The sequence below is a fragment of the Collinsella sp. LCP19S3_D5 genome, from assembly GCF_052121415.1.
Taxonomy (GTDB): Bacteria; Actinomycetota; Coriobacteriia; order Coriobacteriales; family Coriobacteriaceae; genus Collinsella.
The window spans coordinates 1-40,883 of record NZ_JBQKEH010000018.1 but is presented as its reverse complement, the minus strand read 5'-3'; the positions used below and the strand labels follow the sequence as shown (position 1 = coordinate 40,883).

Below are 40,883 nucleotides of genomic sequence, written 5' to 3'. Positions count from 1 at the left end.
GCGCGGCTGCGCCTATGGCACTTCAACATCATTGTCGCAGCCCCGACCCGCGGTCACGAGCGGGGGCTCCTATCTTTTTAGTGCCCTCGGATTGGGTCATAGTGTCTGTCGAGCCCCGCCGCGCGCAGGGCCTCCTTCGCAATCTGCCGTATGCTGCGCGTGGACAGCGGCTTCCCATATGTTTTGTTGGAGAGGCTGGCGAACAGCGGCGAGTCCTCCCCGACGACCTCGCGCCCCTCGCACCTGCGCGCTGCCAGGTAGTCGTAAATGGGTCCTAGAGTCGCATCGGTCAGCACCACGAGCGCGTCCTTCTCGACCCTGCCCTTGCCCTGCACGAGCAGAATCGTCTGATCGCCCCTGTTGCGCAAATCACCCAGACGGCCTCGCGTGACCTCCACCGAGCGTAAGCCGACTCTGATGAGCAGGTTCACCAGCGCGAAGTCGCGCTTGGCCTGCAGCGTGTCGCCCTTCAGCACCTGGAGCACACGCTTGGCCTGCGCCGGCGTCAGCGCGTCCTTGCGGTGGATGTTGCCCACTAGCTTGACCGTCTTTATGTCCGCGGCCACGTTCGGGTAGGCTCTCACGGACTCGAGCCATTTGAACAGGCTCTTGACCGCGGTGAGGTAGGTGCTCGCCGTCGAGGGCCGCACCCTCGCCAGCATGTCCTGCTTGTAGGCGAGGATGTCTCCCCTGGCGAGGTCTGTGATCCCTCGCTCCTCCTTCCACGCGAAGAAGCCCCTCAGGGTCCTGCGGTAGGTCTCCTTCGTGGTCTCGGCCAGCTCGGCCTCGACTAAAAAGCGCTCGAGCAGCATCTCGACGTCTGCGCTCAGGGCCACGGGACTCGAGGGCTGCTGCGTCGCTGTTATGAGTTGGTTCTGTGTTTCGTTTCCGTTCCCGGGTATGTTCTGCACATCGTGCACCACCTTCTTAATTATCTTCAATAAAGATAACACGGGAGGGGGCTGCAGTGCCAACCGCCGCCTTCGGCCATGCTCTGGCGGGTTGCGGGAAGGGCAGGCGTTTCTGTGTGATGCTTTCCAGCATCAGGCGCCAGCTAGAGGGAGCAGTGCCACGCAGTCTCTCCGCTCTCAGCACCAATCAGCACTTGGGTGAAGCGATGAGCCAAGGGCGCGCCGGCGAGTTGCCACCTGATTACCATGCTATAATCCTAGATATCAATCATCCAGCGGGGCCTTTGGCAAGCGCCGCTTCGAGTTAGGTCAGGTTAGATGAAGAACTAGCGATGCCCGTTTCGGGTACCCCATACGACCATTCTGTACATCCGGTCGCGCTTCAGGGTGCCGCATCGCTTCAGTGCCTTCTCGTTCCAAATCCATACATCGCGTGCCTGACCCCTGCGCGACCTCCTCTCAAAGGAGCTCGCCATGCAACTGAATCTCACTCACATCAGCTATACCTACCCCGGTACGGCATCGCCAGCCATCGAAGACGTCAGCGCCACGTTCCCATCGGGATGGACGGGCATCATCGGCGACAACGGATGCGGGAAGAGCACGCTCGCCCGTATCGCCGCCCGCGTTATTACACCCGATTCCGGGACGGTGAGCCCGAATCTGTTCGCGTCGTATTGCGAGCAAGACTCGACCCAAGAGCCAGACAAGCTCTTTGATCTCGCATCGGATTGGGGCAAGGAGGCGCAACGGGCAAGGGCGCTGCTCCGCATCGAAGACGACTGGTTCTGGCGCTACGACACGCTCTCGGGCGGTCAGCAGAAGCGGTTCCAGATCGCGTGCGCCCTCTATGCACAGCCAGATGTCCTCATCATGGATGAGCCGACCAACGACCTCGATGCCGCCACGCGCGACATCGTGAAGGAGGCGCTGGCCTCCTTCAGCGGCATCGGCATCCTCATCTCGCACGATAGGGATCTGCTCGATGGCCTTGTGGGCCAGAGCCTCATGTGCGAGGGCGCGCGTTGGACCATGCGCCCCGGCGGGTACTCGAAGGCAAGCGACCAGGCGGCGAGCGAACGCGCCTCTGCGATGAGGGATCGCGAGCAAGCCTCTCGTGAAGCTAAGCGCCTGAAGGCAGAAGCCCAGCGCAGGAGCGAAGAGGCGGCACGTCAGAAGGGCAAGCGAAGCAAGCGCGGCTTGAGCAAAAAAGACAGCGACGCTCGGGAGAAGATCGGACGCGCCATAGTCTCTGGAAAGGACGGCGTTGCAGGGAAGCTCTCGTCCAAAATGAGCGGGCGGCTCGCAAAGGCCGAGGCAGAGCTTTCTGAGAAAACCGTCTCGAAAAGATACGACTATCGTATCGGCGAGTTCGGCGTCGCTGCGCGCTCAAGTTGCGTGGCGCACTTGGAGGCATCGCGACTGTCTGCTGGCGAGTTCTCGATAGATGTGCCGGAGCTCTGGATCTCGCCAACGGATCACGTGGTGTTGACCGGTGCGAACGGAACGGGAAAGAGCCTGGTGGTACGAAGCGTCATCGAATCTGTTCCTGATAATGTCAAAGTTGCGTACGTTCCCCAGGACGTCGGGCCAGAGGAACGCGAGCGAGCACTGAGGCATCTCCGAGACCAGGACCAGGAGACGAAAGGTCGCATCCTCTCCATCGTGGCGCGGTTGAACTCCGACCCTGACAAACTGCTCGATGGCGACGATTTGAGTCCTGGCGAACTCCGCAAACTCATGCTTGCTGAACAGCTTGTTACGAATCCCAACCTCCTCGTACTCGACGAGCCGACGAATCATCTTGATGTGGGTTCTATTGAGGCGCTGCAGGAGATGCTGAGCGGTTTCTCTGGCGCGTTACTGTTGGTTACGCATGATAGACAGCTGTCGGAGGCAGTCACGCAGATTGGCTGGGAAACTATTCAAGGTGAGAGCCTGATGAGATTGCTGGTCGTCTAAACAATGGGTTTTATAAAAGAGCCTTGTCGGGTGGATTTGCAGCTTCAGTTTGCAATTATTGTTTAACTCCGCGTGGGTAGTCGCAAGCGGCTTGCTCGTGACGACAGCGACTATTGCCAAAGGGTGGACGCAAGCGGTTTGCTCGTGATGACAGCGACTATTGTTATCCTGTGGTTGCAAGTGGCTTAAAGGTGATGACAGAGTCGTGGAGTTCGACACCAAGATGAAAGTCCCATCAAAGTCACCGTCAAATATCTAGCACGGACAAACAAATAAGGACTCATAGAAACCCTTGGTCGGTGTGCTAACATGATTACAGTGAGTAAATAAGTCTTCAATAACACTAAGCCATTACATAATAAAAACGGCATCTGGAACGCTTTTGTTCACCTGGGGCTTATCGAGGCTTAATCGACAATATGAGTGCCCATGGGAAAAGGTTTTGGAAGGGCTTGGAAGGGCTTGTGATTTGGGCCCTCGCCTTAGCATTTTGGCCATTTGGCACTATAATCACCATAGGTATGCGCATAACGTTGCGCTTAATCAAGAGGAGAAAACGTATGGGTCTGTTTGATATGTTCAAGAAGAAGGCTGAGCCCGTGGCTGCCGCTGCTCCGGCCTCCATTTCTGCTTCTGCCGGCGCCGACGTGCTGTGTTCGCCCGTCAAGGGCAAGGTCATCAAGATGGCCGACGTGCCCGACCCCGTCTTTGCTGGCGAGGTTTTGGGCAAGGGCTGCGCCGTGTGGCCCGAGGACGACCTGGTCTACGCTCCCTGCGACGGCAAGGTGACCGTCACCATGGGTCACGCCGTGGGCTTGCAGTCCGATAGCGGCATCGAGGTTCTGGTGCACGTTGGCGTCGATACCGTCAACATGAATGGCGACGGCTTCGACGGCTTCGTCAAGGCCGACGACGTCGTGAAGGCCGGCCAGCCCTTGCTCAAGATCGACCGCGCCAAGATCGCTGCCGCCGGTTACAAGGACTGCGTCGTCGTGGCCGTGTCCAACACCGCCGAGTTTGCCGATGTCGAGCTCGCCGTCGAGGCCGAGTCTGCCGTCGCCGCCGGTGACGCCATCGTTAAGGTCGTCCGCAAGTAGTCTGCGGCATCCAGAAGATGCACAAGGGTGGTCGGGTTATCCGGCCACCCTTTTTTAATAGGCCGAGCAGGCGCATTTTATTGCAGGGGGCTTGCTTTATGGGCCATTCACTCGTCAAATTGAGCCGCCCACGCTTTTGCGACGTAGGGGGTTGAACGGAGCCGCTAATATGGACCTACTGTTACGACGTGCGCTGCGCGGGAAACGCAGCGCCGCTTGTTTGGAGGAATGTCATGAAAAAGAAGCTGCTGCTTGCGCCCCTGATGGCTGCCCTGGTCGCGTGCGTGGTTTTGCTTTCCGGCTGCGGAGGGCCTTCGGTGGAGGAGCTCATCACCAACGACCTTACGAGTCAGTTTGACGAGATCAAGAACGGCGGCGATGATTTCCTCTCCGGCCTGGAAGAGGCTTCGGGCGACGAGTTTGAGCAGCTGGGCATCGATCCCAAGGAGTATGCCAAGAGCTATCTCGAGGGTTTTGATTACAAGATCGGTGATGTGACGGTCGATGAGGACAAGGGCACCGCGACCGCCGAGGTCACCATCACCTGCAAGTCCATGAACAAGATCGTCGAAGATTTCGCCACCCAGTATCAGGAGAAGATCGCCGCACTCGATACGATGCCTTCCGAGGACGAGCTGTACAAGATGGCCGGCCAGGTGATGGTCGACGTGACCAAGGCCGCTAAGACCAAGGACACCAAGGTCACCTTTAAGTATTCCGCCAACGAGGATAACGAGTGGTCTGCCGACGATTCCGCAACCACCGAGATGATGAATGCGATGATGAACTAGTTCGTTGCGGCGTTTTACCAAACGCCGCAACTGCTCGACGCTGCGTGGGCACCAGAGCGACAACTTGTCATTCAAAGAGGACGGCATGACTAGAAGGTCTATGCCGTCCTCTTTTCATGCCAATTTGTTCGCTCTGGTGCCCGCTCGCTGACATTGCCGAAACATCGACGTTGCCATGGTAGTCATTGGGGACGTTCTTAAATGACTAGTCAAAAGGGACACTCTTGCGGCACTTGGGGACGTTCCTTTTCTGCCGGCAGCGGGGGACACTCCTTGCACCGGCGTTACATCGAGTGCTTGGGAAAATGCGACCCGGTTTTTGGCCGAATAGTGGGTTGCGGTTTCCGGATGGGGTGGGTTGCGGAAAGTGCGACCCGGAATATTGCTCCAAAACGGGATGTCGTTTCCCCGACGCGCCTCAAACGGAAAGTGCATCCCATTCCGGAGCCCCAAAACGGGATGCCGTTTCCGCGTGGAAGAATTGTCGCAGCTACGTTAAGCGGCGGCTTCGCTACTCGCCCAGCACCAGCGCTGCAAGTTCGTCCTGGGTGTCCACCACGTAGTCGGCGCCGGCGGCTTCCAGCTCTGCGCGGCCGCGGAAGCCCCAGCTGACGCCTGCGCTCTTAAGACCGGCGTTGTGGCCGGTCAGGATATCGACATTGGAATCGCCTACGTAGAGCGTGGTCGCCGGGTCGGCGCCCAGCTCTTCCATCACATGCAGCGTGACGGGTGCCTCGGGCTTAGGCGGAAACGCATCGACACGGCCCTGTACCAGCGCAAAGCGCTCGGAACCAAAATACTTCTCGATAAGCGGGGCCGCCGAGACGTGGTCCTTGTTAGTGAGCACGGCAAGCTGCACGCCCGCGGCACGCAAGCGGTCGAGCATCTCGATCGTGCCGGCATAGGGGGCGGTGTGGTCCTCCTTGTGCTCGCCGTAATAAGCCCTAAACTCGGCAAGCGTCTGCTCAAACATACGGCCGTCGCCCGCGTACTCGGCGGGCATAAAGCGCTCAACCAGCTTGAGCATGCCGTTTCCCACCTTGTAGCGGTACTCGTCAACGGCAAACGTGGGCCAGCCGTGCGCCTCGCAGGTATGGTTGCCGGCGGCTGCCAGGTCCTCGAGCGTGTTGAGGATGGTGCCGTCCAGATCAAAGATCACATGGGAAAAAGCTGCTGCCATGAAAGCTCCCGTCATTGGGTTTCAAAACGCACCCCATAATACTGGGCTTACGCGTTGGGTGTGCTTGGAATCTGAACATCTCCAGGGATATCAGGTGACATCACGCCGACCGTGCGATTCCGCCCTAGCATATTCTCGGCAGCTGCTCTCCCACGAGCATGTCGAGGATGCGGGTCGAGCCCCAGCCGGTGCGCACGCGCACGGCGGGACGGGAGCCCTCGGCAAGTGGCAGCACGCGGCCGATGATCGCGGCATTCTCGCCGTAGCGGGCGGCGCGCATGGCGCTCAGCGCGGCATCGGCTTGCTCGGCCGGCACGACGGCAACCATCTTGCCCTCGTTTGCTACCTGCAGCACGTCATAGCCGAGCATCTCGCACGCCGACTGCACGTCGGGACGCACGGGCACGGCATCCTCGTCGATCTCCATGGCAACACCGCTGGCCTGGGCAAACTCGTTGAGTGTGGATGCCAGGCCGCCGCGCGTGGGGTCGCGAAAGCAACGCATGCCGGGCGCTGCGGCCAAAACGTCGGCAATCAGGTGGTTGAGCGGCGCGGCATCGCTTTCGATCGTGCTCGAAAACGCCAGGCCCTCGCGCTGGCTCATGATGGCGATCCCGTGGTCGCCCAGTGTGCCTGACACCAGGATAGCGTCGCCGGGGCGGCAGTTGGCGCCGCTGAGCGCCACGCCCGTGGGAACCTCGCCCACGCCGGCGGTATTGATGTAGACGCCGTCGGCCCCGCCGCGCTCGACCACCTTGGTGTCGCCCGTGATAATCTTCACGCCCGCCTCGCGCGCCGTCTCGGCCATCGTCTGCACAATCTGGCGGAGCTTATCCATGGGATAGCCCTCTTCGAGGATAAAGCCGCACGAGAGGTAGCGCACGTTGGCGCCCGAGGTCGCGACATCGTTGACGGTTCCGCACACGGCGAGACGGCCGATGTTGCCACCGGGGAAGAACTGCGGCGAGACTACAAAGCTGTCGGTCGACATGGCGATGCGCCCGCTCGCGGGCAGCGCGGCGACGCCGGCGTCGTTGCCTTCGAGCAACTCGGGCGTCCCAAAGGCATCCAAAAAGACCTCATCGATGATGCGTTTCATCATCTGACCGCCGGAGCCATGGCCCAAAAGGACGGTGCTATCGGTGATGCTATGGGACATATCCAAAACTCCAATCGTGGGTGGAATTATATGGGTGGGGCGCAGCGTCGACCAGTCCGCCGCTCGTTAGAACGGCGGAACCTAATAGTCGCGGTAGCGGTAGTACGCCGCGCAGCTGCCTTCGGAGCTCACCATGCACGGGCCGACGGGGTGCTCGGGCGTGCAGGTGCGGCCAAAGAGCGGGCAGCCGCTCGGCGTAATGGCCCCGCGCAGCACGTCGCCGCAGCGGCACCCACGCGGCTCGACCGTCGCCTCAACGGGCACGTCAAAGCGGGTACGGGCATCAAAGCGCGAGAACTCAGGGCGGATGGAAAGGCCCGAGTTGGCAATTGGCCCCAGCCCGCGCCATGTGGTGTCGCATGGCTCAAACACCTGCTCGACCAGCTGGCGCGCCACGGGGTTGCCGTCTGCGTTGACGCCACGGCGGTAGGCGTTGTCGATCGCGGGCCTGCCCTCGACAGCCATCTGGACCAGCATGCAGATGCCTTGCAGGATGTCGACCGGCTCAAATCCCGTGACCACGCCCGGGGTATCGAACTCGTCGACCAAAAAGCTAAAGGGCGCCAAGCCCGTGATAGTGGCGACGTGGCCCGGCAAGATAAAGCCGTCGATGGCGGTCTCGGGATCGTTGGCGATGGCGCGCAACGCCGGCGGCGTGGTCTTGTGGGCGCAATAGACCGAAAAGTTCAAAAGCCCGCGCGCCTCGGCCTCCAAGATGGCAGCGGCGATGGTGGGCGTCGTAGTCTCAAAGCCCACGCCCATAAAAATGACCGGACGATCGGGGTTTTGCTCGGCAATGTCGAGTGCATCGAGCGGGGAGTAGACGATGCGGATATCGCGCCCTGCCGCCTTTTGCGCAGCGAGCGAGGTGGACGATCCGGGCACGCGCATCATGTCGCCAAAGGTGGTGATGATGGCGCCGTCTATGTTGGCGAGCGCGATCGCGTGGTCGATGTCACGGTTGGCGGTAACGCAGACGGGGCAGCCCGGGCCGCTCAGCAGCTTGAGCCCGGCCGGCATAATGGAGCGAAAGCCATAGCGGCCGATGCTCACGGTGTGCGTGCCGCAGACTTCCATAAGGTTGATGGTACGGTCGCCGACAAGACCGCGAATGCGTTCGATGAGCTCGCGAGCCAGCTTGGGGTCGCGAAATGCCGAAAAGTCGATACCGGAGCGCACCGGCTGTCCGGCCGCCACTAGTATGCCTCGGCCGGGTTGCTGGCCAGTTGGTCTTCTTCGGCCAGTTCGGTCATGGCGTTAACGAGCTCGAGCGTTTCTTGCGCTTCCTGCTCGTCGACGATTTGGATGCCAAAGCCGGCGTGCACGAGAATATAGTCGCCAACCTGCGCCGTCGGCACGAGTCGCAGCGACACCGGACGCTCGACGCCCATCATATCGACGGTGGCCTTGAGGTCGTCGTCGCGTTTGACTACTTTACCGGGGACGGCAAGGCACATATTGTTCCCCTTTTAGACGCTTTGCGCTGGATAGGCGCTCAATAATCCATCAGTTGATGGTAGCGCTCGCGGGGTTCGCGGGCAAACGCGTTACGCCTGTGAGACGGCTGGGCACAGCGGTGTGCGAGAGCGAGCTACTGCGATGCGATCTGCGCAAGACGAGCGCTTGCGACCGCCGCCTGACCGTAGGCGATGCAGCCGTCATTGACGGGCACGGTATGGGGGATAAGGACAGTAAGACCTGCGCTTTTGAGCTCGCGGGTGAGGAGCTGGAGCAGAAGTCGGTTCATGAACACGCCGCCCGAGAGCGCGACGGTGTCGATGCCCTCGCACGCGCAGATCTCGCTGGCGATGCGTACCGAGGAGCGCGCGACGGCGACATGGAAGTCGAGTGCGAGCCTGTCGGCGGGCACACTGGCTCTGGTTCCCTCCAAAAGCGCCGCAAAAAGTGAGCTGGGGCTCAGGACGAGAGACCTGCTCGAGGTTGCTTGGACAGTTAGTTCAGATTTGTACTTTTTAGAGTGGTAATGGGTGGTATAGATCGGCTGCGAGGGCCCCGAATGGGTTGATTTGGGGTATCCGGCGGGTGAATTAACCGCAAATGAGGTGCCTGGAGAGCCCTCTTCGGGGTAATCTGAGCCAAAACCGTTGGTTAGAGGGTCTTTTTTTAATACAAATCTGAACAAACTGTCCAGTCGCAATGGGTCAGATGCGGAACAGCCGTCTTTATCGCCGGGAACATGGGTAATTTTGCTGCCGAGCGCGCGCCAGGCGGCGGCTTCGAGTTCGATGGCGGGCTCGCCTTCGTAGGTTGCCTGCCCGCAAATGCCCAAAACTGCAGCGGCGGCGTCAAAGAGACGCCCCATACTGCTCGTGCGTGGGCTGTTGATGTTCCGCTCGATCATCGTTGCCGTCACGCTGCGTGTTTGCTCGTCTAGGCCGTCCAAGAGCCGCTCGGCCCCCGGATGTTCAAGCAGGCCGAGCTCACTGAGCAGGGCAAAGGCGTTGCGGCGGGCGTCGCGCACGGAGGCCGCCCCGCCGGGGAGCGTCCAGGTGCGCAAATGCGCGGCGCGCTCAAAGCCGCCAAGGCTGGCAACAAGAAACTCGCCGCCCCAAATGGTCCCATCGGTGCCGGCGCCGGTGCCGTCAAAGGCGATGCCAAGGACGCGCGCGTCGGTTGTAAGCTGGCCCGCGGCAATCGCCTCTGCCATTACGCTCGCGATGTGCGCATGATGGTGCTGCACCTCGACGAGCGGCAGATTGCATTTTCGCGCCTGCTCGCGCGCCCACTGGCTCGATAGATAGCTGGGGTGTAGATCGCAGGCCAAGGCGGCGGGCGCCAAGTCAAAGAGATCTTCCAAGCGCGTCCGCGCGGCGTTCCAGGCATCGAAGGTCCCGCCGTTTTCAACATCGCCGATATACTGCGACACAAAACAGGTTGCCTCGCCGTTCGTCCCTTCACGCGTGAGCGCAATCGTGGCCTTTTGTTGTGGCCCGCAGGCGAGCACGCAGGACGGAGCGCCGTCGGGCGCCGGCAACGGCAGCGGCTGGGGTGCATATCCGCGAGCGCGGCGAACGGGCATGGCGACCCCACCGACCACGCGCACCACGGAATCATCGTAGCGCGAGAGAATCGCACGGTCGTTGCCAAGTAGCGCGTCAGCGATGCCGGCGGCAACAAGGTGCTCCCATGCAAGGGTATCATCGGTCTCGATAGGTTCCTCGCTCAGGTTTCCGCTGGTCATGACGAGTGCGTGCATACCGCGGGCTTCTGCCGCGGCAAGCAACAGATGCTGAAGCGGGGTGTAGGGGAGCATAACGCCGAGCTCGGGTAGATCGTGCGCGACGGATGGCGCGAGCGCGAGGGCGTTGGGGGAGCCGCCGCTCTCGCAAACGGCACGTCGGCGCAGCAGCACGATGGGGCGAATGCTGCCGGCCAGCAGGCCGCGCTCAACGTCGTTGACATGGCACAGGCGTTCAACATCGGCAAGGTCGCGTACCATAACGGCAAGCGGTTTGTTGCTGCGGCGTTTGCGGCGGCGAAGCTCGGCTACCGTCTTCTCGTTGGAGGCGTAGCATGCCAAGTGAAATCCGCCCAGACCCTTGATGGCGACGATACCGCCGTTGGCCAGCAGCTCAACACAGCGGTCGATAATGGCGTCGCTGGTCTCGCGCGTGGTGCCGACGGTCAGCGACGCGGCGGCTTCGCCGGCCTCGCGCCACGTAATGTGCGGCCCGCAATCAAAGCAGGCATCGGGCTGCGCGTGAAACCGCCGGTCAAGCGGGTCGCCATACTCTGCGGCACAGGTGGGGCACATGGGAAAGCAATCCATCGAGGTGGCCGCTCGGTCATAGGGCAGCGACCGGATGATGGTAAAGCGCGGTCCGCAGTTGGTGCAGTTGATAAAGGGATAGTGAAAGCGTCGGTCGGCGGGGTCGAACAGCTCGTGCAGGCAGTCGTCGCACGTGGCGATGTCGGGCGAGACGAGCGTCGTGTGGGCGGTTTGATCCTGCGATGCCACAATGCGAAAGCCCCGCTCGTTGGCGGCGTCCCAGTCGCCGGGCGCTAGGTCCATAACCTCGACATGCTCCACACGAGCCGCCGCAGGCGTATGCTCGGAAAGCGCGGCGACAAATTCGTCGAGCGCCTCGCTTAGAGCGTGCGCCTCGATATGCACGCCATCGCCCGCGTTAAGCACCCAGCCGCAAATGCCGTGCGCCATGGCCTCGCGATACACAAACGGTCGCATGCCGACGCCCTGCACAATGCCCGTTACATGGATATGCGCATGTCGCATGCGACCCTCCTTCATCGAGACCTGCCAAAAAGGGACAGGTTTATTTTGGTAGGTAAAACGTTAAACCTGCCAAAACAAACCTGTCCCTTCTTGGCAGGTGCGCCGCGCAAAGACCCGCTACAGCCCCAGGCTCTGCTCGGTGGCGGCGCAGGTGAGCTCGCCGTGTTTAACGCCGCGCAGGCCCAGCAGACGGTCGGCCAGCTCGTAGACACGCTCGCCGCGACCCTTAAGCGCCAGAATCTCCAAGCAGTTGTGGTGGTCCAGATGCACGTGCATGGTCGAGACAATCTCGTCGGTGTAGTCGTGCTGCACCTCGTCCAGACGGCGTGTCAGATCGCCGGTGTGATGGTCGTAAATCATGGTGAGCGATCCGATGACCTGCTCGTCGGGCGTTCGCATCTGCTCCTTGGCAATGGAGGCGCGAATCAGGTCGCGCACGGCCTCGGAGCGGTTGGCAACGTCGCCGCGGCGCGCGATTTGCTCGTCAAAGCGGCGCAACAGGTCGTCGGGAGCGGTGACCGAAAAACGGACCAGCTCGGAGGCGGAGCTGCTGCAACGGCAGCCCACGTCGCCGGTCGGCCCGTGCGGATGCTCGTGCTCGCAGGCGTGCTCGTGCTCGGCCACGCTACACCAGCTTTACGGAGCCAACGGAGTTATGGTCGGCCTCGATGGCCTCCTCGTAGCCCTCGAGTGCGTCGTGCGCCTCGTGGAGCGCCGCCATGGCGGCCTCGAGCTTGGCGCCAATGCGCTCCATGTCAAAGTTCTCGGTCGCATGCAGCAGCTGATGGCTCCACTCGTGGGCGAGCTCAATGGTGTCGTCGACCTGCTTGACGCTCATGGCAAGCTGGCTCATGTTCATTCCGACGTCATGCATGGGAAATCTCCTTTTGTACGGGTCTAATCAGTGGTTCAGATTCTACTACGCCCGCTCTGCGCATCGCCGCATAAGAAAACGGGTGCGAGTCCGTCTGACCCGCACCCGTTCACTGGGGGCTGTTTGTGATTACCATACTATCCGTGGTCGCGGGCTCAACACCCGGCTCTCCGGCGAGCGGCACAAAACCACTCATGGACGGCAGCGCGTGACCGCGTATTACAGGTGCTTCTCCAGCAGCGCCTGCAGCCTGGCCTTGGGCAGCGCACCGACGGAGCGGTCGATTTCCTCGCCGTTCTTAAAGACAACCAGCGTGGGGATGCTCATGACGCCAAACTTCATGGCCAGGTCCTGATTGTCGTCGACGTTGCATTTGGCGACGGTAATCTTGCCGGCCAGCTCGTCGGCCACTTCGTCAACGATAGGCGAGAGCGAGCGGCAGGGACCGCACCACGGTGCCCAAAAATCAACCAGCACGGGAAGGCTGCCGCCAACGATGGAATCGAAATTCTCGAGGGTAATCTGCTTAATGTCAGCCATGGTGACCTCCATAATGTGACGCGGCTCTGCCGCGTAAAACTCAGTACGACCGTGCTTATACCCAACGGCCCGTAATGCAACCACTCGCAGGCGGCTCTTTTATATAATGGTGGGCACGCAAACGATTGGAGAGCGCATGCCCACGTCACAAAGCCAGAAAAAAGAAGCCATCGCCCAGGCGACTGAGCAGGAGCTCGCATCGCTCGCGGGCCGCGGCGTGCGTATCGCGGGCAACGCGTGCTCGCCGATTGTGCTGGTAAAAGGAGATTTAGACGATGCCGAGCGTGCGGGTGGCGAGCTGGCTGCCGGTCCAGACGGCGCCGCGTTGCGTAAGGCGCTCGGCGCCATCGGTTACGCGCCCGAGGATTTCTGCGTGCTGGCAAGTGTTGCCGGCGCGGGCGACGGAGCGGTTGCGATAGGCGAGGACCTGCCGTGCGAGCTGTTCCGCGAGGCGCTCGAGGCCTTGGACCCCGAGGCGGTCCTGCTGTTGGACGATCGCGCGGCCGATACCATGCGCGAGACCTACGCAGACATGCTCGTGGCGATCGACGACTTTGATACCGCCATGCTCAAGCCAGGCTTGGTCGCCCACGTGCAGGGTCGTCGCGTACTCGCGCTCGACGGCTTTGAGGCCGCGCTGACCGACAAGGCCGCCAAGCAGCGCATGTGGGCCTACATCAAGCAGCTGACCCCGGCCGCCGCACCGCTGTAGCGGACTGGCGCCGGCAAGGCGGTCCTGATGGGTCGAGCGCGGCGCCGACTTGTCGCGCCCTTACATCACTGCGCGAAGCTCAAACCGATTGCCGTGAATGCGAAACTGGCAGTTGCCGTTCATGCGCTCGACGGCAAGCTTAATGCTCCTGGTTCCAAAGCCGTGTCCGGTGTGCTCGGCCACGGGCATGCCGTCGACCATGCGCGGCGGGCGCCCAAAGATGCCTCCTGCGTTATCGAGAGCTCGACTGTCCTCAGCTTGCCAGTTCGAAAATGGACCCGCCCCAAGATTGAATCCTTATTCCAACTTTACACCTGGCTTTACAGCTGTCTTGTCAGCTGTAAAGCCAGGTGTCATACTAAAGCCCCAAGATTCGCCAAAAGAGAGGGGCCTTGATGGCACAGAGCGCGAACATGGATGCATCGGAGCTTGCACGCGATATCGCGGCCGGCCTGGCATCGGCAACGACGGCAACGGAGCGCGCGGCACTGGTGCCCGCAGAGCTCGTCGAGGCCATTCATCAGCTAAAAACCCAACGTGACGCAGTGATTCTGGCGCACTATTATGTGGCGCCCGAGGTTCAGGCTGTGGCCGATTTCGTCGGCGACAGCTTCTACCTGGCAAAGCTTGCCAAGAGCCTGCCGCAGCAGACTATCGTGCTGTGCGGCGTGGAGTTTATGGGCGAGAGCGCCAAGCTGCTCAACCCCACCAAGACCGTGCTGCTGCCCGAGCCGGGCGCGGACTGTCCCATGGCGCACATGGTCAAGCACGAGACGGTCGACGCGGCGCGCGCCGAATATGGCGACGACCTGGCCGTGGTGTGTTACGTCAACTCGACGGTCGAGATCAAGAGCTGGAGTGACGTGTGCGTTACCAGCTCTAACGCCGTCAAGATCGTCTCCGAGCTGCCGCAGCAGCACATCTTGTTCATTCCCGACCAGAACCTGGGCCGCTTTGTGGCCGAGCAGGTGCCCCAAAAGCACGTCATCCTCAACAATGGCTACTGCCCGCGCCATCACATCATCACCGTCGATCAGATCGTCGACGCACAGGAGGCGCACCCCGATGCGCTCGTGCTGGCGCACCCCGAGTGCAAGGCCGACATCCTGGCCGAGGCTGACTACATCGGCTCCACTGCCGGCATCATCAAGTATGCCGAGGAGTCGGACGCGAGCGAGTTTATCATCGTGACGGTCCGCGGCGTGCTCTACGAGCTCGAGCGGCGCTGCCAGGGCACCGGCAAAAAGTTCTACTTCCCCGCGGTGCAGCCCACCTGCGTCAACATGGACCTCATCACGCTCGAAAAGCTCGTGCGCTGCCTGGAGACGGGCGAGGGCGAGGTGCAGATTGGCGTGTCGGATGAGGCCGCCGACCAGGCCAAGCTCACGCTCGACCGCATGCTCGAATACGCGGCGCGCTAGAACGATGTGACATGAGGGACCATCCCTTATGTCACATTACAAGGGAGAGGATTCCTGTGGAAACCAAACAATGCCCCGACATGGAGTGCGACGTCGTCATTGCCGGTTGCGGCGTGGCGGGCCTGTACGCGGCCCTCAATCTGCCGACGAGCACGCGCGTGATCATGCTCTCCAAGGGCGCTGTCGACGAGTGCGATTCGATGCTCGCGCAGGGCGGTATCTGCGTGCTTCCCGAAGGCTCTGACTACGACGCCTTCTTTGAGGACACTATGCACGCCGGCCACTACGATAACCGCCGCGAGAGCGTCGACATCATGATCCGCTCGAGCCGCTCGGTCATCAACGACCTGCTGGCCATGGGCGTGGACTTTGAACGCAAGGCCGACGGCAGCCTCGACTTTACCCGCGAGGGTGCGCACAGCCGACCGCGCATCGCCTTCCATGCCGACATTACGGGCAAGGAGATCACGACCAAGCTCCTCCAGGCCGTTCGCAAGCTGGATAACGTGCAGATTTTGGAGCACGTGGCCATGACCGACATTCTGACGGGCGAGCGTGATGGCGCCACGGCGTGCCTCGGCGTCGTCGCCGTTCCCGTGGACGAGGACAACTCGGTTCGCCCCGCCGACGAGCTGGCAAATGCCGCCGAGGGCGTGCATGCCGGCGAGCCGTTTAAGATCCATGCCCGCCACACGCTGTGGGCGACAGGCGGCATCGGCGGCGTGTACGACCACTCGACCAACTACCCGCAGCTCACGGGCGATGCCTGCTACATCGCCCAGGAGCATGGCATTAAGATGGAGCACCTGGACTACGTGCAGATTCACCCCACGGGACTGTTCTCGCCGCAGCCGGGCCGCACCTTCCTGATCAGCGAGAGCTGCCGCGGCGAGGGCGCGATTTTGCTCAACGCCGCCGGCGAGCGTTTTACCGATGAGCTTCAGCCGCGCGATGTGGTCGCTGCCGCTATTCGCGAGCAGATGAAGCAGGATGGTACCGAGCACGAGTGGCTGAGCTTTGCCCCCGTTGAGCGCGACGTGGTAACCGGACACTTTGCCAACATTCGCGCACGCTGCCTGGAGGACGGCCGCGACATCTTGGACGAGCCCATTCCCGTCACACCCACGCAGCACTACTTTATGGGCGGCGTGTGGGTCGACAAGGACGGCCGCACCTCGATGCCCGAGCTCTACGCCGCCGGCGAGACGGCCTGCAACGGCGTTCACGGCAAGAACCGCCTTGCATCAAACAGCCTGCTCGAGGCGCTGGTCTGGGGTCGTCGCGCCGCGTGGCACATGCGTACCGGCCAGTCGCTCGCCGTGGAGCAGGCGGGCGAGCCCGCGCTCGATGGCCGTCATCGCGCCCTGAGCGCCGACACCCTGGCAATCGATGATTTGGCCCGTGCCGCCGGCACGAAGGCCGTGGAGGAGTAGACCATGAACCCCATTACCATGAAGCTCGTCGTCGATGATCTGATTCTGCAGGCTCTGCGCGAGGACATTACGTTTGAGGACGTGAGCACGGCGAGCGTGTGCCCCACGGCGCGTCCCGCCACGGTGGAGCTCATCGCCAAGGCCGATGGCATCATCGCGGGCCTGGATGTGTTCGCTCGTACCTTTGAGCTGCTGGATCCGCAGAGCTCGGTGCTGTTTGATGTTGCCGATGGCGACGAGGTGCACGCCGGCGACCATGTGGGCCAGGTACGCGGCGATGCGCGCGTGCTGCTTTCGGGCGAGCGTGTGGCGCTCAACTACCTGCAGCGTATGAGCGGTATCGCTACCTATACGCACCAGATGGCTGCGGCGCTCGAGGGCACCAAGACCGTGCTCGTCGACACGCGCAAGACCACGCCGGGTATGCGCGTCTTCGAGAAGGCCGCGGTCGAGATCGGCGGCGGCAGCAACCACCGCTACAACCTGTCGACGGCCGTCATGCTCAAGGACAACCACATCGACGCCGCCGGCGGCGTGACGCGTGCGATCGAGATGGCGCGCGCCCATGCATCGTTTACCGCGACGGTCGAGATCGAGTGCGAGAACCTGGACATGGTGCGCGAGGCCGTGGAGGCCGGCGCCGACATCATCATGCTCGACAACATGACCCACGATGACATGGCTGCCGCGATTGAGCTTATTGCCGGTCGCGCCAAGACCGAGTGTTCGGGCAACGTGGATGCCAGCAATATCCGTGCGCTTGCCGACCTGGGCGTTGACTTTATTAGCTCGGGGGCGTTGACGCACTCTGCGCCGATTCTCGACCTCTCGCTTAAGCACCTGCGTCTGCTGGACGGTAAATAATGGACGCCCGCGAGCGTCGCCGTGCCATCATGGGCGTGCTCGAGCGAGCCAAAGACCCCGTCTCCGGCAGTACGCTTGCTCGCGAGGTGGGTGTGAGCCGCCAGGTTGTCGTGCAAGACATCGCCCTGCTGCGCGCCGATGGGCACGATATCGTGGCCACCAATCGCGGCTACGTGCTGCAGGAGGCTCCCAGCAGCCCCGCCGTGCCCACGCGCCTGGTCAAGGTTCGCCATAGCATGGAGCAGGCAGGCGATGAGCTCACGAGCATCGTCGACGCCGGAGGCGCCGTGCTCAACGTGATCGTCAATCACCGCGTGTACGGTAAGATCACGGCCGACCTGGACATCCGCAATCGTCGCGATGTTGAGCGCTACCTGCACGATATCGAGAGCGGCAAGAGCTTTCCGCTACTAACGGTGACGAGCGGCTATCACTTCCATCGCATCGCGGCAGAGGATGAGCAAACCCTCGACGAGATCGAGGCTATGCTCAAGGAGAAGGGCTATCTGGCAGACCTGATGCCCTACGAAGACGATCTATCGTAGCCGATGCTGCAAACGCCCCTAAGCGGCAATCTGACGTTCAATCGTCGGTCGCGTACAAAAGTACGCTTCCCTTCTCTTTCACGTCACCTTGCTCGCTTAGGGGCGTTTTCGCTGATTTATGCTCAACCTGCGACGGTGCCAAATTAGCTATCCGTACAAAAAGGAGGCCTTCGCGGCGATGCGGAGGCCTCCTTTTTGTTTGTGCACGGTGTACTTTTGAGTGTGTGCAGGTGGAAGAGCTGTTACTCCTCGACGATCTCGGTGATCGCGCCGGCGGGGCAAGCGTCCTGGCAAGCGCCACAGGCGACGCAGGAGTCCTCGTCAGCAACGGTAGCGACGTCCTGGAGCTCCAGAACGCCAGCGGGGCAGGAGTCGACGCAAACGCCACAAGCGATGCACTCGTCGGCATCAATTACGGGATGAGCCATGGTAGTTTCCTCTCTGTTGACCGACGCTACAGGCGATGCGCGCCGGTTTGATTCGGGCAAAAACATACCACGTGAGCGACCGTTTGCAATACCCTCTGGCCGGCATCTTCATACCATTCGCCGAGTATGCCACGGCTTACTAAGAAACGCACAGGTGAGGCTGGTGAGCTGTGCAAATGTTAACTAAAGGTGACTCGAATTATTGAGCAATTGAGTGGGCTTTCGGAAAGCGCATCCCGTTATCTGGTCGAAAAACGGGTCGCAGTTTCCGGTTGGGCCCGCTAGCGGAAACTACGACCCGGTATCAGCTCTCAAAACGGGATACGGTTTCCGGTTGAGCCTTCAGACGGAAACTACGGCCCGGAATCCACGCTCAAACCGGGACGAGCTTTCCGTAAAGCAGCCCCAGGCACCCCCGGCCCAAACCTCAGCCATCTCTACATAGATCTCGATAGATTTGCCGAGAACTCAATCAGCGCATCTACCTGCGCATTCGAGAACCTAAACTCTAAGTGATAAGAAATCTTATATGAATTGACTTAGATTTTGTATATTCCGGTCCATAAGGGGATACACTACATCCTGAAAGACAAACCGAAAGACCGCTTGGCAGACCGCCGAGTCGGTGCAAACGCACAAGAGAGAGGGAATTTCTAATGGGCAAGATTCTTGGTATCGACCTTGGTACTACTAACTCCGCAATGGCCGTTCTCGAGGGCGGTTCTCCGACCATCATCGTGAACGCCGAGGGCGACCGCACCACCCCGTCTGTCGTTGGCTTCCGTGCCGACGGCGACCGCGTCGTGGGCAAGGCCGCTAAGAACCAGGCGGTCACCAACCCCAAGAACACCGTGTTCTCCATCAAGCGCTTCATGGGCCGCAAGTACTCCGAGTGCACCTCCGAGCTCAAGACCGTGCCGTATGAGGTCAAGGAGGGCCAGGGTGGCCGTGCCGTCGTCGACATCGAGGGCAAGGAATACACCGCCGAGCAGGTGAGCGCCATGACGCTCGCAAAGATGAAGGCCGACGCCGAGAAGTATCTGGGCGAGACCGTCACCGACGCCGTCATCACCGTCCCGGCCTACTTCAACGACGCCCAGCGTCAGGCCACCAAGGACGCCGGTAAGATCGCCGGCCTCAACGTTAAGCGTATCGTCAACGAGCCGACCGCTGCCGCTTTGGCCTATGGCCTGGACAAGCAGGGCTCCGACCAGCGCATCCTGGTCTTCGACCTGGGCGGCGGTACCTTCGACGTCTCCATCCTCGACCTCGCCGACGGCGTGTTTGAGGTTCTGTCCACCTCGGGCGACAACCACCTGGGCGGCGACGACTGGGATCAGCGCGTCATCGACTGGATGGCCGATAAGTTCCAGCAGGAGAACGGTGTCGACTTGCGTCAGGACCCCATGGCCCTGCAGCGTCTGAAGGAGGCCGCCGAGAACGCCAAGAAGGAGCTCTCCGCCGCCCAGCAGTCCACTATCAACCTGCCGTTCATCACCATGAACCAGTCCGGCCCGCTGCACCTCAACTACACGCTGACCCGCGCCGAGTTCGAGAAGATCACCCGCGACCTGCTCGAGCGCTGCAAGCAGCCTGTCACCAACGCCCTGCGCGACGCTAACCTTAAGCTCTCCGATCTGACCGAGGTCATCCTCGTCGGCGGCTCCACCCGTATGCCTGCCGTCCAGGAGCTCGTCAAGACCATGACCGGCAAGCAGCCCAACATGTCCGTGAACCCCGACGAGGTCGTTGCCGACGGCGCTGCCGTCCAGGGCGGCGTGCTCACCGGCGACGTCGAGGGCATCCTGCTGCTCGACGTTACCCCGCTGTCGCTGGGCGTCGAGACCATGGGCGGCATCATGACCAAGATGATCGACCGCAACACCACGATTCCGACCTCCAAGACCGAGGTCTACTCCACCGCTGCCGACAACCAGACCAGCGTCGAGATCAACGTGCTCCAGGGCGAGCGCGAACTTGCCCGCGACAACAAGTCGCTCGGTAAGTTCCAGCTGACCGGTATCCCGGCTGCCCGCCGCGGCGTGCCGCAGATCGAGGTCACCTTCGACATCGACGCCAACGGCATCGTCAAGGTCTCCGCTAAGGACAAGGGCACCGGCAAGGAGCAGCAGATCACCATCTCCGGCTCCACCGCTCTGTCCGACGAAGAAGTCGATCGTATGGTCAAGGACGCCGAGGCTCATGCCGAGGAGGACAAGAAGCAGAAGGAAGAGGTCGAGGTCCGCAACCAGACCGACAGCCTGTGCTACTCCACCGAGCAGACCCTCAACGAGCTGGGCGACAAGGTTTCCGCCGATGTGAAGTCCAAGGCCGAGGCCGCTATCGCCGATGCCAAGAAGGCGCTCGAGGGCTCTGACGTCGAGGCCATCAAGGCCGCTGGCGAGTCCCTGCAGTCCGTGGCCTACGAGCTGGCTCAGGTTGTCTACGCCGACGCTCAGCAGCAGACCGACGGTGCCGCCGGCGCCCAGCCTGCCGACGATGACGTCGTCGACGCCGACTACGAGGTTGTGGACGACGAGGACAAGTAATCATGTCCGCCCGTAAAGCTCGCACGGAGGCGGCTGCCGTTGGGGCCGCCTCCGTTGACTCTGAGGAGAAGGACGTGAAGATTCCCGTAGAGGCCGTCGACGATACCGAGGCCAACGAGGCCGAGGCCGCCGAGGCTGTCGAGAACCAGGTAGAGGATTCCAACAAGGAGGCGACGATGACCGAGGACGAGATGGTGGAAGCCGCTATCCGCGCCGGTGAGGAAGCCGCCGACAACGACTTTAAGCTCAAGTTCGAGCAGGCCCAGAAGGAGCTTGCCGACGTGCGCAATGAGCTCGATGCTGCGGCAGAGGCTCAGAAGGCTGCCGAGGACAAGGCGAAGGACGCCACCGAGCGCACCGCCCGTCTGCAGGCCGACTGGGAGAACTTCCGTCGCCGCACCGCCAGCGAGCGTATCGCCGAGCGTGAGCGCGCGACAGAGAAGCTCGTCACTGCGCTGCTGCCGGTGGTCGACGATATCGAGCGTGCGATCGACCATGCCCGAAGCCAAGAGCTTTCCGACGACTTTAAGCAGTTCGTCGACGGCGTCGACGCGGTGCATGCCAAGCTACTCGATGTGTTTGCGCACGAGGGCGTTGAGCCCATCGACCCCAAGGGCGAGGCGTTTGATCCGCTCGAGCACCAGGCTGTGGGTCGTGTCGAGGACGCATCGCAGTACGACGAGACCGTCAACGACGTGTACCAGAAGGGCTACCGCATGGCGGACCGCATCCTGCGTTCCGCGATGGTGACGGTGACCTACGGTGGCGAAAAGCGCCCCGCACCGGAGCCCGAAGCGGCGCCCGAGGATGCTGCGGCCGATACGGCCGAGAGCACCGAGGAGTAATTGAGAAGGGCCCCGGGGCAACACCCGGGGCCCTTTCTGGCCTAGTGCCATATGAAAGCATGAGCCGCCGCCCGCTGGGCGACGGATAAAACAGGAGAGGAGCTACGATGGCTGCAGGCAAAACCTTCTATGACATCCTGGGCGTATCCAAGAGCGCCTCCGACAAAGAGATCAAGAGCGCGTTTCGCAAGCTCGCGCAAAAATATCACCCCGACGCCGGCGGCGACGAGGCCAAGTTCAAGGAGATCAGCGAGGCCTACGAGACGCTTTCGGACGAGAAGAAGCGCAAAGAGTACGACCAGATGCTCATGTTTGGCGGCATGCCGGGCGCAGGCGGCGCGTATGGCGGCGGCTACGGTGCCGGCGCGGGCGCCAGCGGCTGGGGCGACATCTTCGACAGCATCTTTAGCGGCAACGGCGCCTGGGGCAGCGATTGGGGCTCGGGCTTTGCCGGGGCTGCGGGCGCTGCCGGTGCCGGTGCGGGTCGCAGCCGCGCTCGCAAGGGCGGCGACCTGTCGCTGACCGTCGATGTGACGGCCGAGGACGCGTTTCGCGGCGTGACGCACAAGGTCACCTATCGCATTCCCTCGACAGGCGAGCAGCAGACCATTACGGTCTCGGTGCCCGCGGGCGCGGTCGACGGCGGCAAGCTACGCTACAAGCGTCGCGGCGAGTATGGCGTCGCCGGTGGCGAGCGCGGCGACCTGGTCGTGACCACGCATGTGGAGGAGCACCCGCTGTTTAAGCGCAAAGGCGCCGACGTGACCATGGAGGTACCGGTCTCGGTCTACGAGGCGGCGCTCGGCTGCACGGTGGACGTGCCCACGCCCGGCGGTGCGACGGTCCGTTTGAAAGTGCCTGCGGGTACCCAGACGGGCAAAAAGTTCCGCTTTAAGGAGATGGGGGCGCCCGACGTTAAGCACCGTGGCCGTACGGGCGCGCTGCTCGTCGAGATCAAGGTGCGGGTTCCCACGAACCTATCCGATGACGAGCGCGATGCCATGACCAAGCTGCGCGAGGCCGACACGCGCGACTACCGCGAGAAGGTCAACCGTTACAAGGCGACGTTCTAGGGCGGTCGCGGTGCACGCCCACGCCCGCGGGCTTATGATGGACGATAACGAGACGGAAAGGGGTCAGGTAGCATGGCCGAGGACAATAGGAACAAACCGCTGTACATGATCAGCGTGGCGGCCGAGCTGACCGGCATGCATCCGCAGACTCTGCGCGTCTACGAGTCCAAGGGCCTGGTGAACCCCCAGCGCTCGGGCGGCAACACGCGCCTCTATTCGCGTGCCGATATCGAGCGCCTGGAGCTCATCAACCAGCTGACCGACGAGGGCATCAACCTTGCCGGCGTGGTGCGTATCCTCGATATGAAGGAGCGTGCCGAGGAGCGCGAGCGCGAGAACGAAAAGCTCCGCGCCCGCATGCGCCAGCTCGAGGACGAGCTGCACGAGTACAAGATGCAGAAGAAGATCACCTCCCTGGCCCCGCGCGATGGCTCGGTTAATCCCGAACAGGTCATGCGCAAGCTACTGGGAGCCGGCGGGGATCTCTAGGTTCCGCCGTTCTAACGAACGGCGGACCGGTCGACGCTGCGCGCCGCCCAGGGCGACAATTTGTCATTCAAAAGGCAAGGCATGACCAGAAGGTCTATGCCTTGCCTTTTTCATGCCAACTTGTTCGCCCTGGACGTCGCTCGCTGTCCGTCCTCTACCTGCGGCGTTGCCATGGTCCGGATGCGGCACTTGGGGACGTTCCTCACTTTGGAAATGCGGCCCGCTTGCTGTCCGTCCTCTACCTGCGGCGTTGCCTTGCTCCGGATGCAGTAGTCGTTGGTAGTCATTGGGGCCCGCTCGCTGTCGTTGCCAAAGCATCGGCGTTGTTATGGGTAGTCATTGGGGACGTTCTTAAATGACTAGTCGAAAGGGACGCTCTTGCACCAAATCTGCTGATCCACATCGGGCTCGTCCTGTACTTTACCGAGATAAAGTGAACGTGCAGATTCGTAACCCATTCGCAACCGTTCTATGGCACGATATTGAACGAATGCATGCTATGCGCCCAAATTTTTTGGGCAGAGTGGGAGACAGTATGGTCAAGCTGTACGAGGACGGCATCTACCTGCGCGGCGGCAGCGAGGTTGTGCCTGCGGCCGAGGCTGCCGAGCGCGGTATTACGCAGACGCCCGAGGATGCCAAGCGCGGCACCATCGCGTATTCGATCCTCCAGGCACACAATACGTCCGGCGACCCCGAGGCGCTCAAGATTCGCTTCGATGCCATGGCGAGCCACGACATCACCTTCGTCGGCATCATCCAGACGGCGCGCGCCTCGGGCATGGAGCAGTTCCCGCTGCCCTACGTGCTCACCAACTGCCATAACTCGCTGTGCGCCGTGGGCGGCACCATCAACGAGGACGACCACGTCTTTGGCCTTTCCGCGGCCAAAAAGTACGGCGGCATCTTCGTCCCGCCGCACATCGCCGTCATCCACTCCTTTATGCGCGAGAACTTCGCCGGTTGCGGCAAGATGATCCTGGGCTCCGACTCGCACACCCGCTATGGCGCCCTGGGCACCATGGCCGTGGGCGAGGGCGGCGGCGAGCTGGCAAAGCAGTTGCTGCGCGACACCTACGACGTTGCCTATCCCGGCGTCGTCGCTATCTACCTCACGGGCGCCCCGCGTCCTGGCGTCGGCCCGCACGACGTGGCGCTCGCCATCATCCGTGCCGTCTTTGCCAAGGGCTATGTCAAGAACAAGGTCATGGAGTTTGTGGGCCCGGGTATCGCGAGCATGACGACCGATTATCGCAACGGCGTCGACGTCATGACCACCGAGACCACCTGCCTGTCGAGCATCTGGGCCACTGACGAGGACACGCACGCGTTTTTGGCCATGCACGGTCGCGGCGACGACTACCGCGAGCTCAAGCCCGCCGATGTCGCCTACTACGACGGTTGCGTCGAGGTCGATCTGTCGAGCATCAAGCCCATGATCGCGCTGCCATTCCATCCTTCCAACGGCTTTGAGATCGAGGAGCTCAACGAGAACCTCGAGGACATCCTGCATGAGGTGGAGCTCGAGGCCGCCAAGATCGGCGAGGGCAAGACGCACTTTAGCCTGCTCGACAAGATCGTCGACGGCAAGCTTCACGTGCAACAGGGCGTTATCGCCGGCTGCTCGGGCGGCAACTACGACTCCGTGGTCCAGGCTGCCCGCGTGCTCAAGGGCGCCAACACCGGCTGCGGCGAGTTCTCGCTGTCGGTCTATCCCACGAGCCAGCCCGTGGCGCTCGAACTTACGCGTCGTGGCTATATCTACGACCTTATGGAGGCCGGCGCGATCGTGCGCACGGCGTTCTGCGGTCCGTGCTTTGGCGCCGGCGACACGCCTGCCAACAACGGCCTGTCCATCCGCCACACCACGCGCAACTTCCCCAACCGCGAGGGTTCCAAGCCGGGCAATGGTCAGCTGAGCGCCGTGGCCCTGATGGACGCTCGCTCCATTGCGGCGACAGCTGCCAACGGCGGCGTCCTGACGCCGGCGACCGACCTGCCCGAGGAGACTTGGGACGAGGCCTGCGAGTACACCTTTGACGACGCGCCGTACAAAAAGCGCGTGTACTGGGGCTTTGGCAAGGCAGAGCCTGCCGACGAGCTGGTCGAAGGTCCCAACATCAAGCCGTGGCCCGCAATGGAGCCTCTCGGCGACGATATCCTGCTCAAGGTGTGCTCCAAGATCATGGACCCGGTCACCACGACCGACGAGCTCATTCCCTCGGGCGAGACGAGCTCCTTCCGCTCCAATCCGCTGGGCCTGGCAGAGTTTACGCTCAGCCGCCGCGATCCGGCCTACGTGGGTCGTTCCAAGGAGGTCGACGCCGTGGAGAAGCGCCGCGTTGCCGGCGAGGCGGCAGGCGACCTGGCGGCACTCGATGCCGAGCTTGCCGGCGTGTTTGAGGCGCTGGCCGGCGCCGGCGTCGCGGCCGATGCCAAGGCGACCGAGTACGGCTCCATGCTCTATGCCAAGAAGCCCGGTGACGGTTCTGCCCGCGAGCAGGCCGCGAGCTGCCAGCGCGTGATTGGCGGTCTGGCCAACATCGTCTACGAGTACGCCACCAAGCGTTATCGCTCCAACGTGATGAACTGGGGCATGGTGCCCTTCCAGATGGAGGCCGAGCCCAACTTTGAGGTGGGCGACTACGTCTTTGTGCCGGGTATCCGTGCCGCGCTCGATGGCGACCTGAAGGACATCGCCGCCTACGTGGTGCGCGCCGATGGTGCGGTCGAGCAGATTGAGCTCTACATTGCCGATATGACGGCTGAGGAGCGTGCCATCGTCAAGGCCGGCTGCCTGATCAACTACAACAAGTTCAAGGCCGCTGCCGAGTAACGCACTTAATTGTCCGCCCGGGGCTTACCCTTTCCCGCCCGCTCACGCGCTTCGCGAGGGTCGCGTTCGGGAAAGGGTAAGCCCCGGGCTATATTACTGTGTTCTCGTTGGGTCTTGAGGGACGCTAATAAATAGACTTGCTTGATGCCGCCTCTGTTAATGGGGCGGCTTCTTTTTGTCGAGAACCGCCACAAAGGGGGCAGGCACCTTTGTGGCGGTTTTCGGTCTGTCTCGACCTGTAACATCTTGGCCGCTAAAAGTGGGCCTGGTGTTACAGATTTAGATTTTCGATTCGGGTGTCTTCTGTTCGTCTCGATTTGTAACAGATAGAGTTCTATTTGCCGAGTAGATGTTACAGATTGAGACAAACGGGTGCCGCTGGCCATTTCATCTTGATTTGTAACATCTGGAGCCATAAACAGCCGCTAGATGTTACAGATTGAGATAGTAAGGGGACGAGACCGCAGCGGGTGAGCGTGCCTGCTCCCTATCTCTTAATCACTCAGAAAATCTTATATATAGAGACTTAGATTTATGTATAAGATCGCGCAAAGCTGGCAACAATACTTCTCGAACAACGTGAAGCCGCCCCGTAGGGCGGCCGCCCCAAGAGAGGTGATTCCATGAGAATCGATAAGCTAGCAATGACGTCGCGCGAGGCGTTGCAGACCGCTATGAGCACGGCTGCCGACGCGCAGGCCGGCGCGGTGGGGCCGATTCACCTGCTGTCCGCCCTGCTCGGTGCCGGTGAGCGCAATATCTCCGTGATCATCGAGCGCATCGGCGCCGACCCGGCCCAGCTCGCACGCTCCACGCAGGATGCCATCGACCATGCGCCCAAGGTTTCCGGCGAGGGCCAGCAGATGGGTCTTTCTAACGAGCTCGTCCGTGTCATCGAGAAGGCCGAGAAAAAGGCCACCAAGATGGGCGACAGCTTTGTAGTGACCGAGCATCTGCTGATGGCGCTTGCCGAGGACAAAGGTGAGGCGGGCCGCGTGCTGCGCGACGCCGGCGTTACCAAGGAGCGTATCGAGCAAGTCTACGAGGAGCTGCGCGGCGATGACCGCGTGACGTCTGACGAGGACAAGACACAGTTTGAGGCACTGGAGCAGTACGGCCGCAACATCTGCGACCTGGCCCGTGCCGGCAAGCTCGATCCGGTTATCGGCCGTACCGACGAGATCCGTCGTACTATCCAGGTCCTGTCCCGTCGCACCAAGAACAACCCTGTGCTCATCGGCGAGCCGGGTGTCGGTAAAACGGCCATCGTCGAGGGCATCGCCCAGCGTATCGTGGCCGGCGACGTGCCGAGCACGCTGCGCGACCGCGACCTCATCGAGCTCGACATGAGCGCGCTGGTCGCCGGTGCCAAGTACCGCGGCGAGTTCGAGGACCGCTTGAAGGCCGTGCTCAAGGAAGTGCAGAAGTCCGAGGGCAAGGTCATCCTGTTCATCGATGAGCTCCACACCATTGTGGGCGCGGGCGCCACCGAGGGCTCCATGGACGCCGGCAACATCCTCAAGCCTGCGCTCGCCCGCGGCGACCTGCACGCGATCGGCGCGACCACGCTCGACGAATACCGCAAGTACATCGAGAAGGACGCGGCGCTCGCCCGTCGTTTCCAGACCGTTATGGTCTCCGAGCCTACCGTCGAGGACACCATCTCGATTCTGCGTGGCCTCAAGGAGAAGTACGAGATCTTCCACGGCGTGCACATTACCGATAGCGCGCTCGTGGCCGCCGCCGACCTCTCCGATCGCTACATCGCCGACCGCTTCCTGCCCGACAAGGCCATCGACCTGGTCGATGAGGCCGCAAGCCGCCTGCGCATGGAGCTCGACAGCATGCCGGTCGAGATCGACGCCACCACGCGTCAGCTCACCCAGCTGCAGATTGAGGAGCAGGCGCTCATGAAGGAGACCGACGACGCCTCCAAGGAGCGTCTGGAGACCCTGCGCCAGGAAATCGCCGAGGTCCAAGAAAAGCTCAACGTGCAAAAGGCCGGTTGGCTCAACCAAAAGAACGCCATCGACCATGTGCAGGAGCTCAAGGGCCAGCTCGATGAGGCCAAGAGCGAAGAGGAACGTGCGACGCGCAACGGAGACTTGGGCCGTGCGTCCGAGCTGCGTTACTCCGTGATTCCGGGTCTGCAGCAGCAGATTCAGGATTCCGAGGCCGCGCTCGAGGCACAAAAACAGCAGGACGGTGAAGGCCTCAACGAGCAGGTGACCTCCGACGAGATCGCCGAGGTCGTGAGCGCCTGGACCGGTGTGCCCGTCTCCAAGATGATGCAGGGTGAGCTCGACAAGCTGAAGGGCTTGGAAGGCGAGCTGCATAAGCGCGTCATCGGCCAGGATGAGGCCGTCTCCGCCGTTGCCGCGGCCGTGCGCCGTAGCCGTGCGGGCCTCTCCGATCCGGACAAGCCCATCGGCAGCTTCTTCTTCCTGGGCCCCACCGGTGTGGGCAAGACCGAACTCGCCAAGGCGCTGGCCGAGTGCCTGTTCGATGACGAGCGCGCGCTCGTGCGTATCGACATGTCCGAGTACATGGAGAAGTTCAGCGTTCAGCGTCTGATCGGTGCGCCCCCGGGATACGTGGGCTACGACGAGGGTGGACAGCTCACCGAGGCCGTGCGCCGTCGCCCGTACTCCGTAATCTTGCTCGACGAGATGGAGAAGGCCCATCCAGATGTCTTCAACGTGCTGTTGCAGGTGCTTGACGACGGCCGTCTGACCGATGGTCAGGGTCGTCAGGTGTCCTTCAAGAACACGATCATCATCATGACGTCCAACGTGGGCTCCAAGGCTATCGCCGATCTTTCGGGCAAGGACGAGGAGGAGATGCGCCATCAGGTCGACGCGGCCATGGCTCAGACTTTCCGTCCCGAGTTCCTCAACCGTATCGACGATATCGTGGTGTTCCATCCGCTCGGCATGGCGCAGATCGAAAAGATCGTCGATATTCAGCTCGCCGACGTCCGCGCACGTCTGGCCAAGGAGCGCATGACGCTTGCCATCACCCCGGCGGCCAAGCAGATGCTCGCCGTGGGCGGTCTGGACCCGGTTTTTGGTGCCCGTCCGCTCAAGCGTCTGGTGCAGCGCGAGGTCGTGGACGCCATCGCCGCCGCTATCATCGACGGTACGGTGCGCGAGGGTGATCAGGTGACGGTTGACGTCGACAAGGACGGTGCCTTTACCGTCGTGTGCGATAACACGCCGTCTGCCACCTACGAGGTGCCCGACGCCGAGTAGATTGTTGGGCCATGCCTTAAAATCTACCTTTTGAGCCAAACGCCAAGGGCGGCGGATCCAATTGGGTCCGCCGCCCTTTTTCGTGCGACAATCGATGGTGTTGAACATGAGTACATGGCAAGGAGCTATGCAGATGAAAGACGAGAACGAGACGAACGCACCGGCGCCTGAGTCAGCGCCCGCCGCACCCAAGCCGGCACCCAAGCCGCGCGACCCCTACATCCGTGCCGAGAACGAGGATGACGACGGCTACGATCCCTACAGCGATCGCCGCCCCGAGCGCGAGCCGATGTTCGAAGCCGATCCGTGGCGCTAACTCCTGCAGGGTAGCTAATTTGGGACGGGGCTTTTTTAGCTGCCCCGACCGTTAATCGACTAAACCGGCACATTACCAGCCGGGGCAGCTAAAAAAGCCCCGTCCCAAATTAGCTACCCTCGCTGCGGCCGGCTAGTCCTGGGCCTTGATGCTTGGCATCAGAATCTGGGCGAGGTAGTCGGTCTCGAGTTTGGTGGCAGCGTCGGCCTTGCCGTCTTTGCCGACCAGTACGTTCTTGATCTGGCTATAGGTATAGCGGTTGCCGGTTGTAAGCTCGACAAGCTCAATGGCCGTGTCCATGGGGTAGGTCGACACGGGGTCTTGCGTGCGCCCGTTGATGGTCTGGGGCACCACATACGGATAGACGGGGCCGCTGGCGTAGACCGTGTAGCCGTTGCCAAGGCTTGCCGTACCCAAAACCGTATCGCCCTTATCGGGCGTAAAGCTCTCGCCGTCGCGCACTGCGACAAGCGTCACGATCGGCGTATTGCTGTCGCTGGCAAGATAGATGCACAGCGTATTGCCGTTTTGCCAAGTCGCGACTTTGCCGTACCACTCAACGGGAATATCGAGCTGATACAGGTTCGTTGCCTTATGCCGAGCATCGGCGTCGCGGGCCGCCTGCGCCTCGCGGGAACTCGTGGCATTGACGGCGGCGTCACGGCGCGCGGTTGCCGCCTGCTGGAGCACCTTTGCGACCGCGGCAGAGCTCGCGCCGCCCTCCTCGGCGTACTTGGCCGCGGCATCGATCTGGTCGTCGGTCACCGTGTCTGCCGAAGGTACCTTAAGCTTAAAGGATGCCTGAGCGCTCAGGTCCTGCCCGTCGCTCTTTACGCTAACCTGCGCCTTGGTGGTCGGCACGGTGTAAATGGTACCGTCGGCTGCGATGGGGGACCCAGCTATGGAGAGCGTATAGTCGCCAGGCAGCAGCTTAATACCGCGACCGTGCTCATCAACATAGAGCGTCTCGCTCACGGAGGAGCCGTCAGAGTCTTGCCCGCTCACCTGCACGGGAATCTTGGAGCCGGTGGAACAGTCGAGCCCTGCGGCATGTACGCCAATCTGCACCGACATCATGGTGTGGGCGTTGACGGCAGCGACGGCGGCCTGTTCTTGTTGGTATCCGTTCCAAGCGGCATAGCCCGCGCCGCCGGCAACGAGCGCGGCGGCAACGACGCCGGCAACCATCAAATTGCGTCGCTTGGGCGACATCTTGTGATGGCGAGCCTCGGCTTCGCGTGCCGAGGGAACGGACGGCAGGGGAATATCGCCCATGGCGATGGTCTCGTCGACGGCCGGCGCAGAACCCAGGCCAGGAAGCTCGCGGGTGAGCGAGTCATCGGCAGGCAAGCTGCCAAGCAGGGCGGTCTCTTCTCCCGAGGCGGATTCCGACTGGACGTCGTCCTTGCTATCGTCCTCTTCGGCTTCGGCTTCGGCTTCGGCTTCGGCCTCGTCAGAAGCGTCTTTGGCGTCGCTGCCTTCGTCCTCAGTGCCTTCGCGCACCTCGTCCTGCGCGTCGACGGCCAAGTCGCTCAACGAGAGCTCGCCTAGCGCAATCCGGTCAAGGCTCTCCAGGGCCTCGGCACATGCTTCCGCATCCTGGGCCGCATCCTCGCGGCCACGTGTCTCATCGCTCATATATCCCCCAATGCAATATCGGCTCAACACTGTACCCAAAAATGGAGCCATATAAAGCGCATGCGAAATATAAGATCCGATTTAACCCGAGCGCATCGTTCGGCCGTATCCTCACGGCAGCAAAAGGCCCCCGGAACGCGAACGAATCACGTTTCGGGGGCTCTGCAGTGCGTTGAGTTGCGCGGAGCCGGCTATGCCGCTTCGTGCTCAAGCGATGTTTGCGTCAGGCGCGTTACTCGGCGTGCGCGTAATCAACCTTGGCGCGACGGGCAGTGGCCTTCTCCCAATCGCTGGTGCCCTCAAAGACATCCTGCTTGTAGGGGTTGCGGCCGAGCTTCTTGGCACGGTAGGCGACGTAGATGATCGCGGCGATGTTGGCTACCAGTGCGACGATCGAGACCGCGGTGGCGGCGCCGGGGTCGAGCGTGGAGTGCGTCACAAAGATGGACTCCTCCTGGAAGTAGGGGAACACCTGGGCAAACATGCACCAAATGGCCAGCGTAAAGGCGCGGTTCTGGATCCAGCCGCCCTTGTTCCAGATAAAGGCGGCGACGGTGGGCGCCAGCAGCAGCGCAAAGCCGCAGAACCAGGAGTGGGTGGGCAGGCAGTTGTAGGTGTAGCAGAAGTTCCAGATGTCGTAGGCGATGATGTAGACCCAGGTCATGTCGGGCCACAGCATGTCGGTCTTGTCCTCGGAGGCGTAGACGCTCCACCAACCGGTCATGCAGAAGATGTTGATGATGCCCGCGATGCCGTTGAACACGTTGTTCCAGCCGGCCAGCTGCGTAGCACCTTCGGAGGTGACCCAGGTGGACTCGCCCAGGACAAAGAAGTGATAGGCGCTCTCAAAGTCGGACACGACGGCAATCAAGATGTTGATGGCGACGATCACAAACGGCCATGCGCGGAACCAATGCGCCTTGCCGATCTTGCCCCACTGGTACTTAATGGCAATGAAGCCCCAGCAGCCGGCCAGCGCCGCGTATACCTTGGCGTAATGGAACCAGCTGTTCTGGTATACATGGGTGGGGTTGGTGAGCGCCCACTCGGCACCCTGCGAAACGCCGACGGCGATGGCGATGCAGTAGATGGTCATGGCCAGCGGAGCCACGCCAAAGATGATGGCCGCGCCGAGCTTGGTACGGCGGCCGACCTCGTTGAGTACGATCAAGCCGATAAAGACCATCGCCCAGCCGGCCCAGTGGATAAGGGTATCGCTACCCCAAACATCGAACAGCATGCTGCTCTCCTTTCATACGCCCGCGGCCCCTCTTCCGTCGCGGGCAGTTTGGCCAAATGTCATCAGTTCCTGGGCTTGCGCTCGGAATACTTGGCGGTGTAGCCCTCGATGTGGAGTGTCGAGGCGATAATCTCCTTAACCGTCTCGTCGGGCACATCGGGGTGCGTGCGGATGTACATCAACAGCCCCATGATGAGGGTGTAAAACGTCTCGTAGACATGGTCGATGCGCAGGTCATGATGGGCGACAAAGTCCACCACGGTGGTGTCGCAGATGTATTGCGCCACGCGCTGGACCACGTTGTGCAGAAAGCCGCCGTAGAGCGCGCCGCTGCTCGAGATGAGCGTGCTCGGCAGCTCGTGGCCGCTCACAACCAGGCGCTTAAAGAGCGGGGCGACGGTGTCGAGTGCGCCCTCGATATCACCGACGATGCGGCTGGCATTCCACTGCTCGAGCTCGGAGATAAAACCGTCGATTGCCTCGTCCATGACGGCGGTGACGGCGGCGTCCATGTCGACGAAGTAGTGGTAGAACAGCGAGCGCGTGCAGCCGGCTCGCTTGGTCACGGCCGAGACGGATAGATGGGACACGCCCAGCTCGGAGCTCACGGCGCGCACGGCGGCGAGAATCTCGCGACGGCGCTCGTCACCTGTCAGGCGCTTTGCCGCGCTGTCGGGCGTGGGGACGGCGTCGGCCACAGGGGTGTTCGCTGCGTTATCGCTCATGCGCTTGCCGCCTTTCATCCGTTTGGGCCCGACCGTTCGCCTAATAGTCTTGAATAGTGTTGACGGTTCGTCAATACTATTTTTGACATAATGTCAACAATGGCGGGTGAACGGCATGGGGGCATGCCCGGCCTGCAAAAAAGAGGGGCGCTGCGGCCTCGTCGGGCTGCGGCAAGAGAAGGGACAACCATGATTCTCAACGGACCGGGAATTAGCTACACCGAGCCCGACATCGGTTCGGAGTTCGTGCCGCCGCTGCCGGAACATCCGCGCGAGGCCATTGTCAAGCTGTGCGAGCATTGCACCAACCGTCTGCTGCATCGCGACGAGCTGCTGGGCTACGAGTACTGGTCGTTTGCCGAGGCCGCAACCGACGAGCAGGCCGAAGTGCTCTGCAAGATGAAGATGCGCCGTCCCTATACGCTGCCCGAGATGGTCAAGCTCACCGGCATGCCCGAGGCCCAGATCGAGAAGATGCTCGACGACATGAGCTACACGGGTCTGCTCGAGTACAACTGGGAAAATCCCGAGCGCGCCAAGCAGTGGGTACTGCCCATGCTGGTGCCGGGTTCCGCCGAGTTCCTCAACATGCGCGTGAGCCAGCTCGAGGAGCATCCGGTCTATGCCAAGTTCTTTGAGCAGGCGTCCAAGGGGCCGCTGTCCAAAGCCACGCCGATGGTGCCGCCCGGAGGCGCCGGCATTGGCATGCACGTCATTCCGGTCGAGAAGGCTATCGATGCTTCGAGCACCTCGGTGCCGATCGAGCATATCGAGCATTGGCTCGACAAATACGAGGGCAAATATGCCGCCAGCACCTGCAGCTGCCGCGCGAGCCGTCGTGTGATGGGCGAGGGCTGTGCCGACGACCCCGCCGACTGGTGCATTGCCGTGGGCGATATGGCCGACTATGTGGTTGAGACCGACCGCGGCCATTATGTGACGCGTGAGGAGGTCTATGACATCTTGCGCCAGGCCGAGGACAACGGCTTTGTGCACCAGATCACCAATATCGACGGCGAGAACAAGATCTTCGCCATCTGCAACTGCAACGTCAACGTGTGCTACGCCCTGCGCACCTCGCAGCTGTTCAACACGCCCAACCTGTCGCGCTCGGCCTATGTCGCCAAGGTCGAGAAGGACAAGTGCGTAGCCTGCGGTCGCTGCGTTGAGGTGTGCCCGGCCGGTGCCGTCAAGCTCGGCCAGAAGCTCTGCAGCAAAAAGGCCGGCGGACAGGTGCCCGAGTATCCGCGCCAGGAGCTGCCCGATGCCACCAAGTGGGACCACACCAAGTGGTCGCCCAACTACCGCAACGACAACCGCATCGAGACACACGATTCCGGCACCGCGCCCTGCAAGACGGCCTGCCCCGCGCACATTGCCGTTCAGGGCTATCTGAAGCTCGCGGCGCAGGGCCGCTATGACGAGGCGCTAGCGCTCATCAAGCGCGAGAACCCGCTGCCCGCTATCTGCGGCCGTGTGTGCAATCGCCGCTGCGAGGATGCCTGCACCCGCGGTCGCGTGGACGAGGCCGTGGCCATCGACGAGGTCAAGAAGTTTATCGCCCAGCGCGATCTGGATGCCGCGACCCGCTATGTCCCACCTGTGGTGACCCCGACGCGTGCCGGCGGCTTCGACCAGAAGATCGCCATCATCGGTGCCGGTCCGGCCGGCCTGTCCTGCGCTTTCTACCTGGCCGAGAAGGGCTACAAGCCCGTCGTGTTCGAGAAGAATGAGCGCCCGGGCGGCATGCTCACCTATGGCATTCCCAGCTTTAAGCTGCAGAAGGATGTTATCGAGGCCGAGGTCGAGGTCATTCGCCTGATGGGCGCCGAGTTCCGCTATGGCGTGGAGGTCGGTCGCGATGTGACGCTCGACGAGCTGCGCGAGCAGGGCTTTAAGGCCTTTTATGTTGCCATTGGCTGCCAGGGCGGCCGCCTCGCCGGTATTCCGGGCGAGGATGCCGAGGACGTGACCGTGGCCGTCGACTTTTTGCGCAAGGTCAACAGTGGCAAGATCGACACGCTGCCCGGCCGCACCATCGTGGTGGGCGGCGGCAACGTGGCTGTCGATGTCGCGCGCAACGCCTGCCGTCTGGGTTCCGAGCACGTTGAGATGTTCTGCCTGGAGAGCGAGGCCCAGATGCCCGCCAGCGAGGAGGAGCGTCGCGAGGCCGTTGAGGACGGCGCCCACATCAGCTGCGGCTGGGGCCCCAAGGAGGTTCACCTGGACGAGGCCGGTCGTGTGTGTGGTATCACCTTCAAGCGCTGCACGCGTGTCTTTGACGACGAGGGCCGTTTTGCGCCCGAGTACGACGAGAACGACCTGCGTCGTGTCGACGCCGACCGCGTGGTCATGTCGATCGGTCAGTCCATCGTGTGGGGCGACCTGCTGGCTGGCTCCAAGGTGGAGCTTGGCCGTGGCCAGGGTGCCCTTGCCGATCCTCAGACCTACCAGACCGCCGAGCCCGACATCTTTGTGGGCGGCGACGTCTACACCGGTCCGAGCTTTGCCATCAACGCCATCGCTGCCGGTCACGAGGCCGCCGTGTCCATCCACCGCTTTGTGCAACCGGGCTCCACGCTCACCATCGGCCGCAACCAGCGCCGCTACATCGCGCTCGACCGCGACGATGTCGTTATCGAGAGCTACGACAACGCGAGCCGCGAGGTGGCACATGTCGACCGCGAGCGCGAGAAGGCCGCGCCCTTTAGCGAGTACATCGAGACCTTTACCGAGGAGCAGGTACGCGCCGAGACCGCTCGCTGCCTGGGTTGCGGTGCCTCGATCGTCGACCCCAACAAGTGCATCGGCTGCGGTCTGTGCACTACCAAGTGCGCGTTCGATGCCATCCACCTGGATCGCGACCGCCCCGAGTGCTCCACGATGGTCAAATACGAGCAAAAGCTCCCCAGCTTGGGCAAGTACGCGCTCAAGCGTGCCATCAAGATCAAATTCGGGAAGAAGTAATGAGGTTCCGCCGTTCTAACGAACGGCGGCACTGCCGACGCTGCGCGGCGCCCAGATACCCCATCTTGCCCCTCAACTGCGGCGCCGCGGGCAAAAGCCCAGCGGACGCCTTGTTTCGGGGCAACCTGGGGCACCTGGATCGCCGCTCGCTGACGTTTGGCTGGCATCGCATCAACCGTTGCAGAAGGGTTTCTACCTTGCATGAATTGGGAATCGTCTATCACATTATTCGCGATGTCGAGAACGTGGCGCGCGCCAATGGCGTGAGTCGCGTTTCGAGCGTCACGCTGCTGCTGGGCGAGGTCTCGGGCGTCGTTCCCGACTTGCTGCTCGACGCTTGGCGCTGGGCGGCAGATAAAAAGCCTATCACCGAGGGCACGGAGCTTATCGTGGAGCCTGTCGAGGCCGTGACGCATTGCGAGGCGTGCGGCCGCGACTATGCGACGGTCGAGCACGGCAAGATCTGCCCCCATTGCGGTAGCGGCGAGACATACCTGCTGCAGGGCCAGGAGGTCATGATCAAGCAGATTGAGACCCCCGACGAGGACCCGCCAGATGCTGCTCCCGACGGCCTCTCCGACGCCCCCGATGCCGTCGACGCTGCCAACCCCCTCCACATCGTCTAGCCCCTAGTCGTTGGGGACGTTCTTGTTTGACTAGTCGTTTAAGAACGTCCCCAATGACTACTTACGTTAGTGCATAAGTCACGCTAATAGTCAAGTTATGTCTGTTTAAACAAAATAACTGCAGTACAAGCGCATTCGCGCTTGCCTAAAATCGATATTAATGACCAGCCTGCTTGTATCTGTAAAATGAATGGCTTGATAAGTGACGCCTTGGCGTGTAATCCGTCAAAAAGCAGTAACGTAATCAACTTGTAACAAACCTAGACGTTTAAACAAATTATCCAATCATTCGCATTTTTCTCTATAATTTTACAGGACGAACAGGTATACTCCTTTCATGTCGTGTAGGAAATACGTAGACAAAGAGGAGGTTATGTGATGGTAAGTATTGTTCTTGCTAGCCACGGGGACTTGGCAGCCGGAATCAAGCAGACGGGCTCGATGGTCTTTGGCGATCAGCCGTCTGTGACCGTGGTCTCGCTCGAGCCGAGCATGGGCCCCGACGACTTCCGTGCCAAGGTCGAGGAAGCAATCGCTTCCTTCGAGGACCAGGAGCAGGTGCTCTTCCTCGTTGATCTGTGGGGCGGCACGCCGTTCAACCAGATCAGCGGTCTCATCGAGGGCCACGATTCCTGGGCTATCGTCACCGGTGTCAACCTGCCTATGCTCATCGAGGCATATTCGCAGCGCTTTGACGCAAAGAACACTGCACATGCGATCGCAAAACATCTCGTGACTGAGGCTAAGGCTGGCGTGCGCGTCAAGCCCGAGTCTCTGGAGCCCGAGGAGAAGAAGCCGGCCACGGCCGCCGCTGCTCCTGCAGGCGCCATCCCTCCGGGAACGGTCATCGGCGATGGGCACATCAAGATCGCCCACGTCCGTATCGACACCCGTCTGCTGCATGGTCAGGTGGCCACCACGTGGACCAAGCAGATCAACCCCAACCGCATCATCGTGGTTTCCGACGGCGTTGCTCACGACGAGCTCCGCAAGACCATGATCGAGCAGGCTGCCCCTCCGGGAGTCCATGCCAACGTCGTGCCCATCAAGAAGATGGCCGAGGTTGTCAAGGACACGCGCTTTGGTGACACCAAGGCCATGCTGCTCTTTGAGAACCCGCAGGATCTGCTCAAGGCTATCGAGGCCGGCGTCGACATCAAGGAAGTCAACATCGGTTCCATGGCTCACTCCAAGGGCAAGGTCGTCGTCACCAACGCCGTCGCTATGGGCGATGACGACGTTAAGACTCTCGAGGCCCTCAAGGCCAAGGGCGTCAAGTTCGAGGTCCGCAAGGTTCCTTCGGATTCCTCCGAGGATCTCGACGCCATGTTGAAGAAAGCTAAGGCCGAACTGGCCGCTCAAGCATAGTAAAGGAGGGTCCGATACATGTCTGCAATCACTATTCTGCTTGTTGCGATTGTCGCGTTGCTTGCCGGTATGGAAGGCATTCTGGATGAGTTCCAGTTCCATCAGCCGCTCGTGGCATGCACGCTTATCGGTCTCGTAACCGGTCACCTTCAGGAGGGCATCCTCCTGGGCGGTTCGCTCCAGATGATGGCCCTTGGCTGGGCTAACGTCGGCGCCGCCGTCGCGCCTGACGCCGCTCTGGCCTCGGTCGCTTCTTCGATTATCATGGTGCTCGCCCTCAACGGTGGCGCCACCGATTCGGCCAAGGCCGTTACCGCCGCCATCGCCGTCGCCGTCCCGCTGTCGGTCGCTGGTCTGTTCCTGACCATGATCTGCCGTACCCTGGCTACCGCTATCGCTCACGCCATGGACGGTTGCGCCGAGAAGGGCGACTTCTCCGGCATCGAGCGCTGGCAGTACGCCGCCATCCTCATGCAGGGCCTTCGTATCGCCATCCCGGCAGTACTTCTGTGCATCATCCCGGCCGAGGCAGTTACCAACGCGCTTAACGCTATGCCCGACTGGCTGTCCGGCGGCATGGCTGTCGGCGGCGGCATGGTCGCTTCCGTCGGTTACGCCATGGTCATCAACATGATGGCCACCAAGGAGACCTGGCCGTTCTTCATCCTCGGCTTTGTCCTTGCTGCCATCCCTCAGCTCACGCTGATCGCTCTTGGCCTCATCGGCATCTCCCTTGCCCTCATCTACCTTGGCCTCAAGGATCTGGCCAAGCAGGGTGGCGGCATGGGCGGCGGCTCCGGTGACCCGCTCGGCGACATTCTGAACGATTACGAGTAGGAGGGGAGTGATACATATGGCAGAGAACAAGATTCAGCTCACCAAGGCTGACCGCAAGAAGGTTTGCTTCCGTCATCAGTTCCTTCAGGGCTCGTGGAACTACGAGCGTATGCAGAATGGCGGCTGGTGCTTCGCAATGATCCCTGCGATCAAGAAGCTCTACACCAGCAAGGACGACCAGATTTCCGCGCTTAAGCGCCACCTGGAGTTCTATAACACCCATCCCTATGTTTCCGCCCCCGTCATTGGCGTTACCCTCGCTCTCGAGGAGGAGCGCGCCAACGGTGCACCGATCGATGACGTCGCCATTCAGGGCGTCAAGGTCGGTATGATGGGCCCGCTCGCCGGCGTCGGCGACCCCGCCTTCTGGTTCACCCTTCGCCCGATCCTGGGCGCTCTGGGCGCTTCCCTGGCCCTGTCCGGCAGCATCGCCGGTCCGCTGCTGTTCTTCTTCGCGTGGAACATCATCCGTTACGCCTTCCTGTGGTACACACAGGAGTTTGGCTATAAGGTCGGCTCCTCCATCGCCAAGGACCTCTCCGGCGGTCTGATGGGCAAGGTTACCGAGGGCGCTTCCATCCTGGGTATGTTCATCATCGGCGCCCTGGTCGAGCGCTGGGTGTCCATCTCCTTCACCCCGGTCGTCTCCAAGGTCACGCAGTCTGCCGGCGCCTTCATTGACTGGGCTAACCTGCCTTCCGGTGCCGAGGGCATCAAGGAAGCGCTGACGATGTACAACTCCGTCGGTGCTACCGCTCTTGATCAGGTGAAGGTCACCACGCTTCAGGCTAACCTCGATCAGCTCATCCCCGGCCTTGCTGCCGTGTGCCTGACGCTGTTCGTCTGCAAGCTGCTCAAGAAGAAGGTCAGCCCGATTGTCATCATTCTGGCTCTCTTCGCCGTCGGTATCATCGGTCGCGTTTGCGGCTTCATGTAAGCGCGCTTCGGCTTACGACCGAGAGTTGCTAGGCAAGGGCTTTTGAGCCATTGAAACGGACCGCACCCGGTGGGTACACTGGATGCGGTCCGATTGTTTTATTTGGAGGGCGAGGCGCGCATGGCGCAATCTCAGAACAGCACGGTCGATCTGGCAACACCGGCAACCTGCCTGATGGGGCTTACCAGCCACGGTAACGTGATGGTGGGCAATAAGGCGTTCGAGTATTACAACGAGCGCAATCCCGAGGATTTTATTCAAATTCCGTGGGACGAGGTCGACTATATTGCCGCCGAGGTTTTGCGCGGCACTAAGAAGATCACGCGTTTTGCTATCTTTACCAAGGATAACGGCCATTTTACGTTTTCGACGCGCGACGACAAAGAGACGCTTCGTGCAGTTCGCAAGTACGTCGACGAGGATAAGCTCGTGCGTTCGCCCGACTTTATCGATGTGACGGCCAAGGGCGCCAAGAGCATCCCCTCCGTCATCAAAGGCCTTTTCCACAAAGGCAGCTAGTCGCCTGCGACGTTCTTATACGACTAGTCATTTAAGAATGTCCCCAATAACTACCTGTAGCTCTTCGCGGGATTCGCTGGGGAAATATCATCCCAGTTTGAGCGCCTATTCTGGGATGCAGTTTCCGGAACAGGCTCATTTGGGAAACCATATCCCGTTTCGAGCTCAAATTTCGGGTCGTAGTTTCCTAGAGAGGCCCCATCCGGAAAGCCCGTCCCAGAATTCGTCTGGATAGTGGGACACGCTTTCCGGAAGGCTGTCCCACCGTAACTTCGAAGAGTGGCTATGCGCTGCATGGCAGTGGCGCAAATCTGCTACACTAGTACAACATGCCTCCGTAGCTCAGGGGATAGAGCACCGCTCTCCTAAAGCGGGTGTCGACGGTTCGAATCCGCCCGGGGGCACCAGGGAATATGACGGCGTCGCGGGAGCGGCGCCGTTTCTGGTTTGTGGGGGGCCGCCGGCGGATTCGGGCCGTCGACACCCGCGTCACCG

The 40,883-nt window shown here is 61.6% G+C and carries 35 protein-coding genes and 1 tRNA gene; 22 read left to right on the top strand and 14 right to left on the bottom strand.

Annotated features, from left to right (window positions below; translation table 11 throughout):
- Positions 1 to 77 precede the first annotated feature (77 nt).
- Positions 78 to 974, bottom strand: a complete 897-nt coding sequence (locus ACTQXO_RS07830) for a tyrosine-type recombinase/integrase (protein ID WP_441083251.1) — start codon at positions 972 to 974, stop codon at positions 78 to 80.
- A gap of 411 nt (positions 975 to 1,385) precedes the next feature.
- On the opposite strand from ACTQXO_RS07830, the gene ACTQXO_RS07825 reads away from it, so the two are divergent.
- The 3 genes from ACTQXO_RS07825 to ACTQXO_RS07815 all read left to right on the top strand — a co-directional run bounded on the left by ACTQXO_RS07825 (position 1,386) and on the right by ACTQXO_RS07815 (position 4,761).
- Positions 1,386 to 2,873: an ATP-binding cassette domain-containing protein gene (locus tag ACTQXO_RS07825; RefSeq protein WP_441033725.1), complete on the top strand. Its 1,488-nt coding sequence runs from the start codon at positions 1,386 to 1,388 to the stop codon at positions 2,871 to 2,873.
- A gap of 560 nt (positions 2,874 to 3,433) precedes the next feature.
- The gene (locus ACTQXO_RS07820; protein WP_441031946.1) at positions 3,434 to 3,970 is read left to right on the top strand and encodes a PTS sugar transporter subunit IIA; all 537 of its coding nucleotides are present in this window, start codon (positions 3,434 to 3,436) and stop codon (positions 3,968 to 3,970) included.
- A 233-nt stretch (positions 3,971 to 4,203) separates the two neighbouring features.
- Complete coding sequence (locus tag ACTQXO_RS07815) at positions 4,204 to 4,761, top strand: hypothetical protein (RefSeq protein ID WP_427795241.1); 558 nt, start codon at positions 4,204 to 4,206, stop codon at positions 4,759 to 4,761.
- 511 nt (positions 4,762 to 5,272) lie between these two features.
- On the opposite strand, the gene ACTQXO_RS07810 is transcribed toward ACTQXO_RS07815, so the two are convergent.
- The 8 genes from ACTQXO_RS07810 to trxA all read right to left on the bottom strand — a co-directional run bounded on the left by ACTQXO_RS07810 (position 5,273) and on the right by trxA (position 12,769).
- Complete coding sequence (locus ACTQXO_RS07810; protein ID WP_346978843.1) at positions 5,273 to 5,941, bottom strand: HAD family hydrolase; 669 nt, start codon at positions 5,939 to 5,941, stop codon at positions 5,273 to 5,275.
- A 124-nt stretch (positions 5,942 to 6,065) separates the two neighbouring features.
- Entirely contained in the window at positions 6,066 to 7,100 is a 1,035-nt protein-coding gene (gene hypE / locus ACTQXO_RS07805; protein WP_441031943.1) for a hydrogenase expression/formation protein HypE, read from the bottom strand.
- Positions 7,101 to 7,181: 81 nt separating this feature from the next.
- Complete coding sequence (gene hypD / locus ACTQXO_RS07800; RefSeq protein WP_427795238.1) at positions 7,182 to 8,297, bottom strand: hydrogenase formation protein HypD; 1,116 nt, start codon at positions 8,295 to 8,297, stop codon at positions 7,182 to 7,184.
- Positions 8,297 to 8,557, bottom strand: coding sequence for a HypC/HybG/HupF family hydrogenase formation chaperone (locus ACTQXO_RS07795; protein ID WP_441031941.1), 261 nt, complete (start codon positions 8,555 to 8,557; stop codon positions 8,297 to 8,299). Before ACTQXO_RS07795 ends, hypD begins: the two co-directional genes overlap by 1 nt.
- Before the next feature lie 134 nt (positions 8,558 to 8,691).
- Positions 8,692 to 11,355, bottom strand: a complete 2,664-nt coding sequence (hypF, locus tag ACTQXO_RS07790; RefSeq protein WP_441031939.1) for a carbamoyltransferase HypF — start codon at positions 11,353 to 11,355, stop codon at positions 8,692 to 8,694.
- Between the two features lie 117 nt (positions 11,356 to 11,472).
- Positions 11,473 to 11,979 (bottom strand): nickel-responsive transcriptional regulator NikR, encoded by a 507-nt coding sequence (nikR, locus tag ACTQXO_RS07785; protein WP_441031937.1) that lies wholly within the window; start codon positions 11,977 to 11,979, stop codon positions 11,473 to 11,475.
- Between the two features lies 1 nt (position 11,980).
- The gene (locus ACTQXO_RS07780) at positions 11,981 to 12,229 is read right to left on the bottom strand and encodes a hypothetical protein (protein ID WP_006235225.1); all 249 of its coding nucleotides are present in this window, start codon (positions 12,227 to 12,229) and stop codon (positions 11,981 to 11,983) included.
- A gap of 219 nt (positions 12,230 to 12,448) precedes the next feature.
- Positions 12,449 to 12,769, bottom strand: a complete 321-nt coding sequence (trxA, locus tag ACTQXO_RS07775; RefSeq protein ID WP_441031935.1) for a thioredoxin — start codon at positions 12,767 to 12,769, stop codon at positions 12,449 to 12,451.
- A 136-nt stretch (positions 12,770 to 12,905) separates the two neighbouring features.
- Between trxA and ACTQXO_RS07770 the strand changes: the two genes are divergently transcribed.
- The gene (locus ACTQXO_RS07770; RefSeq protein ID WP_154518158.1) at positions 12,906 to 13,481 is read left to right on the top strand and encodes a hypothetical protein; all 576 of its coding nucleotides are present in this window, start codon (positions 12,906 to 12,908) and stop codon (positions 13,479 to 13,481) included.
- Between the two features lie 60 nt (positions 13,482 to 13,541).
- Here the strand turns inward: ACTQXO_RS07770 and ACTQXO_RS07765 are convergent, their stop codons facing one another.
- Entirely contained in the window at positions 13,542 to 13,682 is a 141-nt protein-coding gene (locus tag ACTQXO_RS07765) for a hypothetical protein (RefSeq protein WP_441031933.1), read from the bottom strand.
- A gap of 194 nt (positions 13,683 to 13,876) precedes the next feature.
- Between ACTQXO_RS07765 and nadA the strand changes: the two genes are divergently transcribed.
- From nadA to ACTQXO_RS07745, 4 genes are read left to right on the top strand one after another with little or no spacing between them, the layout of a single operon-like run.
- Positions 13,877 to 14,902: a quinolinate synthase NadA gene (gene nadA / locus ACTQXO_RS07760; RefSeq protein ID WP_441031931.1), complete on the top strand. Its 1,026-nt coding sequence runs from the start codon at positions 13,877 to 13,879 to the stop codon at positions 14,900 to 14,902.
- A 56-nt stretch (positions 14,903 to 14,958) separates the two neighbouring features.
- Complete coding sequence (locus tag ACTQXO_RS07755; protein ID WP_441031929.1) at positions 14,959 to 16,335, top strand: L-aspartate oxidase; 1,377 nt, start codon at positions 14,959 to 14,961, stop codon at positions 16,333 to 16,335.
- Between the two features lie 3 nt (positions 16,336 to 16,338).
- Positions 16,339 to 17,199, top strand: a complete 861-nt coding sequence (gene nadC / locus ACTQXO_RS07750; protein WP_441031927.1) for a carboxylating nicotinate-nucleotide diphosphorylase — start codon at positions 16,339 to 16,341, stop codon at positions 17,197 to 17,199.
- Positions 17,199 to 17,744 carry a transcription repressor NadR gene (locus ACTQXO_RS07745; protein ID WP_441015374.1) on the top strand — a complete coding sequence of 182 codons (546 nt, stop codon included), beginning with the start codon at positions 17,199 to 17,201 and terminating at the stop codon, positions 17,742 to 17,744. Before nadC ends, ACTQXO_RS07745 begins: the two co-directional genes overlap by 1 nt.
- Before the next feature lie 242 nt (positions 17,745 to 17,986).
- On the opposite strand, the gene ACTQXO_RS07740 is transcribed toward ACTQXO_RS07745, so the two are convergent.
- Positions 17,987 to 18,238, bottom strand: coding sequence for an indolepyruvate ferredoxin oxidoreductase subunit alpha (locus ACTQXO_RS07740; protein WP_158564522.1), 252 nt, complete (start codon positions 18,236 to 18,238; stop codon positions 17,987 to 17,989).
- Between the two features lie 590 nt (positions 18,239 to 18,828).
- Here ACTQXO_RS07740 and dnaK point away from each other — a divergent pair.
- The 7 genes from dnaK to ACTQXO_RS07705 all read left to right on the top strand — a co-directional run bounded on the left by dnaK (position 18,829) and on the right by ACTQXO_RS07705 (position 29,531).
- Positions 18,829 to 20,721, top strand: coding sequence for a molecular chaperone DnaK (dnaK, locus tag ACTQXO_RS07735; protein WP_154518137.1), 1,893 nt, complete (start codon positions 18,829 to 18,831; stop codon positions 20,719 to 20,721).
- Between the two features lie 2 nt (positions 20,722 to 20,723).
- Entirely contained in the window at positions 20,724 to 21,566 is an 843-nt protein-coding gene (locus ACTQXO_RS07730) for a nucleotide exchange factor GrpE (protein WP_441031924.1), read from the top strand.
- Between the two features lie 107 nt (positions 21,567 to 21,673).
- The gene (locus ACTQXO_RS07725) at positions 21,674 to 22,639 is read left to right on the top strand and encodes a DnaJ C-terminal domain-containing protein (protein ID WP_441031922.1); all 966 of its coding nucleotides are present in this window, start codon (positions 21,674 to 21,676) and stop codon (positions 22,637 to 22,639) included.
- Between the two features lie 72 nt (positions 22,640 to 22,711).
- Entirely contained in the window at positions 22,712 to 23,128 is a 417-nt protein-coding gene (locus ACTQXO_RS07720) for a heat shock protein transcriptional repressor HspR (RefSeq protein ID WP_427719306.1), read from the top strand.
- A gap of 535 nt (positions 23,129 to 23,663) precedes the next feature.
- Positions 23,664 to 25,964: a hydratase gene (locus ACTQXO_RS07715; protein WP_441031920.1), complete on the top strand. Its 2,301-nt coding sequence runs from the start codon at positions 23,664 to 23,666 to the stop codon at positions 25,962 to 25,964.
- 623 nt (positions 25,965 to 26,587) lie between these two features.
- Positions 26,588 to 29,215 (top strand): ATP-dependent chaperone ClpB, encoded by a 2,628-nt coding sequence (gene clpB / locus ACTQXO_RS07710; RefSeq protein ID WP_441031918.1) that lies wholly within the window; start codon positions 26,588 to 26,590, stop codon positions 29,213 to 29,215.
- A gap of 133 nt (positions 29,216 to 29,348) precedes the next feature.
- Complete coding sequence (locus ACTQXO_RS07705) at positions 29,349 to 29,531, top strand: hypothetical protein (RefSeq protein ID WP_441031916.1); 183 nt, start codon at positions 29,349 to 29,351, stop codon at positions 29,529 to 29,531.
- A 132-nt stretch (positions 29,532 to 29,663) separates the two neighbouring features.
- Here ACTQXO_RS07705 and ACTQXO_RS07700 read toward each other — a convergent pair whose 3' ends face one another.
- The 3 genes from ACTQXO_RS07700 to ACTQXO_RS07690 form a co-directional block, all read right to left on the bottom strand.
- Positions 29,664 to 31,169: a hypothetical protein gene (locus tag ACTQXO_RS07700; protein ID WP_441545592.1), complete on the bottom strand. Its 1,506-nt coding sequence runs from the start codon at positions 31,167 to 31,169 to the stop codon at positions 29,664 to 29,666.
- Positions 31,170 to 31,401: 232 nt separating this feature from the next.
- The gene (locus tag ACTQXO_RS07695; protein ID WP_154518417.1) at positions 31,402 to 32,409 is read right to left on the bottom strand and encodes a DUF5692 family protein; all 1,008 of its coding nucleotides are present in this window, start codon (positions 32,407 to 32,409) and stop codon (positions 31,402 to 31,404) included.
- A gap of 62 nt (positions 32,410 to 32,471) precedes the next feature.
- Entirely contained in the window at positions 32,472 to 33,134 is a 663-nt protein-coding gene (locus ACTQXO_RS07690; RefSeq protein ID WP_427719312.1) for a TetR/AcrR family transcriptional regulator, read from the bottom strand.
- Between the two features lie 189 nt (positions 33,135 to 33,323).
- On the opposite strand from ACTQXO_RS07690, the gene ACTQXO_RS07685 reads away from it, so the two are divergent.
- The 7 genes from ACTQXO_RS07685 (at position 33,324) to ACTQXO_RS07655 (ending at position 40,795) form a co-directional block, all read left to right on the top strand.
- Positions 33,324 to 36,101: an FAD-dependent oxidoreductase gene (locus ACTQXO_RS07685; protein ID WP_441031912.1), complete on the top strand. Its 2,778-nt coding sequence runs from the start codon at positions 33,324 to 33,326 to the stop codon at positions 36,099 to 36,101.
- A 197-nt stretch (positions 36,102 to 36,298) separates the two neighbouring features.
- Positions 36,299 to 36,727, top strand: coding sequence for a hydrogenase maturation nickel metallochaperone HypA/HybF (locus ACTQXO_RS07680; RefSeq protein ID WP_441015388.1), 429 nt, complete (start codon positions 36,299 to 36,301; stop codon positions 36,725 to 36,727).
- Positions 36,728 to 37,105: 378 nt separating this feature from the next.
- The gene (locus tag ACTQXO_RS07675; protein WP_441031910.1) at positions 37,106 to 38,095 is read left to right on the top strand and encodes a PTS sugar transporter subunit IIB; all 990 of its coding nucleotides are present in this window, start codon (positions 37,106 to 37,108) and stop codon (positions 38,093 to 38,095) included.
- 18 nt (positions 38,096 to 38,113) lie between these two features.
- The gene (locus ACTQXO_RS07670) at positions 38,114 to 38,932 is read left to right on the top strand and encodes a PTS mannose/fructose/sorbose transporter subunit IIC (RefSeq protein WP_055285302.1); all 819 of its coding nucleotides are present in this window, start codon (positions 38,114 to 38,116) and stop codon (positions 38,930 to 38,932) included.
- A 16-nt stretch (positions 38,933 to 38,948) separates the two neighbouring features.
- Positions 38,949 to 39,869 carry a PTS system mannose/fructose/sorbose family transporter subunit IID gene (locus tag ACTQXO_RS07665; RefSeq protein ID WP_154518429.1) on the top strand — a complete coding sequence of 307 codons (921 nt, stop codon included), beginning with the start codon at positions 38,949 to 38,951 and terminating at the stop codon, positions 39,867 to 39,869.
- 120 nt (positions 39,870 to 39,989) lie between these two features.
- Positions 39,990 to 40,388 (top strand): DUF956 family protein, encoded by a 399-nt coding sequence (locus tag ACTQXO_RS07660; protein WP_427795138.1) that lies wholly within the window; start codon positions 39,990 to 39,992, stop codon positions 40,386 to 40,388.
- A 331-nt stretch (positions 40,389 to 40,719) separates the two neighbouring features.
- Positions 40,720 to 40,795: transfer RNA gene (locus ACTQXO_RS07655), tRNA-Arg, on the top strand.
- Positions 40,796 to 40,883: the final 88 nt, after the last annotated feature.

What these genes read in the sequence shown, in the direction of transcription:
- ACTQXO_RS07825 (WP_441033725.1), top strand. Translation starts at nt 1,386, where the DNA reads ATGCAACTGAATCTCACTCACATCAGCTATACCTACCCCGGTACGGCA.
- ACTQXO_RS07820 (WP_441031946.1), top strand. Translation starts at nt 3,434, where the DNA reads ATGGGTCTGTTTGATATGTTCAAGAAGAAGGCTGAGCCCGTGGCTGCC.
- ACTQXO_RS07815 (WP_427795241.1), top strand. Translation starts at nt 4,204, where the DNA reads ATGAAAAAGAAGCTGCTGCTTGCGCCCCTGATGGCTGCCCTGGTCGCG.
- ACTQXO_RS07810 (WP_346978843.1), bottom strand. Translation starts at nt 5,941, where the DNA reads ATGGCAGCAGCTTTTTCCCATGTGATCTTTGATCTGGACGGCACCATC.
- hypE (WP_441031943.1), bottom strand. Translation starts at nt 7,100, where the DNA reads ATGTCCCATAGCATCACCGATAGCACCGTCCTTTTGGGCCATGGCTCC.
- ACTQXO_RS07795 (WP_441031941.1), bottom strand. Translation starts at nt 8,557, where the DNA reads ATGTGCCTTGCCGTCCCCGGTAAAGTAGTCAAACGCGACGACGACCTC.
- hypF (WP_441031939.1), bottom strand. Translation starts at nt 11,355, where the DNA reads ATGCGACATGCGCATATCCATGTAACGGGCATTGTGCAGGGCGTCGGC.
- ACTQXO_RS07780 (WP_006235225.1), bottom strand. Translation starts at nt 12,229, where the DNA reads ATGCATGACGTCGGAATGAACATGAGCCAGCTTGCCATGAGCGTCAAG.
- trxA (WP_441031935.1), bottom strand. Translation starts at nt 12,769, where the DNA reads ATGGCTGACATTAAGCAGATTACCCTCGAGAATTTCGATTCCATCGTT.
- ACTQXO_RS07770 (WP_154518158.1), top strand. Translation starts at nt 12,906, where the DNA reads ATGCCCACGTCACAAAGCCAGAAAAAAGAAGCCATCGCCCAGGCGACT.
- ACTQXO_RS07765 (WP_441031933.1), bottom strand. Translation starts at nt 13,682, where the DNA reads ATGGTCGACGGCATGCCCGTGGCCGAGCACACCGGACACGGCTTTGGA.
- nadA (WP_441031931.1), top strand. Translation starts at nt 13,877, where the DNA reads ATGGCACAGAGCGCGAACATGGATGCATCGGAGCTTGCACGCGATATC.
- nadC (WP_441031927.1), top strand. Translation starts at nt 16,339, where the DNA reads ATGAACCCCATTACCATGAAGCTCGTCGTCGATGATCTGATTCTGCAG.
- ACTQXO_RS07745 (WP_441015374.1), top strand. Translation starts at nt 17,199, where the DNA reads ATGGACGCCCGCGAGCGTCGCCGTGCCATCATGGGCGTGCTCGAGCGA.
- ACTQXO_RS07740 (WP_158564522.1), bottom strand. Translation starts at nt 18,238, where the DNA reads ATGTTTTTGCCCGAATCAAACCGGCGCGCATCGCCTGTAGCGTCGGTC.
- dnaK (WP_154518137.1), top strand. Translation starts at nt 18,829, where the DNA reads ATGGGCAAGATTCTTGGTATCGACCTTGGTACTACTAACTCCGCAATG.
- ACTQXO_RS07730 (WP_441031924.1), top strand. Translation starts at nt 20,724, where the DNA reads ATGTCCGCCCGTAAAGCTCGCACGGAGGCGGCTGCCGTTGGGGCCGCC.
- ACTQXO_RS07725 (WP_441031922.1), top strand. Translation starts at nt 21,674, where the DNA reads ATGGCTGCAGGCAAAACCTTCTATGACATCCTGGGCGTATCCAAGAGC.
- ACTQXO_RS07720 (WP_427719306.1), top strand. Translation starts at nt 22,712, where the DNA reads ATGGCCGAGGACAATAGGAACAAACCGCTGTACATGATCAGCGTGGCG.
- ACTQXO_RS07715 (WP_441031920.1), top strand. Translation starts at nt 23,664, where the DNA reads ATGGTCAAGCTGTACGAGGACGGCATCTACCTGCGCGGCGGCAGCGAG.
- clpB (WP_441031918.1), top strand. Translation starts at nt 26,588, where the DNA reads ATGAGAATCGATAAGCTAGCAATGACGTCGCGCGAGGCGTTGCAGACC.
- ACTQXO_RS07705 (WP_441031916.1), top strand. Translation starts at nt 29,349, where the DNA reads ATGAAAGACGAGAACGAGACGAACGCACCGGCGCCTGAGTCAGCGCCC.
- ACTQXO_RS07700 (WP_441545592.1), bottom strand. Translation starts at nt 31,169, where the DNA reads ATGAGCGATGAGACACGTGGCCGCGAGGATGCGGCCCAGGATGCGGAA.
- ACTQXO_RS07695 (WP_154518417.1), bottom strand. Translation starts at nt 32,409, where the DNA reads ATGCTGTTCGATGTTTGGGGTAGCGATACCCTTATCCACTGGGCCGGC.
- ACTQXO_RS07690 (WP_427719312.1), bottom strand. Translation starts at nt 33,134, where the DNA reads ATGAGCGATAACGCAGCGAACACCCCTGTGGCCGACGCCGTCCCCACG.
- ACTQXO_RS07685 (WP_441031912.1), top strand. Translation starts at nt 33,324, where the DNA reads ATGATTCTCAACGGACCGGGAATTAGCTACACCGAGCCCGACATCGGT.
- ACTQXO_RS07675 (WP_441031910.1), top strand. Translation starts at nt 37,106, where the DNA reads ATGGTAAGTATTGTTCTTGCTAGCCACGGGGACTTGGCAGCCGGAATC.
- ACTQXO_RS07670 (WP_055285302.1), top strand. Translation starts at nt 38,114, where the DNA reads ATGTCTGCAATCACTATTCTGCTTGTTGCGATTGTCGCGTTGCTTGCC.
- ACTQXO_RS07665 (WP_154518429.1), top strand. Translation starts at nt 38,949, where the DNA reads ATGGCAGAGAACAAGATTCAGCTCACCAAGGCTGACCGCAAGAAGGTT.
- ACTQXO_RS07660 (WP_427795138.1), top strand. Translation starts at nt 39,990, where the DNA reads ATGGCGCAATCTCAGAACAGCACGGTCGATCTGGCAACACCGGCAACC.